We start from the raw sequence: 56,575 nt of genomic DNA, 5'->3' as shown, positions 1-56,575 counted from the left end.
GCGCCACGTGCCTCGGCCTTCTGATCGGCACAGCCGGCGCCTATGGCAAGCTCTATGGCGGGCCGGTGGTGCGCGATCTCTTGGCGGTCTACACCACCATCGTGCGCGCCGTGCCCGAACTGGTGCTGATCCTGCTGCTGTATTATGCCGGAACCGACCTGATCAACCAGGCGCTGACGGCAATGGGCTACCAGCGCGTCGACATCAGCGGCCTTGCCGCCGGCATCGCCGTGCTCGGCTTTGTCCAGGGTGCCTATTCGACCGAAGTGATACGCGGCGCGATCCTGGCCATTCCGCAAGGCCAGATCGAAGCCGCCCGCGCCTATGGCATGTCTCCCGGCCTGCTGTTGCGGCGCATCACCTTGCCGGCCATGCTGCCCTTCGCCATACCGGGCCTCGCCAATCTCTGGCTGATCGCCACCAAGGACACCGCGCTGCTGGCGGTCGTCGGATTCTATGAACTGGCGCTGGCAACGCGGCAGGCGGCGGGCGTCACCAAAGCCTATTTCACCTTCTTTTTCGCCGCCGGCGTGCTCTATCTGCTGCTGTCGCTGTTTTCCAATCTGATCATCGGCCGTATCGAGGCCTGGTCGCGGCGCGGCATGCCTTCGCTCAAGGAGGCGCGCTGATGCCTGGTGAAGCGGCCATCATCAATGTCGTTGCGCGAACGTCATTGTGGCTGCAGCCGCACCGCATCGTGCTGATCCTGATTGCACTCGGCCTGGTCCTGGGGGCCACCTTTTTCATGCGCTGGGACTGGCTGCCGCAATATTATGAAATGGGATTGCTGGGCATCTGGCGCTCGCTGTGGATCCTGGCCGTCACCTGCGTGTTGGGCTTCCTGCTCGCCGTGCCGCTGGGGCTGGCGCAGGCGACCGGCTCGTTCTGGTTCGCAGCACCCGCCAAGGTCTTCTGCACGGTAATCCGGGGCACGCCGCTGCTGATCCAGTTGTGGCTGCTCTATTACGGCCTCGGCTCGCTGTTTCCGCAATATCCGTGGATCCGCGAATCTTGGATGTGGCCGTATCTCCGGCAAGCCTGGCCCTACGGCGTGCTGGCGCTGACCCTGTCTTTCGCCGGTTATGAGGGCGAGGTGATGCGCGGCGCCTTTGCCGGCGTTCCCAAGGGCCAGCTCGAGGCCGCCCGCGCCTTCGGCATGACCCGCTGGAAGACATTTCGGCGCATCTGGCTGCCACAGGCGTTCTACCGGGCGCTGCCGACGCTGACCGGCGAAACCGTGCTGCAATTGAAGTCGACGCCGCTGGTGGCGACGATCAGCGTCATCGATATCTTCGCCGTTTCGTCCAAGGTGCGGCAGGACACCTACCTCACCTACGAGCCCCTGCTGCTGCTGGCGCTGATCTACATGACGATCACCGGTATTCTGGTCTTCGCCTTCAGCAGGATCGAGGCGCGGATCCCCAACAAGATCGGCTAGTGAGGTGCGTGGGGCGAATAGCGGGTAGAAGCGGCGCGCCGCATCCTCTATTCACTAGCCACCACTCCCTACTCGCTTAGAGGCAGCCATGATGCAACTCAGTCTCGACCAGGCAAAAGGACTTTGCCGGATGGCGGCGCTCGGCGCCGGCGCCAATGAGGAAGCGGCGCAATCGCTCACCGCCTCGATCATTGCCGCCGAGTCGGAAGGGCTTTCGACCGTCGGGTTGTCGCATTTCATCGACTATCTCGAGGCGCTTGAAGCCGGACGCATCGACGGCAATGCCGACCCGGTGATCACCCGGCCGGCGCTGGCGGTCTATCTCTCCGACGCGCGCGGCGGGCTGGCGCATACCGGCTTCGACCGCACCATCGACGACTTCGCCAAGGCGGCAAAGCTGTTCGGCGTCGCCATCTTCTCGCAGAAGAACGCCTATACATGCGGCGCGCTCGGCTACTTCACCGGAAGGCTGGCCGAACTTGGGCTGGTGTCGTTCGCCGCCACCAATGGCCCGGCCGTGCTCGCCGGCTCGGGCTCGGTCAAGCCGGTCTACTGCACCAACCCAATGTCGTTTGCAGCACCTGCCGCCGGCGGCGCGCCGCTTGTCATCGACCAGTCGTCGAGCGCCACCGCCTTCGTTAACATCCGCAAGGCGGCGGAAGACGGCAAAAAAATCCCCGAAGGCTGGGCGCTGGATGCCAGCGGCAACCCGACCACCGATCCGGCCGCCGCAATGAAAGGCGCCATGCTTGCCTTCGGCGGCCAGCGCGGCGCCAACATCGCGCTGATGGTCGAAGTGCTGGCGGCTGGCCTGTCGGGCGCCAACTGGTCGCTCGACGCGCCATGGTTCACCGGCGGACCGGACAGTCCGGGAACCGGGCTGTTCGTGCTTGCCGTCGAGCCCAAGCTGCTCGATCCCGATTTCGAGCAGCGCATGAAGGACCAACTCGATAGGCTGCGGCGGCGCTTCGGCGTGCATGTGCCCGGGCGTGCCCGGGCCGAAGCCGCCGAGAAAGCGCAGGCGCGGGGCATCACCGCGCCAAAGGCGGTGGTGCAGCGCATTTCCGAATTCGCCGCACGTTATTCTTCCTGAATAATCCGTTTATTTATCAGCTAGTTATCTGAAGACTGCCCGCCCAAGGCGAGCTGCGGTGCAATTTTTTTGCGCGCTGCTGAACCTTTCCGCGCGTCGCAGCGACCCAGCTATGTCCAGGGCAGGGCGAGCATGCCCGATCCACACCGAGGGGAACAGCAAACCGAAAGCGAAAGCCTGTTTCACGCAGGGATGTCCCTTTGCGCCTTGAAAACCCATCCCAAATCAAAAGGAAATTGCCATGACCAACACCAAGCTCACCATGCTGACCGCCGCCCTTCTTCTCGGCTCGTTCATGGGCGCGCCACACAGGCTGCCTCCTTGAAGGCCGCGCCGGTCAAGCCGTCCGCGCCCGGCGTCATCACCGCTCCGAGCGGCGCCACCGAGGATCATTACTGCGAGAACGGCCATGCAAAATTCGCCAACTGCAGCGCCGATTTCATCGCGGCCTGCAAGAAGGTTGGCGGCACCATGTCGGATGTCCAGGGCTGGGGTGGGCGTACTTGCTTCACGCCCTCCTGATACCGTCTCAGGTCAGGCCGCTCCGTCGGCCCCTGGCTTCCGCATGATGTCACCCGGAAAACCCCGCTGCGGCGGGGTTTTCTGTGTTTCGTTGTATGGCGCCAAAACATGATGATGAAAGTTAACTTTTGTTAACTTGACTTGACGGGTGCCGTCGGGCGTTTGCAAGGGATTATCACAAAAACAGGAGCTACGATGTCCGTGACCACCGACGCCTCCCGCGGCAAGCTGATCGTTCCAGTGCTTGGCCGCCTGTATTCGTCGCTGCATGACGCCGGTGAAACCGTTCTTCGCGTCGTCGCCGGTGTGTTCCTCGCCATCCATGGCTCGCAGAAGATCACCAATCCTTTCGGCGCCGCCGAAATGGTCGAGGGCCTCGGCTTCTATCCCGGCGCCTTGTGGTCGTTGCTCCTGGCCTGCACGGAATTCTTCGGCGGCATCTTCATTGCCATCGGCCTTTTGACGCGGCCGGCCGCCTTTGCTGGCCTGTTCGTGCTGCTGGTCACGGTCTGGTTCCACTGGGTCACGATGAGCCAAGGCTTTTCGGGTGCCGAGAAGTCGCTTCTGTGGGCGGCGATCCTGCTCTTCTTCGTCATTCGAGGCGGCAACCGCCACTCAGTCGACGCCGGCATCGGCAAGGCGTTCTAACAGATCGAAACAGGGGTGACGCGACCACGCGTCGCCCTTTGCCTTTGGCGCGAAACGGATTATGAAACGGCTTCAGCCAAGCTTGCGAGCGCCGGAGCCAGCCATGACCGAAATCCTGCAGACCCCAAAGCTCGTCGTCGTCTTTGGCGGCTCAGGCTTTGTCGGCCGCCATGTCGTGCGCGCGCTGGCCAAACGCGGCTATCGCATCCGGGTCGCCTGCCGGCGGCCCGATCTCGCCGGCCACCTGCAGCCGCTCGGCAATGTCGGCCAGATCCAGCCGGTGCAGGCCAATGTGCGCGTCCGCTGGTCGGTCGACCGCGCCGTTCAAGGTGCCGACCATGTCGTCAATCTGGTCGCCATCCTGCATCAGAGCGGCCGGCAGAAGTTTTCAACCGTGCATGAGTTCGGCGCCCGCGCGGTGGCCGAAGCGGCGCGCTCCGTCGGCGCCGGCCTCACCCATATTTCGGCGCTTGGTGCCGATCTAGACTCCGGATCGGACTACGCACGCACCAAGGCGCTTGGCGAAAAGGCCGTTCTGGAGACGATCAGGGACGCCGTGATCTTCCGGCCGTCGATCATTTTCGGACCCGAGGACAGTTTCTTCAACCGCTTCGCCAACATGGCCCGCTATTCGCCGGTGCTGCCGTTGATCGGCGGCGGCCAGACCAAGTTCCAGCCGGTCTATGTCGGCGACGTCGCCGAAGCGGTGGCACGTTCGGTCGACGGCAAGGTGGATGGCGGCCAGATCTACGAGCTTGGCGGCCCCAAGGTGCTGACCTTCAAGGAGTGCATGGAAGAACTGCTTGACGTGATCGAGCGCAAGCGGCTGCTGGTGCCGGTGCCGTGGTGGGTGGCGAATATGCAGGCCTCGATCCTCGGCCTCCTGCCCAATCCGCTGCTGACCAAGGACCAGGTGATGCAGCTGCGCGAGCATAACATCGTTTCGGACGCGGCGGCCAAGGCCAACCGGACACTGGCCGGGCTTGGCATCCAGCCGCAATCGATCGCCACGATCCTGCCCAGCTACCTCTGGCGTTTCCGCGCCGCCGGCCAGTTCCAGCAGCGCAAGCCCGCGGCTTAATTCGGCAGTCCTAAGGTGTGTTGAGATTCAGGTCAGGCCGAGCCGAGAACGGTGGATTCCGAGAACCGGAACGGAGCGTACTTAAAGTACGTGAGTACCGGAAGCGCAGGAAGCCGTCGCTCGTAGGCCGGCAACACCTGAATATCGGCACACCTAACGCGGCGTAACCTGCATCGGCAGACCGCCTTGCGGCTGCGTGGTCAGCTTCTGCACCGGCCAGGGTTTCGTTTCGTCCGTGGTGTCGAAGCGGAAGCGCGACAGCATGATGGCGAGCGCGATGATCGCCTCCTGCATGGCGAAGCTGGCGCCGATGCAGACGCGAGGGCCCGCACCAAACGGCAGATACTGGAAGCGATCGATCTTCTCGCGGTTTCCCGGATGGAACCGTTCGGGCATAAAAGAGTCAGGGCGGTCCCACAGTTTCCTGTGGCGATGGACGACCCATGGCATGACCAGCACCGCAGCGTATTTCGGGATGTAAAGGTCCTTCCACATTTCCGGTTCGATCGGCTCGCGGTTGATCGACGGCGCCGGCGGATAGAGCCTGAGCGCCTCGTCGAAAGCCGCACGCGTGAACGGCATGGCATCGAGCCATTTCGTCGGATCGGGCTCGCGCGCCAGCACTCGGTCGATCTCCTGCTCGACCCTGTCGCGCTCCCATGGCGATTCCGCGAGACAGTAAAGCGTCCAGCCGAGTGCACGCGCCGTGGTCTCGTGGCCGGCGCCGATGAAGGTGATGATGTTGTCCTCGACCTCGGCCCGCGTCAGCCCGTCGGGTCCCTCGGCCTTGAGCAGCAGCGTCAGGAAATCCTGCGGCACGGCCTCGGGGTCGCGCTTGAATCTCTGTTCGCGCATCTTGACCGTGTCGGTGACGATCTTGCGGAAATAGGCCATGGTCTTGCGACCACGGATGCGGGTGAGCCGTGGCAGCCAATCGGGCGCGCGCAACAGGTCGAGCGGATCGACGCGGCCCATGGTCTCGAACAGCCGGTCGATCTCATTGGCAAAACTGCCCGGCTGGCCAGCGATCTCGCCCGAGAACAGCGTCTCGGCCAGGATATCGTAAGTGAGCAGCGTCATGTCATGGGCGATGTCGGACGTGCCGCCACGCTCGTAGCGGGTGACGAACTCTTGCGTGCGCCTGAGCATCGGCTCGGCGAAGCCGAAGATATGGCGCGGCGTGAACACCGGCGCCATCGCCTTGCGCGAACGCTTCCAGACCTCGCCCTCGGCGGTCAGCAGGCCATCGCGCAGGATCGGCCGCAGGATCTTCTGGCGCACCGTCGCCATCTTGTAGTTCTTGGCGTTGTCGACCAGCACGTGGCGGATGAGGCCGGGATCGTTGGCGACGACCAGATGTCCACCAATGCCATTCACCGAAATCCAGGGCTCGTTGTAGGTATGCTCGCCCCACAGTTCGAGCGGGTTGCGGTAGACGATGCGGATCATCTCCAGCGTTGAGGGCGGCGTCGTGCGCGGCTTTGGCGCCGGGGGAACGAAGGGGGCGGGCTGGACGTCCATGGAGTGCTCCGCTGATACCTCAATGTAGTGGCTGGTAATCCAGGCGTCCATGTGACCGAAACGCAGACCGAAACCGCGGCGGCCAAGACACTAAACTCAGGCAATCTGTTCATCTGATCGTGACCGCTCCGAGGGCGACCTCGCCTTGTCCCACAGGATGCTCTGCCCTAGTGACAGTCACCAAGAGATACCGCCAATCGAAGGAGCACGCCTTGAAGCACCAGTTGAACATCATCATCGGCAGCACGCGGCCCGGCCGCGCCGGACCGGTTTTTGCCGAATGGCTGGAGGCATTCGCGCGCGAGCACGGGAAATTCGAACCGGTGCTGACCGACATCGCCTCGTTCAATCTGCCGGTTCTGGACGAGCCGCATCACCCCAGGCTTGGCAACTATCAGAACGACCACACCAAGGCCTGGTCGACGGCGATCGATGCCGCCGACGCCTTCGTCTTCGTGGCGCCCGAATACAATTATTTCGCCGCTCCGGCGATCATCAACGCGATCGACTATCTCGCGCGCGAGTGGAAATACAAACCCGCCGCCATCTTTAGCTATGGCGGCGTCTCCGGCGGCCTGCGCGCAGCGCAGGCGCTCAAGCCGTTGCTGACTTCGGTGGGCGTCATGCCTATCTCCGAAGGGGTTTCCTTGCCGCTCTATCAGAAACTGCTCGAGCACGACGGCTCGTTCCGAGCCAGCGAGCAGGTGCAGGGCGCAACCACGACCATGCTGGACGAGCTGTTGCGCTGGAGTGTAGCCCTGAAGCCGATGCGGGCGGCCTGAAGGAGCCGGTTTTCGGCCCAAGCCCGGCTTGCTCGCGCCATAAACAGGTGGAATGGTTGGCGAACGACTGAGCCGGGGGCGGTTCGACTTGCGCTTGCTGTTTGCCTTGTTGCTGATGCTTACGACCACCGCCACCGCGGTGGCGGAGCGGCGCGTGGCGCTGGTCATTGCCGACGACGACTACCGCCTGGTGCGGCCGCTCGCCAATCCGATCAATGACGGCGAGGCGATGGAAGCGTCGCTGAAGAAGCTCGGCTTCGAGGTCGTTCTCGAAACCAACCGCGATCTCCGACGGATGCGCCGCGCGCTCGACGATTTTCGCCAGGATGCGAAAGGCGCCGACGTGGCGCTGGTCTATTTCTCCGGCCATGGCGTCGAAATCTCAGGCGACGACCGGCTGCTGCCGATTGATGCCGATGCCTCTTCGCTCGATGCTCTGGAGAAAACCAGCCTGCCACTGGAGGAAGTGCGCGACGCGGTCGCCGCCACCGCCAAGGTCGGGCTGATCGTGCTCGACGCCTGCCGCAGCGATCCCTTCGCGAGAAGCAGCGGCGAAGGGCGCGGCGCGACTTCGCTGGCAAAGGATATCACTGAGAAGGTCAAGCCGGGGCTTGGCCGGATTGGCCGCGCCGAAAACATCCTGTTCGCCTTCTCGGCGGCCCCCGGCGAGACGGCTGCCGACGGAACCGGCCAGAATTCGCCGTTCACGATGGCGCTGACCAAATATCTCGGCACCGACGGTCTCGAGATCCGCTCGGTGCTGACTTTGGTGCAGCAGGAGGTCTATGACCTGTCGCGTGGAAAGCAGCTGCCCTATGTCGAGAGTGGCCTGCCGAAACTGTTCTTTGCCGCGGCGGCGAAGGAACAACTGCCGGAGCGCGAACGCCTGCTGCTCGCAATGGCCGACGTGACGCCTGAAATGCGCGGCGAAGTCGAACAGATCGCCAGCGACGCCGACATTCCGCTTGCGCCGCTCTATGGCGCGCTGATCGGTTCCGACACCGGCAATTTGTCAGCGGACAGCCTGAATACCCGGCTGCGTGAAGCGGCCGACGCCTTCGTCAAGGTGCGCAGCGAGATGAAGACGCTCGCGGCCGATGATCCGCGAGTGACGGAATTGCGTCGGCAGGCCGAAGAGCAGCTGTCGCTCGGCGCCTTCGACGCGGCCCAGGCAAAGCTGGCGGAAGCGGCTAATATCGACGGGATGTCGCGCAACGCGCTGAAGGTGAATTTCGTCGACCGCACGCTGTCGCAGGCCGCAACGGTATTCCTGTCGGCAGGCGCGGCGCGCGCCGACCTGCACTATGCGGCAGCCATCAACGGCTACGAATTCGTGCTGGCACTCTATGGCGAGGCCGGGCAGACCTCACTCAGCCTGGAACAGGCCGACCGCCAGAGCCGCACGCTGGAGGAACTCGGTACCCTCTATGCGACGGTTGGCAATGTCGAGGCGGCCGGCCGCGCTTTTTCCGCACTGTTGGCCAACCTCGAGCAGCGGTCGCTTCAGGAAACCGATCCCGGCGTCAAGCGCGATCTCGCCATCAGCCATATCAAGCTCGCCAACATAAGGATGGCGCAAGGCGACCTGCCAACCTCCCTTGAAAACTATCAGGCGGCCAGGGACATGCTGCAGGACCTGACCAAAAGCGTGCCGGACAAGAAGGACTGGCTCGGTGGTCTTGCCATGGCCAATGACAAGATCGGCAACGTGATGGCGACGCAAGGCGATGTGGGCGCCGCCGCCCAAGCCTATCAACAAAGCCTCTCGATCAAGCAGCAGTTGGCCGATGCGGAGCCGGGCCGCGCCGATCTGCTCAATGATCTGACAATCACCTATGACGAAATCGGCGACCTTGCCCATACCGCCGGTCAGCTGGACGGCGCCCAGACAGCGTTTGAAGAGAGCTTGAGAATTCGGTTGGCGCTGGCCGACGACAAGCCCGATGACGCGCGGCGCCAACGCGCTGTGTCAGTCAGCCAAACCAGGATCGGCGATCTGATGCGGCAGCGCGGCGACGCCGCCGGTGCGCTCGCGGCCTTCAAGAAGAGCCAGGTGATCGCCGAAGAACTGGTGCGCCGCGACCCCAACGCTACCGACTTGAAGCGCGACCTGTCGATTGGTTACTCCAAAATCGGCAATGCTTACAGCGACCAGAAGGATTGGCCGCTCGCGCTGGAGGCCCACCAGCAGGCGCTGGCCACGGCGCGCGACCTTGCCGCCATCGATCCCGGCAACACGGACTGGCAGCGCGACCTGTCGGTGTGTCTCGAGCGGGTCGCCGAGGTGCTTAGAGTGCAGGGCGATTCCAGCGGTGCTCTGCAAAACTATCAGGACAGTCTTGCTATAGCCGACCGGCTGGCCAAGCTGGATCCTGCCAATTTGAACTGGCAACGCGATATTTCGATCACCCTGCAGAAAATCGGATATCTGGAAACCGACCGACGTCACTTTGAGGGTTCCAAGGCGGCCTTCGAGGCCAGCCTCGCTATTGCCCAGAAATTGGCCCAGTCCGATCCGAACAATGCGATCTGGCAAATCGATCTGGCGCGCGCCTACGTCGCCTATGCCTATGTGGCGAGGGATCCGAAGGCCGCGCTGACCAAGGCGCTCAACCTGACGCTGGAGCTCGACCGGACGGGGCGGCTGGCGCCCGGAGACAAATTCATGATCAAATATTTGCGCAGCCTTCTCGCCAAATCCGACGCTCGAAAAAAATAGCCGGCTGCCGGCTCGGGATTCACCCCGGAAATGCCTGCAAACCTTGGAAAAACCGCCTTTAGCGCCTATATCTAGGCAATATCAGAGGCGCGATTCGGTGCCGATTTTTAGCACCGTGCAAGCGGCATCCAGACAACAGGTTTTCATGAGCGATCAGATCGACAACAACAACGGCGCTGAAGCCGAATACGGCGCCGATTCCATCAAGGTTTTGAAGGGGTTGGATGCTGTCCGCAAACGCCCCGGCATGTATATCGGCGACACCGACGACGGTTCCGGCCTGCATCACATGGTCTATGAGGTGGTCGACAACGCCATAGACGAGGCCCTGGCGGGTCATGCCGACCTCGTCACCGTGACGCTCAACCCCGATGGTTCGGTCACCGTGATCGACAATGGCCGCGGCATTCCGACCGATATCCACACCGGCGAAGGCATTTCCGCTGCCGAAGTGATCATGACGCAGCTGCACGCCGGCGGCAAGTTCGACCAGAATTCCTACAAAGTGTCGGGCGGCCTGCATGGCGTCGGCGTCTCGGTGGTCAACGCGCTTTCGGCATGGCTGAAATTGAAGATACGCCGCAACGGCCAGATCTTCGAGATGAGCTTCACGCACGGAAATGCGGACGCGCCGTTGAAGGCTACCGGCAGCTACGAACAGCACAAGGTTGCCGGCACCTATGAAGGGCGCAGCGGCAGCGAGATCACCTTCTTCCCGTCGGCCGAAACCTTCACTATGGTCGAATTCGACTTCGGCACGCTGGAACACCGGCTGCGCGAACTCGCCTTCCTCAATTCCGGCGTGCGCATCGTTTTGACCGATGCCCGTCATGCCGACATCGTGCGCCATGAACTGCACTATGATGGCGGGCTGGAAGAGTTCGTCAAATATCTCGACCGGGTCAAGAAACCGCTGATCGACAAGCCGATCGCCATCAAGGCCGAGCGCGACGGCATCACCGTCGAGGTGGCGATGTGGTGGAACGACAGCTACCACGAGAACGTGCTGGCCTTCACCAACAACATCCCGCAACGCGACGGCGGCACCCATCTGGCCGGTTTCCGCGGTGCGCTGACCCGTCAGATCACCGGCTATGGCGACTCCTCGGGCTTGACCAAGAAGGAAAAGGTCTCGCTGATCGGCGACGATTGCCGCGAGGGCCTGACGGCGGTGCTGTCGGTCAAGGTTCCCGACCCAAAATTCTCCTCGCAGACCAAGGACAAGCTGGTCTCGTCGGAAGTCCGTCCGGTGGTCGAAGGGCTGATCAACGAAGCGCTCGGCACCTGGCTGGAAGAACACCCGAGCGAGGGCAAGGTGGTCATCGAGAAGGTGATCCAGGCCGCGGCGGCGCGTGAAGCCGCGCGCAAGGCGCGCGACATCACCCGCAAGAGTTCGCTCGGCGTCACCTCGCTGCCCGGCAAGCTGGCCGACTGCCAGGAGCGCGACCCGGCGAAATCCGAAATCTTCATCGTCGAGGGCGATTCCGCCGGCGGCTCGGCCAAGGGCGGCCGTTCGCGCCAGAACCAGGCGATCCTGCCGCTGCGCGGCAAGATTCTCAATGTCGAGCGGGCACGCTTCGACCGCATGCTCGGCTCCGACATGATCGGCACGCTCATCACTGCGCTCGGCACGTCGATCGGCAAGGACGAGTTCAACGCCGATAAGCTGCGCTACCACAAGATCATCCTGATGACCGACGCCGACGTCGACGGCGCCCACATCCGCACCTTGCTGCTCACCTTCTTCTTCCGGCAGATGCCGGAACTGATCGAACGTGGCCATCTCTACATCGCCCAGCCGCCGCTCTACAAAGTGACGCGCGGCAAGAGCTCGCAATACATCAAGGACGAGAGCGCCTTCGAGGAATTCCTGATCGGCTCGGGGCTCGAGGAAGCATCGCTTTCGCTGGGCTCCGGCGAGGTTCGCACCGGACAGGACCTGCGCAGCGCCATCGACGATGCGCTGGCGGTACGGCAGCTGATCAACGGGCTGCACACGCGCTACAACAGAGGCGTGGTCGAACAGGCGGCGATCGCCGGCGGGCTCAACCCCGACGTCTTCACAGATCTCGGCCGCGCCGATGCCATGGCGGAGCGGATTGCAAAACGCCTCGACATCATCGCCGAGGACACCGAGCGCGGCTGGACCGGCCGCATGTCGACTTCGAACGAAGGCGTCGGCGGCTACGTGTTCGAGCGTACGGTGCGCAGTGTCAAGGAATACGCGCATCTCGACCTGGCGCTGATCAATTCAGCCGATGCCCGGCAGCTCGACCGCTACGCACCGCGCCTCAGTGAGGTCTACGGGACGCCACCGATGCTGCGCCGCAAGGATGTCGCCGAAACCATCTCGGGGCCGCTGGCGCTGCTCAACGCGGTCTTTGCGACCGGCCGCAAGGGCCTGACCATGCAGCGCTACAAGGGTCTCGGCGAGATGAACGCCGAGCAGCTCTGGGAAACCACGCTCGACCCGAATGTGCGCTCGCTGCTGCAGGTCAAGGTCAACGACGCCACCGACGCGGACAGCCTTTTCTCGCGGCTGATGGGCGACGAGGTGGAGCCGAGGCGCGAGTTCATCCAGGACAACGCCTTGTCGGTCGCCAACCTGGATATTTGATCTCCCTGGATATCTTATCTCCGGCATTGGCGCGCTGCGGCGCGCCAATTGTTCCATTCGAGCCAAACAAAATCATTTCATAACCCGCCGGAACGGAAGCACCCGAGGGACATTGTGACAGTATCGATCACAATTTCTCACAGGAGGCCTACATGGGACGCGGTATCTTGCTCTGGCTACTTGGAATCCCGATTCCAATCATCATTCTGATCATGCTTTTCGTACGGTAGGGGGAATTCATGCAGTCCACCCTATCGGCCGTCGACATTTCCGCTTCCACTGAATCCTCCACTCCCGCCGTCAGTTGGGGGCCGATCATCGCCGGTGCTTTCGCGGCTTCGACGTTGACCTTGATCCTGATGCTGCTCGGCTCAGGGCTGGGGCTGACCATGGTCTCACCCTGGTCGGGCTCAGGCACGTCGGTCACCACCGTTGCGGTGTCCACCGCGATCTGGCTGATCATCGTGCAATGGCTGTCCTCCGGTGTCGGCGGCTATCTTGCAGGGCGCCTGCGCACCAAATGGGTCGGCATCCACACCGACGAGGTCTATTTCCGTGACACCGCACACGGCTTCCTCGCCTGGGCTTTGGCCACCTTGCTCGTCGTGGGGGTGCTTGGCTCGGCCCTGTCCGCTGCAGTGGGGTCAGGCGTGCAGGCGGTCTCGACCGTCGCTTCGGGTGCCGCCATGGGCGCATCGGCGGGTGCTTCCGCCAACGGCGTTTCGACCGACAATGCAACGTCTTACCTGGTGGATTCGCTTTTCCGCCCGGCCGATGCGGGCAAGCTCACGGCGACCAATCCGGAGAGCGATGCCGCCGCGGTCGGGCAAGCCTCGCGCATCGTGGTCGCCGGCGCTGCTGCCGGCGAGATTTCGGCCGACGACAAGACCTATCTGTCGCAACTGGTTGCTGCCCGCACCGGTCTGTCCGAGGCCGACGCCAAGGCGCGTGTCGATGCTCTTGTTGCGAAGGTCGAGGACGCCAAGGTCAAGGCCAAGCAGGCGGCTGACACAGCAAGGAAGGGCAGCGCGACCTTTGCGCTGCTTGGTGCGCTGTCACTGGCCATCGGCGCCTTCATCGCGAGTGCTGCGGCCGCCCTCGGCGGCAGGCAGCGTGACGATGAGGAGGCGGTGTTCCTGACGGGCCGCTAATTCTGTAGCCGACGCAATCAATCCACTCCGGGCCAAACCCGGGGTGGATTTCTGTTTGAATTGCCATGTAGCGCGGTGGGATTTCTCTGCTTTTATCGTTTGGCAGTCGCCGGTGCTTGGCTCGGCTCCAGCTTGCGGCCAAGGTCGACAGCGTCGCGCAACACGGCAAGATGCGTGCGCGGCACGGCGCCGGCCGGCGCGGCGACCTCGACGCCGGTTGCCGCCAGCGACCAGTAGAGCGTGTGCGTGAAGATGCGGCCGAGGGAGGCGCGCAGCTCGACCTGGACGTTCTCCACGCCGGGGCCGAAATTCTCCGTCATCGGTCCGGAAATCGGGTCGCCGGTCAGCCAGCCATTGCCCCTGTCGAAGATGTTGGTCCATCGCGTTGCCGCAAACACCGCGCCATGATGCACCCCCCGTTGCGGTTTGCCTGAGGAACTGCGCCCTTGCTGATAGAGGATAGTGCCGCCGGCGGCCGTCCCTTCGGCGATTGGCGGACAGGCCGAGAACAGTCGCTCGGCGATGCCGCGCTGGAACTCGGCGAGGTCATATGTCACCAGAAACTCGCTGTGGGTCAGCGGGCTGCCGAGCGTGACGAAATCGCTGATCTTCCACGGCAGCGGATGGTCGGGGGCTTTCGTGCGCAGCTGTCGGTAGAGCTCCCACTGATCACGCCGGAAACCGGCGAGGTCGTCCAGCCTGTCCGGCCATGCGGAACCGTCGGAAGCGAGCGTCGCCTTGTCGATGGCGCGGATCGCCTTCAGTTTGGCCTTGTCGCGGATGGCCTCCAGTTTTCGGGGCCTGAAATCGGCCCACAATATCTGCAAGAGAGGCGATCATCGATCCCAGACTGTGCGAGACGAGCACGATCCGGTCGTAGGTATCGTCCATCATCAGGCGCTTCAGCAGCCTCAGGCCGCGGTCACGGATCAGCGCGCGCTTCTCGACCGTCGCCGCTTCCGCGCGCACATAGGCCGCGACATCGCCGAAGTAGGGCAGGCCAAACCGGTCGACCGACCAGATGATGAATGAGGCCAGGATGGTGACGAGCACGCCGGCGGCCCAGGACATATAGCCTTGCCAAACCGACGTCGCGAGCGCCAGCGTCGCGCACAGGACGACGATGACGGCAAACAGGGTAACGAGATAGAGCTTGCGGGCGTCGGCCGGAATGTCGGCGGGCTTGCGCCACAGCAGGTTCGTCACCCAGGCGGCAAGCCGGCTCCGTGTCGTGCCTTGCGTGATGTCGGCCCAGTAAAGCTCGTAGAAATCGGTGCGACGGCCATCGACATCGTAAGGCGTCGTGATGCGGCGAAGTTCGTACGAACTTGTCCGGCTGTCGGGTGTGATCCAACTCTGGTTGATCTTCTCGCCAGCGGGGTCGGCCGGATCGGCGACATGGGCATAAAAGGGCGCACGGGCGGGATCATGGCTCCAGACCGCCTGGACAAAGCCCCGCAGCGTATCCATGGGCCGCTGTTCGCCCACGCCATGCACGATCACCACCGCCTGGCTGAGCTTGCGCGGCGCTTTTTGGGTGGCCGGCGATGCGACGGGGTCGGGCACCAACGTCTCCGTTGACGACAATCCCGTCGACGGGACGGGCAATCGTCATGGTAGCCCCGAAACGGCCGTCAAGCCAAGAAAAAGCCCGGCGCGAGGCCGGGCGTTTCTTGGCGTGTCTCTGCGCTGATCCGCCGATCAGTGATCCATGGCCTTGACGATTTCCTCGGTCATCTTCTTGGCGTCGCCGAGCAGCATCATGGTGCCGTCCTTGTAGAACAGCGTGTTGTCGATGCCGGCATAGCCGGAGCCGAGCGAGCGCTTGACGAACAGGCAGGTGCGGGCCTTGTCGACGTCGAGGATCGGCATGCCGTAGATCGGCGACGACTTGTCGTCGCGGGCGGACGGGTTGGTGACGTCGTTGGCACCGATGACATAGGCGACATCGGCCTGCGCGAACTCCGAATTGATATCCTCGAGCTCGAACACTTCGTCGTAAGGCACGTTGGCTTCGGCGAGCAGCACGTTCATGTGGCCTGGCATGCGGCCGGCGACAGGATGAATGGCGTATTTGACGTCGACGCCATTGGCCTTGAGCTTGTCGGCCATTTCGCGCAGCGCGTGCTGTGCCTGGGCGACCGCCATGCCGTAGCCGGGCACGATGATGACCTTCTGCGCGTTCATCATCAGGTAGGCGGCATCGTCGGCCGAACCCTGCTTGACCGTGCGCTCGATGCCGTCGTCGGCCGCCGCCGCCGTCTCGCCGCCGAAGCCGCCGAGGATGACCGAGATGAAGGAGCGGTTCATGCCCTTGCACATGATGTAGGACAGGATCGCGCCGGACGAGCCGACCAGCGCGCCGGTGATGATCAGCGCCAGATTGCCGAGCGTGAACCCAAGTGCCGCCGCCGCCCAGCCGGAATAGGAGTTGAGCATCGAGACGACGACCGGCATGTCGGCGCCGCCGATCGGGATGATCAAGAGGATGCCGAGCACCAGCGAGGCGGCGACGATCAGCCAGAACACCAGCTTCGATTCCGTGCCGACCAGAAGCACGATAAGCACGATCAGCGCGATGCCGAGTGCGGCGTTGATGAAGTGACGTCCGCCGATCATGATCGGCTTGCCCGACATGCGGCCGTCGAGCTTGAGGAAGGCGATGACCGAGCCGGTGAAGGTGATGGCGCCGATGGCGACGCCAAGGCTCATCTCGATCAGGGCCTGGGCATGGATATCGCCGGCAGTGCCGATGCCGAAGCTTTCCGGCGCATAGATGGCCGCGGCGGCCACCATGACGGCGGCAAGGCCGACCAGCGAGTGGAAGGCGGCGACCAGCTGCGGCATCGAAGTCATGGCGATGCGACGCGCGGTGATGGCGCCGACACCGCCACCGATGGCGAGGCCAAGCACGATCAGGCCAAAACGGCCGGCCGACGGGGTTGCCAGCGCCAGCGTGGTGGCGATGGCGATGCCCATGCCGATCATGCCGTAGAGGTTGCCCTGGCGGCTGGTGGTCGGATGCGACAGGCCACGCAGCGCCATGATGAACAGGACGCCGGAGACAAGATAGAGGAAGGACGCGAAGTTGGCGTTCATGGCGCTCTACTTGTCCTTCTTCTTGTACATGGCCAGCATGCGCTGGGTGACGAGGAAGCCGCCGAAGATGTTGACCGAGACCAGCATCAGCGCGACGAAGCCGAAGCCGGCGGCAACGCCGGAGGCGGCGATGCCGACGGCAAGCAGGGCACCGACGACAATGACCGAAGAGATGGCGTTGGTGACGGCCATCAGCGGTGTGTGCAAAGCGGGGGTCACCGACCAGACGACGTAGTAGCCGACGAAGATCGCCAGCACGAAGATGGCGAAGCGGAAGACGAACGGATCGATGGCGCCGCCCGACATCGCATGCGCTGCATTACCCGCAGCTTCGGCGCCGCCGGGCGCGGTCGCCATGTTCTGTACCGCCAGCCGAACGGCGGCGGAGGCCTGGTCGAGCTGGTCGAGGGCTTTCTGCAGGGTCTGATCCATCACGCAATGCCTTTCGACTTCGACGAGGGCGACTTGGGTGCGGCCAGCTTCTTGGGCGCGGCCTTCTTTGCAGCAGCAGGTTTGGCCGAAGCATCGGCGACCATGGTGGTGGCCGGGATCGCGGCGGGTTCGACATGAGGCTGCTGGTCGGCCTTGGCGAAGGCCGGATGAACCACCTTGCCGCCGTCGGTCAGCATGGTTGCCTTGACCAGATCGTCATCGCGGTTGATGGCAAGGGTCTTCGTCGTCTTGTCGACCAGCGTCTCGAGGAAAGCGAACAGGTTCTTGGCGTAGAGCAGCGAGGCGGATGCGGCGACGCGGCCGGGCACATTGAGGTGGCCGACGATCTTGACGTTGTTGGCCGTGGTGACGACCTTGCCGGCTTCAGCGCCCTCGACGTTGCCGCCGCGCTCGACCGCCAGATCGACGAGCACCGAGCCGGGCTTCATCGAGGCGACCATGGCCGCCGACACCAGCTTCGGCGCCGGCCGGCCGGGAATAAGCGCCGTGGTGATGACGATGTCCTGCTTGGCGATGTGCTCGGCGGTGAGTGCTGCCTGCTTGGCCTGGTATTCCTTCGACATTTCCTTGGCGTAGCCGCCCGCCGTCTCGGCCGCCTTGAATTCGTCGTCCTCGACCGCCAGGAATTTTGCGCCGAGCGAGGCGACCTGTTCCTTGGCGGCGGGGCGAACGTCGGTGGCGGTGACGACCGCGCCGAGGCGACGCGCGGTGGCGATCGCCTGCAGGCCGGCGACGCCGACGCCCATGATGAAGACCTTCGCCGCCGGCACCGTGCCCGCCGCCGTCATCATCATCGGCAAGGCGCGATCATATTCCGAAGCGCCATCGATGACCGCCTGGTAGCCGGCGAGATTGGCCTGCGAGGACAGGACGTCCATCGATTGCGCCCGGGTGATGCGAGGCATGAACTCCATCGAAAAGGCAGTGACGCCGGCCTTGGCAAGCGCCGCGACTGCGGCATCATTGCCGTAGGGATCCATGATGGCGATGACCGCCGTACCGGACTTGTAGCCCTTCAGCTCGGCGTCCGTCGGCCGGCGGACCTTCAGCACCACATCGGCCTTGGCGACATCGCCGGCCTTGCCGATGGCGGCACCGGCCTTGGCGAATTCCTCGTCGGGGATGCGCGACCTCGTGCCGGCACCGGACTCGACGACGATATCGAAGCCAAGCCCCGCCAGCCGCTTCACTGTGTCGGGAGAAGCCGCTACGCGCGGCTCGTTGGCATCGAGTTCACGAGGGATGAAAACCGTCTGTCCCACCGCATGATCCTTTCGGCCGGAAGCTGTTTCCCGCAAGACGCCGACCGGCCTCGCGGCGGCGCCGTGGACAAGGTGTCGGAAAAATCTATCGGAGGATAAAGGCGCCGGCGGCCAGAATCAGAATGAACAGGATGGTCGCCGAAAAGAAGCCGCCCGCAAAGAAGCCGAAAGCCATCGCCAGGAGTATGGCGCCGCAAAAGAGCGATCCGTATTTGGCCAGCATGAGAAAGCCCGCATAGGTGCGGTCATGCTCGGCATAGTCCATCTTCGCGCCCAGTTCGACAGGACCGGTCGGCGTGTGATCAGCCATAGCAATACCCCTTCGAAGACATCTTTCAGGCACATAGCGAAAAGCCGGGCCGAGAGCAATGGCGCTATTGCCGCATCGCAGGCGACAACTGCCTCAAAGGAAAATTGAAGCCGGCTCCCGGAGCCCGACCACAGTCGGCGCCAGCGCCCCTGTCAGCGGCACTGAACGCGTTGTGAGAATTTCACATTTTTCGGCGACATCAGGAAAGACTATCGTCGCCGACAGCATCGGGCGAACGCTGGAACCACGATGATTGCGCCGACACGAAGATTCGACTGGAACGGCACCGGCATCGCCTGGGGCAGGGCCGGCTCCGGTCCGCCACTTGTGCTCATCCATGGCACGCCGTTCTCCTCCCATGTCTGGCACCGCGTCGCCCCGGAGCTGGCGCGCGACCATACGCTGTATTTCTATGATCTTCCCGGATATGGGCGGTCCGACAAGCGGGAAGGTCAGGATGTTTCGCTGGCCATTCAGAACAAGGCGCTGGCGGCGATGCTGGCCTTCTGGGAACTTGAGAGGCCGAAACTCATCGCCCATGATTTCGGCGGCGCCACCGCCTTGCGCGCGCATCTGTTCGACGGGTGCGACTATGAAAGGCTGCTGCTGATCGACCCGGTGGCGGTGCGGCCCTGGGGCTCGCCCTTTGTCCAGCATGTCCGACAGCATGAAGCAGCCCTCGCCGGCGTGCCGGAATACATTCAGACTGCAATCCTGAAAGCGTATGTTTCGGGCGCAGCCGCGAGGCCGCTATCGGACAGCGAACTGGAACCCTACATCGCGCCCTGGACGGGACCAGTTGGCCAACCGGCTTTCTATCGCCAGATCGCCCAGATGGATCAGCGTTTCACCGACGAGATCGAGCCGCTCTACGGCGAGTTCCGCTGTCCTGTGGCCTTGCTGTGGGGAGAAGTGGATCGCTGGATACCTCCGCAGAGCGGCCACAGACTGGCGGCCCTGCTGCCTGATTGCGCCTTGACCCTTGTTCCCGGGTCCGGCCATCTCATGCAGGAAGATGCACCCGAGGCGATTGTCGCCGCGGCGCTGCGTTTCTTCGCCGGCTGACCGACCCTTCAGCCGGCAAGATGCGGGAAAAGCCCGAGCAGACCGACCACGATCAGATAGAGCGCGACAATGTAGTTCAACAGCCGAGGCATGATGAGAATCAGCACGCCGGCGATCAGCGAGATGAGCGGCGTGAGCGCGAGCTGCGAGATGTGCATGTGGGGTTCCTTCAAAGACTTCGCGGCGATGCCCGGGCGCGGCAGCGCTCTTGACGTCATCCAGAACGCGGAAGTGGCCGGAAAGGTCCAGGCGCTTCGCGAAAATCGCGCGGCCTCAGGCGGCTTCGCGATAATATTTCGCTGTCGGCACGATGGACAAGGGCGTCAATCGGTTGATGGCCGGATTGGCAAACATCAGCCGCTGTTCCGTCGGCGTCGACCTGAAGAATGGGAACCGTTCGAGTGTCAGGCGCATATTTTCGCCGGAAGGGATTTCGAACAGTGCGATCGGAGTAAGAACGCCCGGAAACTCTTTGCCCTCGGTCCTCTGCACGGCATTGAAGTAACGGGCATAAAAATTGGAATGCTCGATCTTGACCGGCGTAAGCACCGAATCCTGGCCAAAGTAGCGCGATGCCACCATGGCAAGCCTGAGTGTCAGAAAAGGCAGCACTCCGGGCGCCGGCGCGCTGTCGGGATCGGTTGCGAACCGGGTTCCGTCGATGAAGGTCTCTCCGCGGGCAAGTCGCTCGATCAGTATTTCCGGATAGGCATCGACGGAGGGCGAATACGGGTGCTCGCTGGAAATGTAATGGAAGCGGATCGTGCTGACCAATTCGCCATAGCAATAGACACCGAACCGGTAGGAATTGGGCAGATTGTCCCAGCGATCCTCGAACATCCCGCTGTCGATCGGACCGCACATGCCTGAGCGCAGGTAGGATTTATAGCGAAGTCGGTAGATCGCCTCCAGATCCTCGCCGCCTGTAATAAGGCGATAATCGACATGCTCCAGCAGTTGCATGATCGATCGGTTCAACACCGAATCCCCGGCTGCACTGGCCCCGCCAGACGCACCCCTTACAGCTCGTGCAGCATCCATTATCTGTCCTCGAAATTCCGCCTGCGGATAGGCTATTCGAGCTGAAATGAGACACAAGCTGAAATTGCGATATTGTTGATTTACCTTCTGTTAACGTTAACGGCCCGACGTCCGTTTGAAAATGTCTACTGGTGAGTAACTCGCGTGAGGAGGAGGCCGCCAAGGGCCAACTTCGAAAACTACGATATTAACTGGCTGTCCGTTTGCCGGTGAGACGCAGGTCAGCGACGAACGGCCAGGTGGCACTCGACATCGTCTCGATACCCGACGCGCTAAGCGCGGCGCCAAAGAGGAAGCCTTGCACGAGATCCGGTTTGACCTGCAAGGCCAGGATCTTGAGCTGTTCGAAGGTCTCTACACCTTCGACGGTCACGGAAAGTCCGAGCGGCCGTGACAAATTGACAATGCCCTTGAGCAGTTCGAGCGAGCGGCTGTTCTGAGTGACGTCTATCAGGAACGAACGGTCGATCTTGATCTTGTCGAGCGGCAGCTTGTGCAGGTAGCTCAAGCTCGAATAGCCGGTGCCGAAATCGTCGAGCGCAATGCGCACGCCAAGCTGCTTCAGCTCCTCGATGTACTGGCGCGTCAGCGACTTGTCGTCGAGCAACGCCGTTTCGGTGACCTCGATCTCCAGCCGACCGGCGGCGAGGCCGGAGTTGATCAACGCGTCACGAACCTTCTGGACGACGTCGCGGCTGCGGAAATCCTTGGCGGAGAGATTGACCGAGACGCTCGTCTGGTCCGGCCATTTGGCGCATTCCGTGCAGGCCGCCTGCAGCACGAAGGTGCTGATCTCGGAAATGATGCCCATTTCCTCGGCCAGCGGAATGAAGATGCTGGGCGAGATCGGCCCGAGATCTGGATGATCCCACCGGCACAGCGCCTCGCAGCTGGCGATACGCATGGTGTTCATCGCCACGATCGGCTGATAGACCACCCGCAGGGCCTTGCTTTCCACGGCGGTGCGCAGATCCGCCTTCATCAGCTGACGGTTGCGGAAGGCGGCATCCATCGAGGCCTCGAACAGCCGCCAGCTGTTCTTGCCGAGTTCCTTGGCCTTGTAGAGCGCCAGGTCCGCCTTGACGATCATGGCGTCGACATCGGTGTCCTTGACCCGCGACAGCACCGCCCCGCCGCTGGCCTGGATGCGCAGCCCGTGACCGGCGACGTCGACCTCTCCCTGCAGGCCGGCGAAGATCTCGTCGAGCTGGCCGGTAAGATGGCTCTCGTCCTCGACGCGGTCGAAGAAGACCATGAATTCGTCACCGCCGAAACGGCTGACCGTGATGCCTTGCCCGGCAATGGCGGCAAGGCGCTCGGCGACGGCGTAGATCAACCCGTCGCCGATTGGGTGCCCAAGCGTGTCGTTGACGCTCTTGAAATCGTCGAGATCGAGCACTGCCAGCCCGCAGAGACGGTCGCCGTCGCCGGACGCCATGGCCTCGCCGACCAGTTCGTGGAAATAGGCGCGGTTGGGCAGCCCGGTGAGGTTGTCGTAGCGGGCCATGAAGCGGATCTTGTCTTCCGCCTCGACACGGGCGGTGACGTCCTCGAAGGTGATGACGCCCAGCTCCTGGCTGCCCTCGCGGGCCGAGAATTCATAGTGCTGGCCGTTCGCGAGCGAAACCAGCACCTTGCGGTCGCGGCCTTCGCGCAGGGCGCGGGTCAGCTGGGCCTCGATATAGCGGCAATCCTTCGGCGCCAGCATGCCGCCGGCGACACCGCGCATCAAAAGACCGTGGATCGACCGCCCGAGCAGCGCATCCGGCGACTTCAGCGACATCAGATGCGCGGCCTCGGCATTGGCCACAGCCACACGGCCGTTGGGGCCGAGCATGACAAGGCCGTGCGACATGGTGTTGAGCGCGCGATCGAACCTGAGCGCGAGCTTCCTTGCTTCCTTGTGGCCGATGACCGCCGAGAAAAGCACGTCGCGGACGTGATCGGCACTGTTGATGGTGACGAAAGTCAACGGGATGATCATCAACCCGAGAACGACCGAAGGGACATCCATGCGCAGCAAGAGTGCAAGTGCCGCCGGACCAATGAAGGTCACGGAAAAAATCCGCACCATGCGCGGAGATCCGTAGTTCCGGCCAACAACCGTGACCAGGGTGGCAATGGCCAGCGACGTCGCGGCCAGTTCGGCAAAGGGATCTGGATACACATAGATCGAAATGAAGCATAGCGCGCCCAACCCGAGGCCCTGCAGGCTGCCCTTGAGGATGTAGTTGCGTTCCCAGCGCCGCGCCTCGTCGACATTGGCTATGACACCGCCCGCCTTGCGGAAGGCGCGAATGCCGAAGTAACGGAAAAGGCTGATGGACAGTAGAGTAAAAGAGAAAGCCAGGAACAACGGATTGTGCGTGCGAAAGTAGATCATGAATCCGAGGATCCAGTAGCACACGCCGCCAATCACCAGCATGTGGGCGTTGTCGAACAACGACCGCACAAACTGGATATAAACATCCGGTGGGATGTTTTCGGTCTTTGTCCTGCCCATATCGTCGGCCCAACGCTAAGCCCTGTCATGCCACGTCCGCCTTAAGAAAGGCTTAGAACAGTGGTTTCGGCTCGGTTGCCGAGGGTGCGCAGATGCAGGATCGGCTGGGAAACTGGGCTTCAGGTAAACAAGGCGTATCGATCATTCGGCAGCCTGAAGTTTCGGCCGTGCCGGCGTGTTCGACAGACGTTCGAGCAGCCTTTGGCGTTCGCCGGCGGCCTTTTCGGCGCTGGCCTGGCGGACGTGGCCATAGCCGCGAATGAGAGCCGGCAGCGAGGCAAGGGCAATTGCGGCATCGACCCCGGCCGGCGCCAGCGATCCGGCGACGAGGTCCAGATCCGCCTCGTACTGCGCAAGAAGCTGCCGCTCCCTCCGCCGCTCGGCGGTGTAGCCGAACAGGTCGAAGGCGGTGCCGCGCAGGCCCTTCATCGCCGCCAGCAAGCGAAAACCCTTCATCATCCAGGGGCCGAAGCTCGATTTCCTCGGCGTGCCGTCATTGCCGCGGCGGCCCATGATCGGCGGTGCGAGATGAAATTCGAGTTTCTCGTAGCTCTGGAACTGCTTGCCCAATTCGGCGGCAAAGGAACCATCGGTGTAGAGCCGCGCCACCTCGTACTCGTCCTTGATGGCCATCAGCTTGAACAGGTTCCTGGCGGCAGCCTCCGACACCGCGGTCGAACCGGGCACGGCCTTGGCTTCGGCTGCGCGCAAGACGGCGATCCTTTCGGCATAAAGCCTGCCGTAGGCGGCATTCTGGTAGGCGGTCAGGAAAGCGACGCGGCGGGCAATGATGTCATCCAGCGTCTCGGCGATCGCGGCGGTCTGTCCGGTCTTGCCCGGCTGGGCGACGAGGCCGCGCACGAAATCCGGCTGATGGGCGGCACGGCGGCCCCAGCGGAAGGCGGCGATGTTCATCGCCACGGCTTCGCCATTGAGCTCGATCGCCTTCTCGACAGCCTCGGCCGACAGCGGCAAGCCGCCGTGCTGGAAGGCAAAGCCGAGCATGAACATGTTGGCGCCGAGCGAATTGCCGAACAGCGCGGTGGCGGTGCGTGTGGCGTCAAAGAAATGCGCCTTACCGTCGCCGGCGGCGGCGCGGATCGCCTTCTTCAGGCGCTCGATCGGCAATGAGAAATCGGCCGACCGGGCGAATTCGCCGGGCATGATCTCGGCGGTGTTGGCGAGAAAGATGGTGTGGCCCTCGCGCACCGCCGTCAGCACTTTCTTGGCGCCCGACACCACGAGATCGCAGCCAAGCACGAGATCGGCCTTGCCGGCCGACACGCGGATGGCGTGGATATCGTCAGGGGTGCGGGCGATGCGGACATGGGTGAACACCGAGCCACCCTTCTGGGCGAGGCCGGCCATGTCGATCATGCCGCAGCCCTTGTCCTCGAGATGGGCCGCCATGCCGAGCACCGCACCGACAGTGACGACGCCGGTGCCGCCGACGCCGTCGATGATCGCCGCCCAGCCCTGCTCGCCAAGCGGAAATTCGGGGGGCGTCGGCACGCCGTCGAGCGGGTCGGCCTTGCCGGCCGTACCCTCGGCCTTGCGGATCTTGGCGCCGTGCACGGTGACGAAGGACGGACAGAAGCCGTTGACGCAGGAGAAATCCTTGTTGCAGCTCGACTGGTCGATCCTGCGCTTGCGGCCGAATTCGGTCTCGACCGGCTGGATCGAGACGCAGTTCGACTGCACGCCGCAATCGCCGCAGCCTTCGCAGACCAGTTCGTTGATGAAGACCCGCTTGTCGGGATCGGGAAAGGTGCCACGCTTGCGGCGGCGGCGCTTTTCGGCCGCACAGGTCTGGTCGTAAAGCAGCACCGACACGCCTTTGACGCCGCGCAGCTCGCGCTGGACGAGATCGAGGTCGTCGCGGTGATGGATCGTGGCGCCGACCGGGAATTCGGCCTTGCCGGCATATTTGTCCGGCTCATCGGTGACGATGGCGATGCGGTCGATCCCTTCGGCGCGCACTTGCCTGGCGATCATGTCGACGGTCAGGCCGCCTTCGTGCGGCTGGCCGCCGGTCATGGCGACGGCGTCGTTGTAGAGTATCTTGTAGGTGATGTTGGCGTCGGTCGACAGTGCGAAGCGGATCGCCAAAGTGCCGGAATGGTTGTAGGTGCCGTCGCCGAGATTCTGGAAGATGTGGTCGCGCTTCGAGAACGGCGCCTGGCCGACCCATTGCGCGCCCTCGCCGCCCATGGCGGTGAAGCCGAGGGTGTTGCGGTCCATCCACAGCGCCATGAAGTGGCAACCGATGCCGGCAGCGGCGATCGAGCCGTCCGGCACCTTGGTCGAGGAATTGTGCGGGCAGCCGGAACAGAAGAACGGTGTGCGCGAGCCGATGTCGGTGGCATCCGCAAGCATCGCCTGGAACTGGCGCAGCTTTGCCACCCGCGCCGAAATCTCTTCCGACGGACCGATCGTCCGCACGATCCTCTCGCCCAGCGCGATGGCGATCTCGTTGGGGTCGAGCGCGCCCTTGGCCGGAAACAGCCAGTCGCCGCGCTCGTCCTTCTTGCCGACAATAACCGGCTGCGAGGCCGTGCCGTAAAGGCTTTCGCGCAATTGCACCTCGATCAGCGAGCGCTTCTCCTCGACGACGACGATGGTGTCGAGGCCGCGGGCGAAGTCGGCGATATGCTGCAGGTCGAGCGGCCAGGGACAGCCAACCTTGAACAGCCGCACGCCGATGCGGTTGGCGGCCGCCTCGTCGATGCCGATGTCCTCCAGCGCCTGGCGGACATCGAGATAGCTCTTGCCCAGCGTGATGATGCCGAGCTTCGGGTTGCGGCCGCCCGAATAGACGATGCGGTTCAGCCCGTTGGCATGGATAAAGGCGGAGGCAGCGGCGCGCTTGTATTCATGCAACCGCTCCTCCTGGCCGAGCATGTCGATCTCGTGGCGGATGTTGAGGCCACCGGGCGGCATGTCGAAATCGGGCATGACGATGTTCAGCCGTTCGAGCGAGGCATCGACCGAGGCCGTCGATTCGATGTTGTCCTTGACGCATTTGATCGCCGCCCAGGTGCCGGCAAAACGCGACATGGCAAAGCCGTAGAGGCCGTAATCGATGATCTCTTGGACGCCGGCCGGGTTGAGGATCGGCACCATGGTGTCGACGAACAGGAATTCGGTGGCGTGCGCGTTTGTCGATGATTCGGCCATATGGTCATCGCCCATCAGGGCGAGCACACCGCCATGTTTGGACGAGCCGGCGAGATTGGCGTGACGGAACACGTCTCCCGAACGATCCACGCCCGGCCCCTTGCCGTACCAGACCGAAAAGACGCCATCATGGGTGCCCTCGCCCAGCAGTTCCGCCTGCTGCGATCCCCAGCAAGCGGTGGCGGCAAGCTCCTCGTTGAGGCCGGGCTGGAAGACGATATCGGCTTGGCCGAGCTGCTTCTTGGCCTTCCACAACTGCATGTCGAGGCCGCCGAGCGGCGAGCCGCGATAGCCGGAAACGAATCCCGCCGTGTTCAGGCCGGCGCGGCGGTCGCGCTCGCGCTGCATCAGAAGCATGCGGATGACCGCCTGCGCACCCGACAGGAAGATGCGCTCCTTTGCGAGGTCGAACTTGTCGTCGAGCGCGACATCATGCAGCGTCATCAGGCATTTCCTCTGCGGAGGCCGCGTGGGAACAGGCAGCCAACGTTCGGAGTCGGATGACGCATCCTTTCTCCCCTTGCAAGGCAGGTCAAACAAAATCGAAGGTGCCAGGCGACGCGCAACGAACGGTCCGCGGCGATCCCGAATCGGGTGCGAAACCGATCCACGGACGCTGCCTAGCGCACTAAAATTTCTGCGCGTCAGATGCCTTTCGAGCAATCCGGCTTCGGTTCGCCCGGCAACTTGCCGTCGGGATGGCCGACGAGATCGGGATTGGCCGTGTAGAGCTGATCGATGACCAGCGGCCGGTCGGGCAGCACCGACTGGTCCTCCGTCGACATCAAGGTGGTGTCGATCTTTTGCAGGATGGCGCCATCGGCGCCCTTGATGCTGATGGCAATCGCATAGGGTTTGTTCTTGACGACGCAGGTCAAGGCCGGGCTCTCCAGGGTCACCTTGTCGAGCTTCGGCCAGACCTTCTGCTCGACCACCAAAGGCGCACCGCCGGCTGGATCCTGGAAGCTGGCGACCGCCACCTGGCCGTCTCCCATGGGTTTTAGCGGCCGCAGCGTGACGACATAGGTTGCCCTGGCGAGACGGTAGTTGAAGACGAATATCTTACCGGAAATCTCGAACAGCTTACCTTCGTCGTTGCCCGTGTCGCGGCAGGCACCGAGCGCAACGGCGGCAATCAGCGCAGCGCCTACAACGATCGAGCGGGAAAGACTTCTAAGCATCCTTGACCTCATTGGCCGCCATGCGGCGGCGACGATAGTGACGACTTGCCTTCTGACGGTTGCCGCATACCGCCATATCGCACCAAAGACGGCTGGAATTGCGGCTTCTGTCGACGAACAGCCAGGTGCAGTTGGGACAGATCCTCAGCCTTGCGACGGTGTCTTCGCGCAGCAGCGACAGGGCGGAAACCGCCAGGGCCGCCTCGAAGGCGATCGGTGTCACCGGGTCGCCGAACGGCCTTCCCGGCGCCCCGATTTCTGTCTGGCTGCCAGCCAACCCCTCGGCGCAGGCGCTCAGGAACCCGGGCAGATCGGCGGTAGCAACCGTGCCTTTCGACACCGCGCCACGAAACAGCCGGTCCGTCGCCTCGCGGATCGACAGCACGACGGGCGCGATTGCCACGGGCGACGATACGGCCAGTTGTCGGTCGCCCAGCTCGGCGGCGCGAAAGCGGCTCGCCGCATCGGCAAAGCGGGCGATCTCGCCCGGATCATCGAAGCGGTCGAACGTTTTCTCCGGATCGCCGCGCAGCACGACGGTGTTCGCCGTGTCGAGCGCAAGCAGGCCGCCGGTGAAGCGGTGCGGGGTCCAGGATACCGTCATGCCCAAAATCTAACCGATAAATCGCATTTGACAAGTTAGATTCGGCGATGCAACCTTCGCAGGGATGCGGTCCCCCGCAGCCTTTTTGAACATGTCGTCGTCACGTCAGTTGCTTCTGGACGGCATGATCCGAGGGTTTTGCATGCTCTATTTCTTCCAGCAGGTGCTGAACGGGCTGCATTCGGGAGCGCTCTACGCGCTGCTCGCCTTCGGCTACGTGCTGACCAACGGCATCCTGCATCGCACCAATCTTGCCTATGGCGCGCTGTTTGCCTTTTGCGGCCAGACGATGATCCTCACCGCGGCCTTCGGCTATCAGGTGCTGTGGCTGACGCTGCTGGCTGCGGTGACACTCGGCATCGTCGCGGCTTTCCTCTATGCCGCGCTGGTCAGCTACGTGCTGTCGCGCAGCGTCTTCGAACCGTTGGCCGACCGCTCGCCCAATGCAATCGTGGTGACGACGCTCGGCATCCTGCTTCTGTTGTCCGAGGCAAGCCGCATCGCCGCCGACACCCATGATCTGTGGCTGCCGCCGATGCTGGCGCAGCCCGTCATTTTCGCGCAGGACGCAACCTTCAAGGCAACCTTGACGCTCATCCAGCTCATCGACTGCACGGTGGTGCTGGCGGCAATCGTGCTGGCTGCGTGGGCATTTGCCCGCTCGAGCTTCGGCCGGCGCTGGCGCGCCGTCTCCGATGACCCAAAGGCGGCCGCCATGTGTGGTGTCGACGTGCGCGCGGTGTTCCGGCATGCCGTGCTGTTCGGCGGTTTCTGCGCCGCGCTGGCCGGCGTCATGGCCGGCCTCTATTACGGCAATGTGAGCTTCGGCTCCGGCCTCGTCTACGGCTTGAAGGTCCTGTTCGTGACCGCGGTCGGCGGCTATCTCTCGCCGCCGCGCGCCGCACTCGGCGCGGCCGCCTTCGGCATGGCCGAATCGCTGTGGGCCGGCTATTTCCCGGTCGAATGGCGCGACGCCTGGATGTATCTGTTCCTGGTCGCCATGCTGGTGCTGATCGGCGCCGGCCGCGACACCAGCAAAATCGCCTGAAACCATCAGACTTTGGTTGCATGACGCCGGGGCAGACCGCCAATATCCGGACCTGCCCCCGATGCGATGACGTTTGCTGCCTCCATCCTTGTTGACCGGTCCGGCCACGCGCGGCATACCGTTGGACCACGCGGCGTGACGGACCTGAGGGGGAAGCCGGCACGCCTCCGGCACAGGGAGGAATGCATGGCAGGGCTTCTCGCTCTATCCAGGACCATTGATCGCGCGAACGAATTCATCGGCAAATGGGTGTCGTGGCTGATCCTGCTGGCGATTTTGGTCAGCGCTGCCAACGCCATCATCCGCAAGATCTTCGACATATCCTCGAACGCCTGGCTCGAGCTGCAGTGGTATCTGTTCGGCGCCGCCTTCATGCTGGCCGCCGCCTATACGCTGAAGCAGAACGAACATATCCGCATCGACATCGTCTACGGCATGTTTTCACGCCGCGTGCAGCACTGGATCGACCTGCTCGGCCACATCCTCTTCCTGATGCCGTTCGTGACGCTGATGGTGATCTATTTCGTTCCCTATGTGTCGCTGTCGTTTCGCAGCGGCGAGATGTCCAACAACTCCGGCGGACTGATCATCTGGCCGGCCAAGGCCATCCTGCTGGTCGGCTTTTTCCTGCTCGCTCTGCAAGGCATCTCCGAGATCATCAAGAAGATCGCCATCATGCGCGGCGACTTGGACGACCCCAATCCATTCATATCGGCACATGAGCAGGCCGAACTCGAAGCCAAGGCGCTGGCCGACGAGGTGCGCTCATGATGGAGTTGATCGCCCAGAACATGGCGCCGATCATGTTCGCCTCGCTGATCATCTTCCTGCTGATCGGCTACCCCGTCGCGTTTTCGCTGGCCGCCAACGGCTTGATGTTCTTCTTCATCGGCGTGCTTCTCTCGCCCTATTCGGGTGGATCGATCAATCTCGCCTGGCCGCTTCTGCACGCCCTGCCGGATAATTTCTACGGCAGCCGGGTGATGTCGAACGACACGCTGCTTGCCATTCCATTCTTCACCTTCATGGGCATCGTGCTCGAGCGATCGGGCATGGCCGAAGACCTGCTCGACACGATCGGCCAGCTGTTCGGACCGATCCGCGGCGGACTTGCCTATGCGGTGATCTTTGTCGGCGCGCTGCTAGCGGCAACCACCGGTGTGGTGGCGGCATCCGTCATCGCCATGGGCCTGATCTCGCTGCCGATCATGTTGCGATACGGCTATGACCGCCGGCTGGCATCCGGTGTCATCGCGGCATCCGGCACGCTCGCCCAGATCATCCCGCCGTCGCTGGTGCTGATCGTGCTGGCCGACCAGCTCGGCCGCTCGGTCGGCGACATGTATGCGGGCGCGCTGATCCCGGGCCTGGTGCTGACCGGCCTCTACGCGCTCTACATCCTGATCATGTCGATCGTCCGGCCGGCGTCGGTGCCGGCGCTGCCGCTAGAGGCTCGCACGCTCGGCCACGGCGTTCTGTCGCTGCTGGCGGCATTGCTGGTCACGTTGGTGGTTTCCTACGCGGCGTATCGCTATCTCGCGCCGGCGCATGGCGACAATGCCGACATTCTCGGCGCCACTGCCGGCGTGCTCTTCATCTACGTCGTGGCAATTGCCGACAAGCGCCTGAACTTCAACATGATGTCCAGGCTGGCGCAGCAGGTGATCATCGTGCTGATCCCGCCACTAGCGCTGATCTTCCTGGTGCTGGGCACCATCTTCCTCGGCATCGCCACCCCGACGGAGGGCGGCGCCATGGGTTCCGTCGGCGCCTTGATCATGGCGGCGGCAAAGGGGCGGCTGTCGCTGGATGTGGTCAAGCAGGCACTGACCTCGACGACGCGGCTGTCGTCCTTCGTCCTGTTCATCCTGATCGGCGCGCGGGTGTTCTCGCTCACCTTCTACGGCGTCAACGGCCACATCTGGGTCGAGCACCTGCTGACCTCGCTGCCGGGCGGCGAAGTCGGCTTCCTGATCGGCGTCAACATGCTGGTCTTCTTCCTGGCGTTCTTCCTCGACTTCTTCGAACTCGCCTTCATCATCGTGCCGCTGCTGGCGCCGGCCGCCGACAAGCTCGGCATCGACCTGATCTGGTTCGGCGTGCTTCTGGGCGTCAACATGCAGACCAGCTTCATGCACCCGCCCTTCGGCTTCGCTCTGTTCTACCTGCGCTCGGTCGCGGCGCGCGTGCCCTATCTCGACCGCATCACCGGCAAACAGATCGCACCGGTGACCACCGGACAGATCTACTGGGGTGCGGTGCCGTTCGTCTGCATCCAGGTGATCATGATCGGGCTGACCATCGCCTTCCCGCAGATGGTGATGCATTACAAGGGCACGGTCGTCGATCCCGGCACGATCGACTACAAGGTGCCGGAAGTCCCCGGCCTGTCGCCGCTTGGCACGCCGCCGGCCGACGGCGGCACGGCGCCGGCGGCTCCTGCCGCCCCCGATCTGTCGCAACCACCGAGTTTCGGCGACACGCCGCCGGCCAAACCGGCGGCCCCGCAGCCGGACCTGTCGCAACCACCAAGCTTCAACTGAGCCCGGCATGGCCAGGAGCATGAAAGCGGTACGACTGGAAGCGGTGGGCAGCATCGCCCTGCGCGAGGTCGACAAGCCCGACATCGGGCCGGATGAGCTTCTGGTGCGCGTTGAAGCCTGCGGTGTCTGCGGCACGGACCGGCATCTGTTCCACGGCGAATTCCCGTGCACGCCGCCGGTGACGCCCGGGCATGAGTTCTCCGGCATCGTCGAGGCGATCGGAAAATCCGTCTCCGGCTTTGCCGTTGGCGACCGCGTCACCGGCGACCCCAACATCGCCTGCGGGCGTTGCGCGCACTGTCATGCCGGGCGGGTCAACCTCTGCAGCAACCTGCGCGCCATCGGCATTCATCGCGATGGCGGCTTCGCCGAATATCTTGCCTTGCCGCAGAAGCAAGCCTTCATCCTGCCTGCCGGCCTGAAGCCGACGCATGGTGCCTTCTGCGAACCGCTCGGCTGTTGCCTGCATGGCGTGGACCTGGCCGAAATCCGGCCAGGCAGCTCGGTGGCCGTGCTTGGCGGCGGCGTGATCGGCCTGCTCACCGTGCAGCTGGCGCGTCTGGCCGGGGCCACGACCATCATCTTGTCGACCAGGCAAGCCTCGCGGCGCGCGCTCGCGGAGGAGCTCGGGGCAACGGCGACGGTCGATCCGACCGCCGCCGATGTCATCAATACCGTCGCCGGGCCAACGGGCCTGGTGCCAGGCGGTGTCGATGTCGTCTTCGAATGCGCGGGCGTGCGGGAGACCGTCGAGCAGTCGATGCGGCTGGCCCGCGCCGGCGCCACGGTCGTCATCGTCGGCGTGACGCCGCAAGGCCTGAAAGCGGAATTCGAGCCCTTCGACCTGCTGTTCCGGGAATTGAAAGTGCTCGGCTCCTTCCTCAATCCCTACACGCATCGCCGCGCCGCCGAACTCATTGCATCGGGCACAATCGAGATCGACCGGCTGATCTCCAGGCAGGTAGCGCTCGAAGACGCCGCAGCGGCGATCGCCAATCCGCCGGCGCCCGGCGAGGTCAAGGTGCTGGTGGTGCCGCACCCGGGCTGAGCTGCCCGGCTGCGACTTGGCCTCGCGCGCTTGCCGGCAACCCATCGATCGGCTATTGGGTGCGCGCCGAAAAAGACATGACCGGTTCGGTAGTCCGGTCTCTTCCGTTTTTTAACGGAGGCCTGTTCGCCGCATGATTTGCGGGAGAACCCACGGCCGGCAAGCGAGGCCGAAGCCCGCGAGCCGGTTGGGTCATGTCCGGATTTCCTGATGCCACGGCCCCGCCGGTTCACGGTCTGCAGCCACGCCTGTCTGCGCTTCAACCAACGACAGGACAGAGGACCATGAAACTGAACCATGCCAATCTCATTGCCACCGAAGTCGCGGCTCTTGCCGGCTTCTTCACCAGCCATTTCGGCTTCGAGCTTGTCGCCATGCGCGGCAAGGATGCCTTCGCGGCTCTACGCGGAACGGATGGCTTCAACCTCAACCTGATGATGCCGGGCAAGGGAGAGGCAGCCAGCTATCCCGATGGTTTTCACGTCGGCTTCTTCGTCGGCAAACCGGACATTGTGCACGCAAAGCAGGCCGAGCTTGCCGATGCGGGCCTCGCGCCTGGCGAAGTCCAGGAGCTGACGCGAGGCGGCGTCAATTCGACCACCTTCTACTGCCTAGCGCCAGGCGGAATACTGATCGAGGTGAGTTCCTCGCCAGCCTGAAAAGAAAGACCCCGGGCGAACAGGCCCGGGGTCTTTCTAATGATGCAAAGAGCGGGCTACAGCTTGCCGTTGCGCTGCTGGACCATCATGAAGGTGTCGTAGTTGTATTCGGCCACCTGCGCCCACAGATAGTGCTCCTTGCGGAAGCCCTTGATCGATTCCCAGATCTTCTTGAACGGCGCGTTGGAGGCTTCCATTTCGGCATAGACCTCGTTGGCCTTCTCGAAGCAGGCGGCCATGATGTCTTGGCTGAATGGGCGCAGCTTCGCACCACCGGCCACCAGCCGCTTCACCGCTGCCGGGTTCAGATAATCGTACTTCTGCAGCATGTTGGCATCGGCAGCCTGGGCGGCGGTGCGCAGCAACGATTTGTAAGTCGGCGAAAGCTCGTCGTATTTCGCCTTGTTGAACATCAGATGGACGGTCGGACCGCCCTCCCACCAGCCGGGGTAGTAGTAGTAGGGCGCGACCTTGTAGAAGCCGAGCTTCTCGTCGTCATACGGGCCGACCCATTCGGCGGCGTCGATGGTGCCTTTTTCCAGCGCCGGATAGATGTCGCCGCCGGCGATCTGCTGCGGCACGACGCCGAGCTTCTGCACCACCTTGCCGGCAAAGCCGCCGATGCGCATCTTGAGGCCGGACAGGTCGGCGACCGTGTTGATCTCCTTGCGGAACCATCCACCCATCTGCACGCCGGTGTTGCCGCCTGGCAGGCCGAAAAGGCCCTGCGTGGCGAGAAACTCGTTGAACAGGTCGATGCCGCCGCCATGGTAGTGCCAGGCGTTCATGCCGCGCGCGTTGAGCGAAAAGGGAACCGCCGCACCGAGCGCCCATGTCGGATCCTTGCCCCAGTAATAATATGCCACCGTGTGGCAGGCCTCGACCGTGCCGGCCGTGGTGGCGTCGGCGGCCTGCAGGCCGGGCACGAGTTCGCCGGCGGCAAAGACCTGGACCTGGAAGTTGCCATCGGTGGCCTCCGACAGCATTTTGGAGAACACCTCGGCGCCGCCATAGATGGTGTCAAGCGACTTCGGGAAGGACGACGCCAGCCGCCACGTGACCTTGGGATTGGACTGGGCTATTGTCGGCGCCGCGAGCGTGGCCGCCGCCGCTGCAGCACCGACGCCGGTAACACCAGCCTTGCGAATGAATGAACGACGATCCATGAAGTTCCTCCCTTTTGGACCAGACAGACCGACGTTCGGAAAATCCTCGCTTCCGTGTCGGTTGGCGCGAAACAATACACAGGCAAGAAGTCGAGTCCAGCGTGGCGTCCCAATTTGACGGCGAAGCCCAGCCGCCCTGCAACTATAGTCTAACAGGCCGTTTCTTGGCCCATGCGGCACGTGAAACTTGTCATGGAAAAATACCGGCGGATCGCCTATTTTGGAGGCAGGATACCCTTTGCAGATGGAACACAGAGCCAAAATGCATCAGCCGCTCGTCGCCATATCGACCGACGTACGTCAGTTCGACAACTACACCTGGCATGCCGCCCCGCAGCAATATCTGGAGGCGGCGATTGCCGGTGCCGGCGTGTTCCCGGTGCTGGTGCCATCGTTTGGCGACAGGCTCGACTTCGACGAACTTCTGTCGTCGGTCGACGGGGTCATGGTCACCGGGTCGAAATCCAATGTGCACCCCTCGCTGTATGGCGGCGACGCCAGCGAAGCCAATGGCCCCTACGACCCGGCGCGCGACGCCACCACGCTGCCGCTGATTCGCAGGGCGATAGAGCGCGGCGTGCCGCTGCTCGCCATCTGCCGCGGTATCCAGGAAATGAACGTGGCACTCGGTGGCACGCTGGGCACCGAGATCCAGGAGCGTGAGGGTTCGTTCGACCACCGCGCGCCGGTGAGCGACAATCAGGACGAGCGCTTCGCCATCCACCAGACCATTTCGATCAAGCCGGGCAGCTGCCTGGCCGGCGTGTTCGGTGCCGGCGACATCAAGGTCAACTCGTTGCACCGCCAGGCGATCGACCGGCTCGGCCCGAAACTGCAGATCGAGGCGGTTGCCGGCGACGGCACGGTCGAGGCGGTTTCGGTGCGCGACTCCCGCGCCTTCGCCGTTGGCGTGCAATGGCATCCGGAATATTGGGTCAACTCGGACAGCAACTCGGTCAAGATTTTCCGTGCCTTCGGCGATGCCGTGCGGCTGCACGCCACGGCGAAAGCGGGTGCGCGCGCCGCCGCGGAATAATCAGTCCCTCAAACCACCGGTGGCCGCCAGCGACAGCAATGGCGCGGCCGGGGCATAGGATTCGTAGCCGCCACCGTCAGCAACCGCGAAGGTGACGATCGGATCGACGCCATTGGCGCTGAAGGCGACCGTGCCATCTTGTTGCTGTCGCCAGAACTTTGCCCGTTCGATGCCAGGCAGGAGCCGGCGGCAGTTCGGCCCCACCGTCAACAGTGACAGGTCATCCGAAACCGACGCACCGCGCGTGACCGCGCAGTTGCCTTGGTCGCCATTGGCCACCAGCCTGTAGCTGTTGGATGGCGCGACCGCATCGGCTGCACTTTCACCGTTGCCGGGATGAAACAGCTGGATGCCGCCAAACAGCGCCGCGGCAGCGATCACCATGGAAAGCGCTTTCATCATCTTCTTCCACGCACACGGACAAGATGAAGAATGATTTCAGATGGTTAAACGGACGTTAATAAGCGTGGCAGCCTGCCGTTCCATCCGGACGGAAAGGCACTTCACACTTTTCCTGGATTTGCCTTGGCCTTCACATTCACAGTCTCCGGCACCGGCGTCAGCGGACGACGTTCTGCGAACCAGGAGACCAGATTGTCGACGCACAGATCCGCCATGGCACGGCGTGTATGGTCCGAGGCCGAGCCGACATGCGGCAACAGCGAGGTGTTCGGCGCGTCGAGCAACGCCTTGGGCACGTTCGGTTCATCGGCGAAGACATCGAGCCCCGCGGCGGCGATGGTGCCGTTGGCAAGTGCTGCCGCAAGCGCAGCCTCGTCGACCGTGCTGCCGCGGCCGATATTGACGAAGACGCCGTTGGCGCCAAGAGCGGACAGGATTTCGGCATTGACCGCCCTCTCCGTCGAGGCGCCGCCGGGCGCCACCGAAATCAGTGTGTCGACCGCTTCGGCGAGGCCCTTCAATGTCGGGTGGTACTGGTAGCTCAAGCCTTCGACCCGGCGCCGGTTGTGGTAGGCGACCGGCAGGCCAAAAGCTTCCAGCCGCCGGGCAACCGCCTGGCCGATGCGGCCCATGCCGAAAATGCCGACCTTGCGGCCACGCAAGGTCAGCCGGCTCAGGGGATAGTTGCCCTTGCGCAGCCAGCTGCCGTCACGCAGCCAGGTCTCGGCACGCGGCAGGTCGCGGATGGTGTTGATCAGCAGCCCGATCGTGGTGTCGGCAACCTCTTCGGTCAGCACGTCGGGCGTGTTGGTGACCATGATGTTTTTGGCGGCCGCGTGGCCGACATCGACCGAATCATAGCCGACGCCGAAGGAGGCGATGAGTTCGAGATTGGGCAATGCATCCATCATCGCCGCATTGATGCCGGCGAACGAAGCGATGCCGCGCACGTTGCCGCGCATCTCGTCGGTGACCAGCGCCGGATCGGCTCGTTCGATCCTGACCCGGTTGAAGGTATTGTCGATGCGCTTGATCGCATGGTCGTTGAAGTCGCCCGGCACCAGAATGGCGACGGTCTGCAATTGTTCGGCCTTGGTCATGCACGCTCCACCGGCTTGCCGGTCGACTGGCGCACATGCAGTTCCGGCTTGATCAATTCCTGCGACGGCCGCACCGTCTGCCCGTTCAACTTGTCCAGCAGCGCACTGGCGGCGCGGCGTCCAACTTCGCGCTGGCCGTTCCAGACGGTGGTCAGCGCCGGCGTCGCAATCGCCGCCTCTTCGAGATCGTCATAGCCGGTGACCGAGATGTCGACGCCCGGCACCAGGCCGGCACGCGCAATGCCGTTCATCAGGCCGATGGCGACAAGGTCGTTCCAGCAGCAGGCGGCCGTCGGCTTGTCCTTCAGCGCCAGGAACTGCCCGGCGGCCTCGAAGCCGGCCTGCTTGGTGCGCGGGCCGGCGATGCGCCAGGACGGCCTGACTTCCAGCCCGGCCGCCTCCATGGCGTTGACATAGCCCTGGTAGCGATCGCGGCCGGTCGAGGTCTGGTCGGTGCCGCCGATCATGGCGATGCGCTTGTGGCCGAGCGAGATCAGATGGTTGGTGGCGAGCCCGGTGCCATAGGCATCGTCGCCGCGAAAGACCGGCACGTCGGCGCCCTCGACCGTGCGGGCGATCAGCACCGCTGGCAGGCCGTTCTCCTCGGCCATCAGGATGTCGGAAGCCGGCGTGCCGATGGCCGGCGACATAATGACGCCGTCGGCACCGAGCTGCAGCAGCGTATCGATGAAGGTGCGCTGCTTCTCGAGCTGGTCATAGTGGTTGGACAGGATGAAGGTCTGGCGGCTGCGGTCGAGTTCGCTTTCGATCGAGCGCAGGATCTCGGCGAAGAACGGGTTCATGATGTCGTGGACGACGACGCCGACAATGCCCGAACGCGAGGTGCGCAGGCTGGCGGCGCGTCGGTTGTAGATATAGCCAATGGCGCGGGCATGTTCCTTGATGCGGTCACGGGTGGTGCCGGCGACCAGCGGGCTGTCGCGCAGCGCCAGTGACACAGTGGCCGTGGAGACGCCGAGCGCATCCGCGATCGTCGAAAGCTTGATTTTCTGTGCCAGCGACCTGTGCTCCCCGACCGGCTTCAGTCCTTATGCACGTCGTTGTCCCGAAACCGGTTCCCACATGCATTAAACAGTTTAAAGGCGGCGTTATGCCATCGATCGGCAGTAAATCAAAGTTTTTTTGCCAACGCCTCCGCTTCGACGTCGGAGGCCGCGCGGCTCTGCAGCCGAAGCCGATGCTCGCGATGAACGATGTAGAGGCCGCTGGCGACGATGATGGCGGCGCCGACCAATGTCCAACGGTCGGGAAACTGCTTGAAGACGATCCAGCCGGAAATGATCATCCACACCATCTGCGAATAGGGATAGGGCGCCAATGCGGTGGTCGTCGCAAGCCGGTAAGCCTGGACCAGCAACCAGTGGCCGACGCCGCCGAACACGCCAAGCATGAGCAGCACGAACCAGTGCCAGCCATCATGCGGCAGGGAGAACGAAAACGGCAGCAGGGGCAAAAGCAGCACCGCCGGCGCCAGTGCCGAGAACAGGATGAGGCTTTCCGACGTCTCGCTCGTCGACATGCGGCGCGTCATGATGACGTAGAAGCAGTTCGACAGCATCGAGCCGAGCGCAAAGAGATGCCCGATGCCGAAAACGCCGACACCTGGCCGGGTGATGATGAGAACCCCGGCGAAGGCCGCCAGGATCGCCAGCCAGCGCCGCCAGCCGGCCCATTCGCCAAGCAGCGGGCCGGCAAGTGCTGTGATCACCATCGGTCCGAAGAAATAGATCGAGGTGGTTTCGGCCAGTTGCAGGGAGCGCAGCGCCAGGATGTTGAACATGGTCGAGCCGAACAGGAACAGACCGCGCAGGACATGCGCCGGCAGGTTGACCGGGCGAAACCGCACCGGTTGGCGCCAGCCGCGCAGCAACATGCCGACCAGCACGACATGCACGGCAAAGCGCACCCAGGCGACGATCAGCACGGAAACGCCGGCCAGCACGAGATATTTGCTGCTGGTGTCGAGAAAGGTGAAGAAGACGTAGGTGGAAAGCATGCAGAGGATCGCCACCGGGGGCGTTGCGCTTTCTGGATGTCTTTGGGGAGCACTCACTTGCAGGCCGGGTGGGAAGCTGGGCTGAAGCCCACCTTTGCGGGAAATGTCGCTTGCCGGCAAGCCAATTGTCGCCCGCCGCCACGCCAAAGCCGGCTGGCACAACAGGAGCCGTCGGCAGGCTTAGTCTTTTGGAGCGAAGGCGTGCGGAATTCAGGTCAGGCCGGCACCTGAACCTCGGCGCAGCCTAGGCGTGCATGCGGGCGCCCTTGGTGATCTTGTCGACCACCTTCTTCTCGGCGCGAAGCGCGATACCGACCACCCTGGCGTCTTCAGGTGCGAATTCGGCAAAGACCGCGCGGTTGGCCGCGTCGTGGCCGGTCGCGAACATCTCTTCGACATAGAGCGAGGTCGTCACGCCACGCTCCAGCGTGCGCCGGTGGATTGTGGCCAGCGTCGCCTGGTCGGCGGACAGCACGATGACCGGCTGGATTGACAGCGGATTGTAGAGATTGCCGACGCGGTCGCGGTAGGGTTCGCCGATGATGTCCGGGAACTGGGCGACGATGCCGCTGGTCAGGAAGGCGGTGACGTTGAGTTTCTGCCAGACCGGCAGATCCTGCCTGAGCACGATTGCAAATTTCGTGTCGAACATGAGACATTGACCATTCGAGCTGTGCCCCAATGCGAGGCTGAAGGAGAAGATGTCGCACGATCTAAACAGCCAGGCCTTCGAGGGTCTTGGACGTTTGTGCGTTGACGCGGCGGAGAACTGCATCATCTCCGCCTCCGACCCTGCCGGCATGGAGCGGATCGAGGCGCGGTTCCATGGTAGCGCCTTCGACCTGCATCGCCACGACACCTATGCGATCGGAGTGACGCTGCATGGCGTACAGCGGTTTCGCTACCTCGGCGCGACACGCCACAGCTTGCCTGGCCAGATCATCGTGCTGCATCCCGACGAATTGCACGACGGCGGTGCCGGCACCGAAGACGGATTGTGCTACAGGATGCTCTACCTGGAACCGGCGCTGATGCTCGACTGCCTTGGCGGCGCGTCGTTGCCGTTTGTCAGGGATGGCGTGCTGACGGATGACAGCTTCTGCACGACGCTGCTGTCGGCGCTGGGGCCGCTCGAGGAGGAACTCGATGAGCTGTTCGTTGCCGACTTCCTCGCCCAGTTGACGCAAAGCCTGACCCGGCATGCCGGCCAGCCGGCGAAGCCGATGGCCAGAACTGCATGGCGGGCGGCTACGCTGGCGCGCGACTATCTCACGGAGAATTTCGGCCGCCCGGTGCGTTCGGGCGAACTGGAAGCGATCACCGGGCTCGACCGCTATGCCCTATCACGGCATTTCCGGGCCGCGTTCTGCACCAGCCCGCATCGCTTCCTGGTGATGCGCCGGCTTCAGAGCGCGCGACGGATGATCGCCGCCGGCGAGCCCCTGGCGCAGATCGCCATCGAGGCCGGCTTCAACGACCAAAGCCATTTCATCAGGCAATTCAAGAAGGCGTTCGGCATGACGCCGGGGCGCTGGTCATCCCTGATCCAAGGCACTGCCGCGGCGGCTTGATCGTTGCACCAGGATCAAGTGATCAGTCGTCCGTCTCGGCGTCGTCGTCGATCAACACCAATTCCTCGTTCGAGAGGTTGGCCTCGATGCGGGCAAGCAGCTTGAACAGCGCCTTCTGGTCCTTCTTGTCGAGGCCCTTCAGCGCCTGCTTTTCCGTCTTCTTCACCGATTTCTCGATGGCGTGGATGATGTCGCGGCCGGTGTCGGTGAGGAAAATATGAGCCTGGCGGGCATCGGCCGACGAGGCGCGCTTTTCCAGAAAACCCTGCGCCTGCAGCCGGTTGATGGTCTTGGTGATGGTCGGTGGGCGCACACCGAGGCGTCCGGCGAGATTGCCCGGCGTCTGGCCGTCTTCACGGTCGAGCGCCAGCATGATCTGATCCTGGCCGGCATAGAAGCCGTGTGCCAGAAGCCGCGCAGCGAGCGCGGTTCTTGCCAGCCTTGCCGCCGAATGCAGCCGGCTCATTGTTGCAGTCTTGTCCGCCTTGGCCATGGTCATCCCTCTTCGGCCGTACCGGTACGGTCAGCATAGACGCAGCCGTCCGATTGGCAATCGACGATCAAAAAGATTCCGGCGCTCCAAACAGCTTTGCCGGCAAGCATTGCGGTGCCCGCCGTGGCTAATGCCAGATGTTTATTTCAGTTAGATGACAAACGACTTTTCGCGAGCGGAGTTTTCGCCGCGGACGACCTGCGTGAGGGATTGTCGGTCAACCGGACTGCACCGCGACGATCATCAGCGCTTGATAGGCATCCTCCACCTCGCGCAGTGCGGCCTGCGACAGCGGTCCGGCGTGCCTGGCGATGCCGTCGCTGGCGTTCGAGGTGTCACGCTTGCCGGGCCGATCATTGTATGGCGCGACAGCGGTGAATATCTGCTCGCTGAGACTGTCGGGGAAGAACAATTGGCCGGTCATCACCGAATTGTCGTTGGGGAAGACCTTGAAATGGATATGGGTGGTGCGGCCGTGATACCAGCCGGGATAGATGGTGGCGAAGGAAACGATGCCGCTTGCATCGGTCTTCTGCCAGCCACGCAGGAAGGTCTGGCCCGACGTGTCGACATCGCGGCCGTCACCTTGTCCCGGGTAGCCCGAATAGGCACCTCGCGCGTCGCAATGCCAGATGTCGACGCGGACGCCGGCAAGCGGGCGACAGGCCGCGTCGACGACCTGCAGCCTGACCGTGAGGGCAACGCCCTTCTTGCCTTCAGTGACATCGGCACGTTCGAGTTTCGCGTCGAAATAGAACGGCCCTTCGGTCACCTCGGGCGTGATGGCGCAGACGCCGGCGCCGGATTGGAACAGGGTCAGCCCGGCATAGGCCGAAGACTGGGCGGCGATTGCCGCGGCCGGCAGGAAGGCACCACCGCCGGCAGTCACCGCGATCAAGCCGAGCGCCTTGCGCCGGCTCAACGAGATGGAGAACGGCTTGCCGGACATATCGTGCCTCTCGAATTGGCCCCCCGTCTCGATCTAGGCTGTGACGGCGGCTTCCGCCAGTAAAATTCGGCAATGCCGGCATGCCGGTTTGGCCCATCGGTTTGCCTCGTGCAAAAGCCCGGCACACGTCCTATATGGAGCCAACAATCCCTTTTCCAGGCTTTTTCAAGGCCCAGATTTTTCGAGGCAAGTCATGAGCGACGCACAGACGCAGATCCCCGTAACCGTTCTCACCGGCTATCTCGGCGCCGGCAAGACGACGCTGCTCAACCGCATCCTGTCGGAAAACCACGGCAAGCGTTACGCCGTCATCGTCAACGAGTTCGGCGAAATCGGCATCGACAACGAACTGATCGTGGAATCCGACGAGGAGATCTACGAGATGAACAATGGCTGCGTCTGCTGCACGGTGCGCGGCGACCTGATCCGCGTCGTCGAAGGACTTATGCGCCGGCCCGGCCGTTTCGACGCTATCGTGGTCGAGACCACCGGCCTTGCCGATCCGGTGCCGGTGGCGCAGACCTTCTTCATGGACGACGACGTGCGCTCCAAGACAAGGCTCGACGCGGTGGTGGCGCTGGTCGATGCCAAGCATCTGCCGCTGCGGCTCAAGGATTCCAGGGAAGCCGAGGACCAGATCGCCTTCGCCGACGTCGTCGTGCTCAACAAGACCGACCTCGTCACCCCCGAAGAGCTCGCCAAGGTCGAAGCGACCATCCGTGCCATCAATCCGGCGGCGAAGATCCATCGCACGACACGAGCCGGCGTCGCCCTCTCGGAAGTGCTCGACCGCGGCGCCTTCGACCTTTCAAGGGCGTTGGAAAACGATCCGCATTTCCTCAAGGCGCATGACGATCACGATCACGACCATCATGACCATGACGGCCACGATCACCATGATCATGACGGGCACCACCATCACGCGCATCCTTCCGACATCCATGACGTGACGGTGCAGTCGGTGTCGCTGCGCGGCGGCGAGATGGACCCGAAAAAGTTCTTCCCGTGGATCGAGAAGATCACCCAGATGGAAGGCCCCAACATCCTGCGCCTGAAGGGCATCATCGCGCTCAAGGGTGATGACGAGCGCTACGTCATCCAGGGCGTGCACATGATCATCGAGGGTGACCACCAGCGCGCCTGGAAGGACGGCGAGAAGCATGAGAGCCGGCTGGTGTTCATCGGCCGCGAACTCGACGCCGAGCGGTTGAAGAAGAGTTTTGACGCCTGCCAGGCTGCCTGATTTCCCAATCAGTTTATGGCGCTAGCGCTGGCCTTCCTTCTCCCCTTGTGGGAGAAGGTGGCCGAGCGAAGCTCGGTCGGATGAGGGGTGTTCCAGCTCGGCAAACCGCAATCCGTCCAGCACCCCTCAACCGTCTTGGCGCTGCGCGCCAATCCACCTTCTCCCACAAGGGGAGAAGGAAGAAGGCGCACCTGACCGCAACTGCAGAGCCCTAGGCAACGGTAAGAGTCGCAAGCAGAAATCTCGAATGGAATAGTCTCCCATGCCAACCGTCGCCCCGCTTGATCTCGAAGGCCATTGCGTCGCCGCCGTCTTCCTCGGCGACGTGCCGCATTTCGCGCTGGCTGATGGTGCCGTCCATCGGCTCGACCATGGCCACAAGACAATTCAAGCCAATGACGGGCTGCTCGCCGCCTTCCACGATGCGGCCAATGACCGGCTGATCACCGGCGGCGAGGACGGCAAGATTTTTTCTGTCACCGCAGGCGGCAACGTCCAGGAACTGGCGAGCGCCGGGAAAAAATGGATCACCAGCGTCGCCGCCGGACCGCAGGGTGCCATCGCCTATGCGACGGGCAAGACCGCCTTCGTGCGCTTCGCCGACGGCAAGACCCGAGAATTTGCCCATCCGCGTTCGGTCGAGGGGCTGGCGTTCTCACCCAAGGGTATGCGCTTCGGCGTTGCCCGCTACAATGGCGCGACGCTGCATTTCCCGGCCACCGAAGGCAAGCCGGCGGAGCTCGAATGGGCCGGCGCCCATACCGCCATCACCTTCTCGCCCGATGGTGCGTTCCTTGTCACCACGATGCAGGAGAACGCCCTGCACGGCTGGAAGCTTGCCGACGGCAAGCACATGCGCATGACCGGCTATCCCGGCAAGGTCAAAAGCCTGTCATGGAGCGCAAAAGGCAAGTGGCTGGCGAGCTCCGGTGCGCCGGCGGCGATCGTCTGGCCGTTTTCGGGCAAGGACGGCCCCATGGGCAAAGCGCCGCTGGAACTCGGCACACGCGGCAACGCTATGGTGACGGCGGTCGCCTGCCACCCGAGCCAGGATGTCGTCGCCGTCGGCTATGATGACGGCATGGTGATGGCGGTGCGCTTCTCGGACGCCAAGGAAGTGCTGTTGCGGCGACCGGGCAACGGCGCCATCACCTCGATGATGTGGGACAAGGAAGAGCGCCGCGTCGCCTTCGGCAGCGCGGCCGGCGACTGCGGCGTCATCGACATCACGGCGTAAGGTGTGCTGAGATTCAGGTGAGGCCGGCCTGCAAAAGAGGGCTCTCTGCGCTTCCGGTGCTCACGGACCCGAATGTCCGCTCCGCTCCGGTTCTCGAAGCCATCATTTTCGGCTCGGCCTGACCTGAATCTCAACACACCCTGGTCTGGGATTTATTCGGCGCCGCAGGAAACCTTGCCGGTCAGATCGGCTGTCTTGCCATCGCCGTCCTTGTCGGCGGTGCTGTCATAGACGGCAAGCGTATACTGCCCGTCATAGACACCTTCATCGCTGGCCTTGGTCAGGATCGTCAGTTCGACGGAACTGAAGGTCTTGGCCACCTCGTGCTCATGATAGATGTTCAGGCGCAGCTCCTTGTCGTCGAGCCAGTACTGGGTGAGGTTGGAATCCTCGAACACGGTCTTGCGCAGTTGGTCGTCAGCGGGCCTTGCCTTGATTTCGAGGTCGCCGCGAAAGTTGAAGGTCGGGCCGCCCATGCCTCTGGTGACGCCGGCGCCGACCTCGAATGCCACCGCCGCATCGTCGACGTCGCACCAGATGCCACCGGAGGCGCAGGCCATTTTGGCCGACAAAAACAACCCCGCCGCGCAGATGATCGTCCGCATTTTTCCCCCCGCACCCCAAATTGCCCCCCTCATTGGCCCTGGTTTCGCCAGCAGCGTCAAGCGCTGCCACCAGCGGCTGAGCCAATGCAGGACGGACGCCCGGCCGATTGCGGTCGCGGACGTGGATTGGCTAAGAGGGACGATCAGAGGGGTTTTCATGCATAGCGACAGTTCAAGGACGTCCATCGGCGGCATCGATCGCGATCGTATTGCCGATCTGCGCGAGATCGAGGCGGCAGCCTTCCGCAAGGCGCGGCCGAAATCGCAAGCGAAGGTCGGCAATGGCCTGCCAGGCTTCTTCGGCGGAGTGCCGATGCACTGGATGAACGACTGGCCGACGCCGTTTCCCATCCTGGTCGAAAGCGCCAGGGGGGCCATCCTCACCGATATCGACGGTATCAGGCTCGACGATTTCTGTCTGGGCGACACCGGCTCGATGTTCGGCCATTCGCCGCCGCCGGTGGCGCGCGCGATCCGCCGCCAGGCCGGACGTGGCCTGACCTACATGCTGCCCTCCGAAGACGCACTCGCCATCGGCCCGCTGCTGCAGCAGCATTTCGGCCTGCCGTTCTGGCAGATCGCGACGACGGCGACCGACGCCAACCGCTTTGCGCTGCGGGTCGCCCGCGCCCTCACCGGGCGCGAAAAGATCCTGGTCTTCAACGGCTGCTATCACGGCTCGGTCGACGAAACGATGGTGCGGCTGGTGGATGGTGTTCCGGTCAACCGGCCGGGCCTGGCGGGCGAATTCCGCGACCTGACCCGCACGGCGAAGGTGATCGAGTTCAATGATGTTGCCGCACTGGAGGCCGCGCTTAGGGATAAGGATGTCGCCTGCGTCATCGCCGAGCCGGTGCTGACCAATTCCTGCATGGTGCTGGCCGACCCGGGCTTCCATGACGCGTTGCGTAGGTTGACGCGCGAATCCGGTACGCTGCTACTGATCGACGAGACGCATACGATCTCGACCGGCCTAGGCGGTTACACCAGGAAATACGGGCTGGACCCGGACTTCTTCGTGCTGGGCAAGCCGATCGCGGGCGGTGTGCCGGCCAGTGTTTGGGGCATGAGCGATGGTGTCGCCTCTCGCTATGCCGCCTACAATAGGGAGAAGGAGCCGGGCTATTCCGGCATGGGCACGACGCTCTCGGCCAATCCGCTGCAGTTTGCGGCGATGCGCGCCACGCTCGAAGAGGTGATGACCGAAGAGAATTATGCCCGCATGGATCACCTGGCGCGGCGGCTCGACGCCGGGCTGACCGGCGTGATCGACCGCTACCGCTTGCCCTGGCATGTTGCCCGCGTCGGCGCCCGTGTCGAGTTCATCTGCGCGCCTGGCCCGCTGCGGAATGGGGCCGAGGCCGAGATGGCGCATGCGCCGGAGCTGGAAGCGGCCATCCATATCGCGCTGGTCAATCGCGGCGTGCTCATCGCGCCCTTCCACAACATGATGCTGATCTCGCCGGCGACCTCCGGTGCCCAGGTCAACCGGCTGATCGCCGCCTTCGGCGCGGTTGCGGCAAAGCTTGCGGCGTGAGACAAGCGGCTAACAAATGGGCGCGCCAAGAAAAGCCGGACAGATCATGACCTCACCTTCGGGCTCGACGCCCACCGAGGCGCAAGCCTTCCTCGAGGCCCATCCCGAGATCGAGGCCTTCGATATCGTGCTGACGGACGCCAATGGCGTCGGCCGCGGCAAGATCGTGCGCCGGCATGAGCTGAAAAGTATCTTCCAGGGCGGCCGGCACATGCCGATCTCGATCCTCGGCCTCGATATCACCGGCGAGGATGTGCACGAAACCGGGCTGATCTGGACGACCGGTGACGGCGACCTCAGGGCCTGGCCTATCCCCGGCACGCTGGTGCCGCTCTACGGCACAAACCCGCCGCGCGGCCAGCTGCTGATGGAGATGTATCACCTCGACGGCCAGCCGATGTCGTCGGATCCTCGCCTGGCGCTGGCACGGCAAGTGGAGATCCTGGCCGCCAAGGGTCTTTATCCCGCCGGCGCCTTCGAGCTGGAATTTTTTCTCCTGGCCAACGAGCGCGATGCCGACGGCAAGGTGCAGCCGGCGCGCGCCGTGCTCGACGGCCGCATCTCGGGCAAGACGGAAGTCTATTCCGTCGATCACCTGCATGGCATGGAGCCGCTGTTCTCCGACATCTACGCGGCTGCCAAGGCACAAGGCATTCCGGCCGAGACGGTGATTTCCGAATATGCCCCTGGCCAATACGAATTGACGCTGAACTACCGCAAGGACGTGATGCGGGCGGCCGACGACCTGGTCATGCTGAAGCGGCTGGTGCGGGCACAGGCGCGGCGACACGGCGTCACCGCTTGTTTCATGGCCAAGCCGATCGAGAAATATGCCGGCTCGGGCATGCATTTCCATGTCTCGCTGCAGGACAGAGCGGGCCGAAACGTCTTTGCCGAAGCCGGTGGCGAGAGCTGGTCGCTGCCACTGCTGCAGGGGCTCGGCGGCCTGATCCAGACGATGGCCGAATCGATGCTGGTGTTTGCGCCGCACGCCAATTCCTGGCGGCGCTTCGTCTCGCAATCCTATGCGCCGGTGGCGCCGACCTGGGGCGTCAACAACCGCTCGGTGGCGCTGCGCGTGCCGGCCGGCGACGCAAAGAACCGGCGCATCGAGCACCGGCCGTCGGGCGTCGACGCCAATCCCTATCTGATCGCCGCGACCGTGCTCGCCGCCATCATCAAAGGCCTCGACGAAGGTCTCGATCCCGGCCCTGAGACCACCGGCAACGGCTATGAGGCAGCGATAACGCGCACAACGATGCCGGTCGACTGGCGTGCCGCGATCGAGGCCGCGCGAGCATCCAGCTTCCTGAAAGGCGCGCTCGGCGAAGACCTGCACCGCACCTTCGTGGCGATCAAGCAATCCGAGTACCTGCGCGTGGCACGCACGGTGAGCGAACTGGATTATCATCTCTACCTGCACGAGGTGTGAGCCAAATTGCCGACAGGTTCAGCGGACCAGGATCGCCCTGAGATCGTTGACATTCGTGCCGGTCGGGCCGGGCACGAAAAGATCGGCGACGGCATTGAAGGCCGTCCAGGCATTGTTGCCCGCAAGCATCGTCTTGGCGTCGACGCCCGCCGCCCTCATGCGCGAAACCGTCGAACCATCGGCGAAGGCGCCGGCATTGTCTTCCGAACCGTCGATGCCGTCGGTGTCGGCGGCCAGCGCATGGATGCCTTCGACGCCGTTGATGCCGATGGCGAAGGCGAGCAGGAATTCCGAGTTGCGGCCGCCCTTGCCCCTTATGCCATCAATGGGGGCGCGGAGCGTCACCGTGGTTTCGCCGCCGGACAGGATCAGCACCGGCCTAGGGAATGGCCGGTTGCGCGTTGCCACTTCGCGCGCAATGGCCGCATGGACGCCGCCGACCTCACGCGCCTCGCCCTCGATGGCATCGGAAAGGATGACGGCTTCGACGCCTTGCCGTTTCGCTTCAGCCGCGGCTGCTTCGAGCGAGACCCCGGCCGAGGCGATCAGATGTACCTCGTTGCGTGAAAAGCGCGGATCATCGGGGTTTGGTGCATCGGCGGCAGGCGTGTTGATATGCGCCATCACCGCTGCCGGCAGTTTCATCCCATGGGCTGCGATCGACGCCAGCGCGTCTTGACGGCTGCCAGTATCCGGGACGGTCGGACCGGAGGCGACCAAGGCAGGATTGTCGCCGGGAATGTCGGAAACGACCAGGGACACCACCATGGCCGGCCAGGCGGCGGCAGCCAGCCGGCCGCCCTTGATGGTGGAAAGATGTTTACGGATGGTGTTCATCGCCGCGATCGGCGCACCGGACGCGAGCAGCGCCTCATTGACGGCAATCTCGTCGGCCAGCGTCAGGCTGCCGGCAGGCGATGGCAAGAGCGCCGAACCACCGCCGGAAATCAGCGCCACGACCAGATCGTCCTCTGTCAGTCCCTGGACCTTGGCGAGCAGGCGTTGCGAGGCTTCAAGGCCTGCGGCGTCCGGCACCGGATGCGCCGCCTCGATGATCTCGATGCGCTCGCATGTCGCGGCATAACCGTAGCGGGTGACGACCAGCCCCTCGATCGGCCCGTCCCAGACCTTCTCGAAGGCCGCCGCCATTTGCGCCGAGCCTTTTCCGGCGCCAATGACGATGGTGCGGCCCTTGGGCTTTGCCGGTAAATGATCCCGGATGGTTCGCTCCGGATCGGCTGCAGCGACGGCGGCGTCGAAGATGGAGGTCAGGAAGGTCTTCGGATCGTTCATTTTTCTTCCGGCGGCAGCGCGAGTTCGCGCCCATTGATGCCCAAATGGTTGCACAGCGCCTCGACCACGACACCATGATCCTGGCGTTCCGGCAGGCCGGAGACGGCGATCACGCCAATGACGCCGGCGCCCTTGACCGCGACCGGGAAACCCCCGCCGGCCAGCACATAATCAGCAATATCCAGCGCTTCGCCGATCTTGAAGGTGCGATCGGGGCGCTGCTGTTCCAGCACCATGCGGTAGGTGCTTTTCAAGAATCGCTTGACGACATTGATCTTGCGCCGCGCCCAGTCGGGATTGGAGGCGTTCGAACCGGGCATCGCGGCATAGAACAGCGGCCGGTCGAAAGTCCTGATGTCGACGATAACAGGCAGGTTCTCGGCCAAGGCTCGATCACGGATGGCCGAGCCGATCTTGAAGGCCACGGCCTCATCGAAGGCGGGAAAGACAAGAACGTCTTCTTGTCTCTTGATCAGAGCGATGTCTTCGGCAACGGCCATGTCGTTCCCCTGTCAACTTCGCCGCACGCTTTGACCGATGGCTGCCGCCGGGTCAAGCAAGGAAACACATCGGAGCGTGCCTAAATCGCCATGTCGGATTTGGCAGCCCGCCCGGCGACATAGACCTCGCGCACGGTGCGATCGTCGCCCAGCGTCTGCAAGAGAAACAATTCCTGCGCCAGCGTCTCGACCGTTTCCATCCTGAGCCGCATCGCCGGTGTAGCCCTGGCATCGAGCACGACGATGTCGGCGTCGCTGCCTTCATCGAGCGTGCCGATCTTTTCCGCCACCGACAGCGCCTCAGCATTGCCGCGCGTCATCTGCCAGAAGGACTGGAAGGGATTGAGCTTCTCGCCGTTCAGCGCGATAACCTTGTAGCCTTCGTCCATGGTGCGCAGCATGGAATAGTTGGTGCCGCCGCCGACATCGGTGGCGGCGGCTATCCGGACCGGCTTGTCGCGGCGGCGAAAACGCTGATAGTCGAACAGGCCGGAGCCGAGGAACAGGTTCGAGGTCGGGCAGAACACCGCTACCGAGCCGCTGTCCGACAGCGCATCCGCCTCACGGTCCGACAGATGGATGCAATGACCGAACAGGCTCTTTTTCCCCAGCAGCCCGTAATGCTCGTAGACGTCGGTGTAGTCGCGTGACCACGGATAGAGTTCCTGGGTGAAGGCGATTTCGGCGTGGTTTTCCGACAGATGCGTCTGCATGTGCAGGTCGGGGTACTCCCGGCACAGCGCGCCGGCCATCTCCATCTGGTCCGGTGACGAGGTGATGGCAAAGCGCGGTGTGATCGCATAGTGCTGGCGGCCCTTGCCGTGCCATTGCGCGATCAGGGCCTTGCTGTCGTCGTAGCCGGATTGCGGCGTGTCGAGGACGCCGTCGGGCGCATTGCGGTCCATCATCACCTTGCCAGCGATGTTGAGCATGTTGCGGTCATGCGATTCGGCAAAGAAGGCCTCGGCGGATGCCTTGTGCACCGAGCAGTAGGCGGCCACCGTCGTGGTGCCGTGGCGCACCATCTCGTCGAGGAACAGCCGCGCGATGCGGCGGCCATGCTGCGCATTGGCGAATTTCGTCTCTTCCGGGAAGGTATAGGTGTTCAACCAGTCGAGCAGTTCGGCGCCATAGGAGGCGATGATCTGCATCTGCGGGAAATGCACATGCGCGTCGATGAAACCCGGCAGCAGCAGATGCGGCCGATGGTCGATTTTTTTCGCTGCTTCTCCTGCCTGTTTCTCGACGTCTGCATAGGCACCGGCGGCGACGATCCGGCCGTCGCGGATCAGCAGGCCGCCGTCCTCCTCGTAGCGCCAGGCGGAATGGTCATCGATGGTTTGCGGCCAGCGCACGAAGGACAGCGTGCGGCCGCGCAGAAGTGTCGAGGTCATGCTATTTCCCTGCGCCTTCGAACCAGGCCACCAGCAGCGCTCGTTCCTTGTCGGTGATCTGCGAGACGTTGGCCGGCGGCATGGCGTGGCTGCGGCCGGCCTGCAGATAGATCTCGCGGGCATGGTTGGCGATGTCGGCGTCGGTGTCGAGCATCACCCCCTTTGGCGCGTGGTAGACGCCCTCATAGACCGGCTCCGCCGCGTGGCACATCGAGCAGCGGCCGAGCACCGTATCGCGCACGGCCGGGAAATGCGCCGAGGCGACATAGACCTGCGCCGCCGCCGATTCTTTCGGTTCGCCGGTCAGCACCTTCGGCGCGGTCGACAGCCAGATGATGATGATGAACAGCACAACGGCTCCCAGCCAGGTCCAGGTCGGGTTGCCCTTGCGTGCATGGACGCTGTTGAAATAGTGCCGGATCAGCACGCCGATGATGAACGCCAGCGAGGCGATGACCCAGTTGAACTGCGTGCCGAACGCCAACGGATAGTGGTTCGACAGCATCAGGAACAGCACGGGCAGCGTCAGGTAGTTGTTGTGCAGCGAGCGCTGCTTGGCGATCTTGCCGTATTTCGGATCGGGTTTGCGGCCGGCGATAAGGTCGGCAACGACGATCTTTTGGTTGGGGATGATGACCATAAAGACATTGGCCGACATGATCGTCGCGGTGATGGCGCCAAGATGCAGGAAGGCGGCGCGGCCGGTGAACAGATGGGTGAGCCCCCAGGCGATGAACACCAGCACGCAGTAGAGCACCAGCATCAGGCCGGTGTCGCTCTTTCCCAGCGGCGAACGGCACAGCAGATCATAGACCACCCAGCCCACGCCAATCGTCGCCAGCGACAGCAAGATGCTGACAGGCACCGACATTGGCAGCACGTTGGGATCGATCAGGAACAGATCGGCTCCGGCATAATAGACAACGCACAGCATGGCGAAGCCGGACAGCCAGGTGGCGTAGGATTCCCATTTGAACCAGGTCAGGTGCTCGGGCATCTCGGCCGGCGCCACCAGATATTTCTGGATGTGGTAGAAACCGCCGCCATGCACCTGCCATTCCTCGCCAAAGGCGCCGACCGGCATGCCCGGGCGCTGACGCAGGCCGAGATCGAGCGCGACGAAGTAGAAAGACGAGCCGATCCAGGCGATGCCGGTGATGACATGCAGCCAGCGCACGGCGAAGCTTAGCCAGTCCCAGAAAATCGCGAAATCCATCATTGAAGTCGTCCCTGCCGATGACGCGACTTTACGGTGTCGCGCGCAAACGGAAAGAGGCGAGGTGCGCGATGACTTTCAAAAAAAAATGGAAAATACTAGGTTGTTGAACGCAGCCGCATGAGAGCCACGAAACCGCATGGCCTATCTCGACAACATCGCCGTCTTCGTTCGCGTCGTCGAACTCGGCAACCTGTCGGCGGCAGGCCGCGACATGCGCATTTCGCCGGCGGTCGCATCCAACCGCATCAAGGAACTGGAGAAGCACCTTGGCGTGCGACTGTTCAACCGCACCACACGGCAATTGATGCCGACCGAGCATGGCACGGTTTTCTATTCGGGCGCCAAGCAGGTGCTGGAGGCGATCACCGAAGCGGAAGCCGCGGTCTCGGCGCTGTCCGGCCAGCCGCGCGGCACCATCCGCGTCACGGCACCGCTCGGCCTCGGCCGCCGGCTGGTGGCCTCCGGCATCCCCGATTTCCATGACAAGTACCCCGACATCGAAGTGCGGCTGAGGCTCTCGGACCACAATGTCGATATCATGAAGGAAGGCATCGACGTCGCCTTCCGGCTCGGCATCATCGAAGATTCCAGCCTCAGGATGCGCGGCATCATGGAATGCGAACGGGTGCTGGTGGCAGCGCCGAAATATCTGGAGGCGCGCGGCGAACCCATCGAGCCACAGGAACTGATCGGCAAGAAGCACGACTGCTTGATGCTGCGCTATTCCGGCGCGCGCGAATATGTGTGGACGTTGCAGACCCCTGCCGGCCCGCAGAAATTCGAGGTGCACGGGCCTTATGACACCGACGATGGCGACGTGCTGACCGGCTGGGCGCTGTCCGGGCGCGGTATCATCAACAAGCCGCGCTTCGAGGTCGAGCCGTTCATCCGCGACCAACGGCTGAAGGTGATCCTGAGCAGCACGCCGCCGACGCCGGTACAGTTCGCCGCCGTCTATCCGCACAAAAAGCTGCAGGACCCCAAGGTGCGGCTGCTGCTCGACTTTATGGCCGAGCGCTGCCAGCGGCTGATCAAGGATCTTCTTGCTGGTAAATGAAGGCTGGCTGGCGAGTAAGAGCTGGCCGGCAAGTGATCGGCCGTTGGACCAGCGCGAGCGGTTGCCATCTCTGGACGTGACGAACATAGTTCCGATGGTATTTCGCCTTGCAGGGACCATCGATGGACAACGGCGCCACAATGCATCTTGCCGTTTCGCCACTTCCGGGAATCGCCGAGCCATCGCCAGCAGCAGAGCCGGACTTCAGCCTTCTGGCGCGGTTTGTGCAAAGGGCCGAGGCGGCCGGTGTGGACTTGGTGATTTTCGCCGATTCCGCGCCGGCTTCCGGCAGCGATGTCGCGACGATGCCCTTCGAAGCGACGACCTTGGTGGCCGCGCTGGCGACGGTAACGAGCAGGATAGGGCTGGTCGCGGCGGCCTCGACTGTTGCCCACCAGCCCTACAATCTGGCGCGCCGTTTTGCGTCGCTCGACATCATCAGCCATGGCCGCGCCGGCTGGAACGCGACCATGGCGCAGGCGCCGCGCGAGGCGGCCAATTTCAGCCGGCCGGAGGGGTTTTCCGGCGACGATTTTCGCCGCCGCAGCGAGGAATATGTCGGCATCGTTCAGGGCTTGTGGCAAGGCTGGGACAAGGACGCGCTCAAGTTCGACAAAATCGGCGGCCGCTTCCACGATCCCGAAAAGATGCACCTGCTCGACCACAAGGGCGAATTCTTTTCGGTGCGCGGGCCGCTGAACGTCGCGCGCTCGCCACAGGACAGGCCGGTATTGGTGCTGTCCGGCCTGTCGGCATCAGACATGGACATTGCCGCACGCACCGCAGATGTCGTCCTGCTGGACGACGAACCGATCGAGAGCGCGAAAACACGCCATGACGATCTGAAGCTCCGCGTTGCTGCCTGCGGGCGCGACCCTGATGCCGTGAAGGTGCTGATGAATGTCTCGCCGGTCATTGATGACAGGCCGGCCGTCACCGCCGACAGGCTCGAAGACCTGTTCCGGTCGAAAAGCTGCGACGGGTTCAACATGCAGATGCCGACGAAGCTTTCGGCACTCGACAGTTTTGTCGATCTGGTTTTGCCGGCGCTGCGGCGGCGCGGCCTGTTTCGAGAAAGCTATCGCGGGACAAATTTGCGCTCGCATCTCGGACTTGCCGGCGGAGGTGACCTATGACTGCCGCTTCCCGCCAGATGAAACTTGGCGCCTTCCTGTGGGCGACAGGCCATCACATCGCCGCCTGGCGCCATCCCAAGGCACATGTGACTGCCGGCATCGACATTGACCATTACATCCAGCTGGCGCGCACCGCGGAGGCCGCGAAGTTCGACATGGTCTTCTGCGAGGATGCCGCCGGCCTGCGCGAAGCCAATGTCGCCATCTCCAGCCAGACCTCGCGCTCGATCGGCTTCGAGCCGATCAGCCTGCTGTCGGCGCTGGCCGTCCAGACCAGCCGTATCGGCCTCGTCTCCACCGCGTCGACGAGCTACAACGAGCCCTACGGGCTGGCACGGACCTTTCTGTCGCTCGACCATTTGAGCGGCGGGCGGGGCGGCTGGAACCTGGTCACCTCGGCCAGTCCCATCGAGGCCGCCAATTTCGGCTCGACGGGCTTGCGGCCGCATGCCGATCGCTACCAGCGGGCGCGTGAGTTTGCCGAGGTGGTCACCGGACTTTGGCGCGGCAAGCCCGGCGGCGCTTCCGGTTCCGGTCATGATAGCCAGAGCTTTTCGGTTCGGGATCCGCTCGACTTGCCGCGTTCGCCGCAGGGCGCACCGGTGCTGGTTCAGGCCGGCGCCTCGGACGTCGGCCGCGACCTTGCAGCCCGCACCGCCGATGTGGTGTTCACCGCGGCACAGACTTTCGAAGAAGCGAAGGCCTTCTATGACGATCTCAAGGGGCGCCTGGCGGCCTATGGGCGCGAGCCCGACGACATCAAGATCATGCCCGGCGTCGCGCCCGTGGTGGCTGAAACCACGACGCAGGCCCAGGAAAAATACGAGGAATTGCAGGAGCTGATCCCCGACGATGTCGGCGTTGCGCTGCTGTCCAGTTACCTCAGCATCGCCGATCTGTGGCGCTATCCGATCGATGGGCCACTGCCCGAGCTACCGCCCAGCGAAGGCATGCAGAGCCGGCAAGCACTGGTCATCGAGCAGTCACGTCGGGACAACCTCTCCATCCGCCAGTTGGCACGGCATTTCGCCGGTGCGCGTGGCCATTGGCGCATCGTCGGAACGGCGGCCCAGGTCGCCGACGAGCTGCAGGCGCGGTTCGAAGGCGGTGCGGCCGACGGCTTCAACGTCATGCCCTCCTATTTCCCCGGCGAACTCGATGCCTTTGCCACGCTGGTCGTGCCGGAACTGCAGAGGCGTGGGCTTTTCCGCAAGGATTATGAAGGCCGCACACTGCGCGACCATCTGGGCTTGAAACGGCCTATGTAGCTGCGACGTGAGCTTAGCCGGCTATGGCCTTGTCATACTGGACCTGACGACCGGCGTTTGACGCTGCGGTGTGAATGACCAGCGCCGTCATGATTTCGGCAGCCGCGAGTGCGGCGATGACGGGCGGGCGCTTGTCCTTGACGGCATCGCCGCCGATCGGCGAGATGAGGCGGGCAAATTCCGATTCGCTGCCATCCGCCGATTTCAGGAACCAGTTCTTGAACGTCGCTTTCTTGGTCTTCGAGCCGATCATGCCGACATAGGCGGTATCGTCGCGCTTCAGCGCTTCGGCGACGATCAGGAAATCAAGCGCGTGGTCGTGCGTTAGGATGGCGAAAGCGGTGCCGGCCGGAGC

52 protein-coding genes (2 of these 52 cut by a window edge) are annotated in these 56,575 nt (G+C 63.5%); 25 read left to right on the top strand and 27 right to left on the bottom strand.

The features are described from left to right. The 6 genes from HNQ71_RS14530 to HNQ71_RS14505 all read left to right on the top strand — a co-directional run. Positions 1-629 carry the 3' portion of an ABC transporter permease gene (locus HNQ71_RS14530; RefSeq protein WP_343068172.1) on the top strand. Its footprint begins 85 nt before the window's first position, so 629 of the gene's 714 nt are visible here — the last part of the coding sequence; the start codon falls outside the window, past its left edge; it ends in the stop codon at positions 627-629. After that, on the top strand, positions 629-1,438 hold the full coding sequence (locus HNQ71_RS14525; RefSeq protein ID WP_184873205.1) for an ABC transporter permease: 810 nt from the start codon (positions 629-631) through the stop codon (positions 1,436-1,438). Before HNQ71_RS14530 ends, HNQ71_RS14525 begins: the two co-directional genes overlap by 1 nt. A gap of 91 nt (positions 1,439-1,529) precedes the next feature. Then, on the top strand, positions 1,530-2,531 hold the full coding sequence (locus HNQ71_RS14520) for an Ldh family oxidoreductase (RefSeq protein WP_184873356.1): 1,002 nt from the start codon (positions 1,530-1,532) through the stop codon (positions 2,529-2,531). Positions 2,532-2,852: 321 nt separating this feature from the next. After that, complete coding sequence (locus tag HNQ71_RS14515) at positions 2,853-3,053, top strand: hypothetical protein (protein WP_246461515.1); 201 nt, start codon at positions 2,853-2,855, stop codon at positions 3,051-3,053. Positions 3,054-3,248: 195 nt separating this feature from the next. After that, a complete protein-coding gene (locus HNQ71_RS14510; protein WP_184873204.1) occupies positions 3,249-3,701 on the top strand; it encodes a DoxX family protein in 453 nt (150 codons plus the stop codon). 103 nt (positions 3,702-3,804) lie between these two features. Then, positions 3,805-4,782: a complex I NDUFA9 subunit family protein gene (locus tag HNQ71_RS14505; protein WP_184873203.1), complete on the top strand. Its 978-nt coding sequence runs from the start codon at positions 3,805-3,807 to the stop codon at positions 4,780-4,782. Positions 4,783-4,935: 153 nt separating this feature from the next. Here the strand turns inward: HNQ71_RS14505 and HNQ71_RS14500 are convergent, their stop codons facing one another. Then, on the bottom strand, positions 4,936-6,303 hold the full coding sequence (locus tag HNQ71_RS14500; RefSeq protein WP_184873202.1) for a cytochrome P450: 1,368 nt from the start codon (positions 6,301-6,303) through the stop codon (positions 4,936-4,938). 212 nt (positions 6,304-6,515) lie between these two features. Between HNQ71_RS14500 and HNQ71_RS14495 the strand changes: the two genes are divergently transcribed. The 4 genes from HNQ71_RS14495 (at position 6,516) to HNQ71_RS14480 (ending at position 13,572) form a co-directional block, all read left to right on the top strand. Further along, a complete protein-coding gene (locus HNQ71_RS14495) occupies positions 6,516-7,085 on the top strand; it encodes an NADPH-dependent FMN reductase (RefSeq protein ID WP_184873201.1) in 570 nt (189 codons plus the stop codon). A gap of 88 nt (positions 7,086-7,173) precedes the next feature. Next, positions 7,174-9,804, top strand: coding sequence for a caspase family protein (locus HNQ71_RS14490; protein WP_246461513.1), 2,631 nt, complete (start codon positions 7,174-7,176; stop codon positions 9,802-9,804). 145 nt (positions 9,805-9,949) lie between these two features. After that, a complete protein-coding gene (gene gyrB / locus HNQ71_RS14485) occupies positions 9,950-12,421 on the top strand; it encodes a DNA topoisomerase (ATP-hydrolyzing) subunit B (RefSeq protein ID WP_184873199.1) in 2,472 nt (823 codons plus the stop codon). Positions 12,422-12,660: 239 nt separating this feature from the next. Next, positions 12,661-13,572 carry a hypothetical protein gene (locus HNQ71_RS14480; protein ID WP_184873198.1) on the top strand — a complete coding sequence of 304 codons (912 nt, stop codon included), beginning with the start codon at positions 12,661-12,663 and terminating at the stop codon, positions 13,570-13,572. A 92-nt stretch (positions 13,573-13,664) separates the two neighbouring features. On the opposite strand, the gene HNQ71_RS34855 is transcribed toward HNQ71_RS14480, so the two are convergent. From HNQ71_RS34855 to HNQ71_RS14455, 6 genes are all read right to left on the bottom strand, one after another. Beyond that, positions 13,665-14,129, bottom strand: coding sequence for a hypothetical protein (locus tag HNQ71_RS34855; protein ID WP_246461511.1), 465 nt, complete (start codon positions 14,127-14,129; stop codon positions 13,665-13,667). A 112-nt stretch (positions 14,130-14,241) separates the two neighbouring features. Next, positions 14,242-15,138, bottom strand: a complete 897-nt coding sequence (locus tag HNQ71_RS34850) for a hypothetical protein (protein ID WP_246461509.1) — start codon at positions 15,136-15,138, stop codon at positions 14,242-14,244. Positions 15,139-15,273: 135 nt separating this feature from the next. Beyond that, entirely contained in the window at positions 15,274-16,671 is a 1,398-nt protein-coding gene (locus HNQ71_RS14470; protein WP_184873197.1) for an NAD(P)(+) transhydrogenase (Re/Si-specific) subunit beta, read from the bottom strand. A 6-nt stretch (positions 16,672-16,677) separates the two neighbouring features. Then, positions 16,678-17,103, bottom strand: coding sequence for a proton-translocating transhydrogenase family protein (locus HNQ71_RS14465; protein ID WP_210333878.1), 426 nt, complete (start codon positions 17,101-17,103; stop codon positions 16,678-16,680). After that, a complete protein-coding gene (locus tag HNQ71_RS14460; RefSeq protein ID WP_184873195.1) occupies positions 17,103-18,386 on the bottom strand; it encodes a Re/Si-specific NAD(P)(+) transhydrogenase subunit alpha in 1,284 nt (427 codons plus the stop codon). Before HNQ71_RS14460 ends, HNQ71_RS14465 begins: the two co-directional genes overlap by 1 nt. Before the next feature lie 85 nt (positions 18,387-18,471). Beyond that, positions 18,472-18,696, bottom strand: coding sequence for an aa3-type cytochrome c oxidase subunit IV (locus HNQ71_RS14455; RefSeq protein ID WP_095082965.1), 225 nt, complete (start codon positions 18,694-18,696; stop codon positions 18,472-18,474). A 249-nt stretch (positions 18,697-18,945) separates the two neighbouring features. Between HNQ71_RS14455 and HNQ71_RS14450 the strand changes: the two genes are divergently transcribed. Next, the gene (locus tag HNQ71_RS14450; RefSeq protein WP_184873194.1) at positions 18,946-19,761 is read left to right on the top strand and encodes an alpha/beta fold hydrolase; all 816 of its coding nucleotides are present in this window, start codon (positions 18,946-18,948) and stop codon (positions 19,759-19,761) included. 8 nt (positions 19,762-19,769) lie between these two features. Here the strand turns inward: HNQ71_RS14450 and HNQ71_RS14445 are convergent, their stop codons facing one another. The 6 genes from HNQ71_RS14445 to HNQ71_RS14420 form a co-directional block, all read right to left on the bottom strand. Then, positions 19,770-19,919 carry a DUF3096 domain-containing protein gene (locus HNQ71_RS14445; RefSeq protein ID WP_019862764.1) on the bottom strand — a complete coding sequence of 50 codons (150 nt, stop codon included), beginning with the start codon at positions 19,917-19,919 and terminating at the stop codon, positions 19,770-19,772. A gap of 115 nt (positions 19,920-20,034) precedes the next feature. Then, the gene (locus tag HNQ71_RS14440; RefSeq protein ID WP_343068171.1) at positions 20,035-20,742 is read right to left on the bottom strand and encodes an N-acyl amino acid synthase FeeM domain-containing protein; all 708 of its coding nucleotides are present in this window, start codon (positions 20,740-20,742) and stop codon (positions 20,035-20,037) included. A gap of 247 nt (positions 20,743-20,989) precedes the next feature. After that, positions 20,990-23,305 carry a putative bifunctional diguanylate cyclase/phosphodiesterase gene (locus tag HNQ71_RS14435; protein ID WP_184873192.1) on the bottom strand — a complete coding sequence of 772 codons (2,316 nt, stop codon included), beginning with the start codon at positions 23,303-23,305 and terminating at the stop codon, positions 20,990-20,992. A 141-nt stretch (positions 23,306-23,446) separates the two neighbouring features. After that, the gene (locus HNQ71_RS14430) at positions 23,447-26,926 is read right to left on the bottom strand and encodes an indolepyruvate ferredoxin oxidoreductase family protein (RefSeq protein ID WP_184873191.1); all 3,480 of its coding nucleotides are present in this window, start codon (positions 26,924-26,926) and stop codon (positions 23,447-23,449) included. A gap of 200 nt (positions 26,927-27,126) precedes the next feature. Next, positions 27,127-27,663 (bottom strand): hypothetical protein, encoded by a 537-nt coding sequence (locus HNQ71_RS14425; protein WP_184873190.1) that lies wholly within the window; start codon positions 27,661-27,663, stop codon positions 27,127-27,129. Continuing rightward, complete coding sequence (locus HNQ71_RS14420) at positions 27,656-28,267, bottom strand: CGNR zinc finger domain-containing protein (protein WP_184873189.1); 612 nt, start codon at positions 28,265-28,267, stop codon at positions 27,656-27,658. Before HNQ71_RS14420 ends, HNQ71_RS14425 begins: the two co-directional genes overlap by 8 nt. Positions 28,268-28,409: 142 nt before the next feature. On the opposite strand from HNQ71_RS14420, the gene HNQ71_RS14415 reads away from it, so the two are divergent. The 5 genes from HNQ71_RS14415 (at position 28,410) to HNQ71_RS14395 (ending at position 33,565) form a co-directional block, all read left to right on the top strand. Continuing rightward, positions 28,410-29,315 (top strand): branched-chain amino acid ABC transporter permease, encoded by a 906-nt coding sequence (locus HNQ71_RS14415; protein WP_184873188.1) that lies wholly within the window; start codon positions 28,410-28,412, stop codon positions 29,313-29,315. A 186-nt stretch (positions 29,316-29,501) separates the two neighbouring features. Continuing rightward, positions 29,502-30,086 carry a TRAP transporter small permease subunit gene (locus tag HNQ71_RS14410; RefSeq protein ID WP_184873187.1) on the top strand — a complete coding sequence of 195 codons (585 nt, stop codon included), beginning with the start codon at positions 29,502-29,504 and terminating at the stop codon, positions 30,084-30,086. Next, positions 30,083-31,858, top strand: coding sequence for a TRAP transporter large permease (locus tag HNQ71_RS14405; protein WP_184873186.1), 1,776 nt, complete (start codon positions 30,083-30,085; stop codon positions 31,856-31,858). Before HNQ71_RS14410 ends, HNQ71_RS14405 begins: the two co-directional genes overlap by 4 nt. Before the next feature lie 19 nt (positions 31,859-31,877). Beyond that, the gene (locus tag HNQ71_RS14400) at positions 31,878-32,906 is read left to right on the top strand and encodes a zinc-dependent alcohol dehydrogenase family protein (RefSeq protein ID WP_184873185.1); all 1,029 of its coding nucleotides are present in this window, start codon (positions 31,878-31,880) and stop codon (positions 32,904-32,906) included. Between the two features lie 284 nt (positions 32,907-33,190). Further along, on the top strand, positions 33,191-33,565 hold the full coding sequence (locus HNQ71_RS14395; RefSeq protein WP_184873184.1) for a VOC family protein: 375 nt from the start codon (positions 33,191-33,193) through the stop codon (positions 33,563-33,565). Between the two features lie 56 nt (positions 33,566-33,621). Here HNQ71_RS14395 and HNQ71_RS14390 read toward each other — a convergent pair whose 3' ends face one another. Next, positions 33,622-34,731, bottom strand: coding sequence for a TRAP transporter substrate-binding protein (locus tag HNQ71_RS14390; protein WP_184873183.1), 1,110 nt, complete (start codon positions 34,729-34,731; stop codon positions 33,622-33,624). Positions 34,732-34,993: 262 nt separating this feature from the next. Between HNQ71_RS14390 and HNQ71_RS14385 the strand changes: the two genes are divergently transcribed. Next, positions 34,994-35,767: a gamma-glutamyl-gamma-aminobutyrate hydrolase family protein gene (locus tag HNQ71_RS14385; RefSeq protein WP_184873182.1), complete on the top strand. Its 774-nt coding sequence runs from the start codon at positions 34,994-34,996 to the stop codon at positions 35,765-35,767. Here HNQ71_RS14385 and HNQ71_RS14380 read toward each other — a convergent pair whose 3' ends face one another. The 5 genes from HNQ71_RS14380 to HNQ71_RS14360 all read right to left on the bottom strand — a co-directional run bounded on the left by HNQ71_RS14380 (position 35,768) and on the right by HNQ71_RS14360 (position 39,938). After that, positions 35,768-36,166, bottom strand: a complete 399-nt coding sequence (locus HNQ71_RS14380) for a hypothetical protein (protein WP_184873181.1) — start codon at positions 36,164-36,166, stop codon at positions 35,768-35,770. A gap of 104 nt (positions 36,167-36,270) precedes the next feature. After that, positions 36,271-37,269, bottom strand: coding sequence for a 2-hydroxyacid dehydrogenase (locus tag HNQ71_RS14375; protein WP_184873180.1), 999 nt, complete (start codon positions 37,267-37,269; stop codon positions 36,271-36,273). Then, positions 37,266-38,288, bottom strand: coding sequence for a LacI family DNA-binding transcriptional regulator (locus HNQ71_RS14370; protein ID WP_184873355.1), 1,023 nt, complete (start codon positions 38,286-38,288; stop codon positions 37,266-37,268). Before HNQ71_RS14370 ends, HNQ71_RS14375 begins: the two co-directional genes overlap by 4 nt. Positions 38,289-38,401: 113 nt before the next feature. Further along, positions 38,402-39,286, bottom strand: coding sequence for a DMT family transporter (locus HNQ71_RS14365; protein ID WP_184873179.1), 885 nt, complete (start codon positions 39,284-39,286; stop codon positions 38,402-38,404). Between the two features lie 244 nt (positions 39,287-39,530). Then, a complete protein-coding gene (locus tag HNQ71_RS14360) occupies positions 39,531-39,938 on the bottom strand; it encodes a DUF2000 family protein (protein ID WP_184873178.1) in 408 nt (135 codons plus the stop codon). A 49-nt stretch (positions 39,939-39,987) separates the two neighbouring features. Here HNQ71_RS14360 and HNQ71_RS14355 point away from each other — a divergent pair, with 49 nt between their 5' ends. Further along, complete coding sequence (locus HNQ71_RS14355) at positions 39,988-40,857, top strand: AraC family transcriptional regulator (RefSeq protein WP_184873177.1); 870 nt, start codon at positions 39,988-39,990, stop codon at positions 40,855-40,857. 22 nt (positions 40,858-40,879) lie between these two features. Here the strand turns inward: HNQ71_RS14355 and HNQ71_RS14350 are convergent, their stop codons facing one another. Together HNQ71_RS14350 and HNQ71_RS14345 are read right to left on the bottom strand one after the other, a co-directional pair. Then, on the bottom strand, positions 40,880-41,350 hold the full coding sequence (locus HNQ71_RS14350; RefSeq protein ID WP_095084311.1) for a MarR family winged helix-turn-helix transcriptional regulator: 471 nt from the start codon (positions 41,348-41,350) through the stop codon (positions 40,880-40,882). Between the two features lie 217 nt (positions 41,351-41,567). Next, the gene (locus HNQ71_RS14345) at positions 41,568-42,299 is read right to left on the bottom strand and encodes an intradiol ring-cleavage dioxygenase (RefSeq protein WP_184873176.1); all 732 of its coding nucleotides are present in this window, start codon (positions 42,297-42,299) and stop codon (positions 41,568-41,570) included. Positions 42,300-42,492: 193 nt separating this feature from the next. Between HNQ71_RS14345 and HNQ71_RS14340 the strand changes: the two genes are divergently transcribed. Together HNQ71_RS14340 and HNQ71_RS14335 are read left to right on the top strand one after the other, a co-directional pair. Continuing rightward, the gene (locus HNQ71_RS14340) at positions 42,493-43,542 is read left to right on the top strand and encodes a CobW family GTP-binding protein (protein WP_184873175.1); all 1,050 of its coding nucleotides are present in this window, start codon (positions 42,493-42,495) and stop codon (positions 43,540-43,542) included. A 262-nt stretch (positions 43,543-43,804) separates the two neighbouring features. Then, positions 43,805-44,779 carry a WD40 repeat domain-containing protein gene (locus HNQ71_RS14335; RefSeq protein WP_184873174.1) on the top strand — a complete coding sequence of 325 codons (975 nt, stop codon included), beginning with the start codon at positions 43,805-43,807 and terminating at the stop codon, positions 44,777-44,779. 152 nt (positions 44,780-44,931) lie between these two features. On the opposite strand, the gene HNQ71_RS14330 is transcribed toward HNQ71_RS14335, so the two are convergent. Continuing rightward, the gene (locus tag HNQ71_RS14330; protein ID WP_184873173.1) at positions 44,932-45,384 is read right to left on the bottom strand and encodes a hypothetical protein; all 453 of its coding nucleotides are present in this window, start codon (positions 45,382-45,384) and stop codon (positions 44,932-44,934) included. A gap of 157 nt (positions 45,385-45,541) precedes the next feature. Here HNQ71_RS14330 and HNQ71_RS14325 point away from each other — a divergent pair, with 157 nt between their 5' ends. Further along, positions 45,542-46,921: an aspartate aminotransferase family protein gene (locus HNQ71_RS14325; RefSeq protein ID WP_184873172.1), complete on the top strand. Its 1,380-nt coding sequence runs from the start codon at positions 45,542-45,544 to the stop codon at positions 46,919-46,921. A 46-nt stretch (positions 46,922-46,967) separates the two neighbouring features. Further along, the gene (locus HNQ71_RS14320) at positions 46,968-48,353 is read left to right on the top strand and encodes a glutamine synthetase family protein (RefSeq protein ID WP_184873171.1); all 1,386 of its coding nucleotides are present in this window, start codon (positions 46,968-46,970) and stop codon (positions 48,351-48,353) included. 18 nt (positions 48,354-48,371) lie between these two features. On the opposite strand, the gene HNQ71_RS14315 is transcribed toward HNQ71_RS14320, so the two are convergent. From HNQ71_RS14315 to HNQ71_RS14300, 4 genes are all read right to left on the bottom strand, one after another. Next, on the bottom strand, positions 48,372-49,646 hold the full coding sequence (locus HNQ71_RS14315; protein WP_184873170.1) for a glycerate kinase type-2 family protein: 1,275 nt from the start codon (positions 49,644-49,646) through the stop codon (positions 48,372-48,374). Then, positions 49,643-50,146: a heme-degrading domain-containing protein gene (locus HNQ71_RS14310; protein WP_184873169.1), complete on the bottom strand. Its 504-nt coding sequence runs from the start codon at positions 50,144-50,146 to the stop codon at positions 49,643-49,645. The genes HNQ71_RS14315 and HNQ71_RS14310 overlap by 4 nt, the downstream gene beginning before the upstream one ends. An 80-nt stretch (positions 50,147-50,226) precedes the next feature. Continuing rightward, complete coding sequence (gene guaD / locus HNQ71_RS14305; RefSeq protein ID WP_184873168.1) at positions 50,227-51,540, bottom strand: guanine deaminase; 1,314 nt, start codon at positions 51,538-51,540, stop codon at positions 50,227-50,229. Position 51,541: 1 nt separating this feature from the next. After that, positions 51,542-52,759 carry a urate hydroxylase PuuD gene (locus HNQ71_RS14300; RefSeq protein WP_184873167.1) on the bottom strand — a complete coding sequence of 406 codons (1,218 nt, stop codon included), beginning with the start codon at positions 52,757-52,759 and terminating at the stop codon, positions 51,542-51,544. A 136-nt stretch (positions 52,760-52,895) separates the two neighbouring features. On the opposite strand from HNQ71_RS14300, the gene HNQ71_RS14295 reads away from it, so the two are divergent. From HNQ71_RS14295 to HNQ71_RS14285, 3 genes are all read left to right on the top strand, one after another. Beyond that, positions 52,896-53,816: a LysR family transcriptional regulator gene (locus tag HNQ71_RS14295; protein ID WP_184873166.1), complete on the top strand. Its 921-nt coding sequence runs from the start codon at positions 52,896-52,898 to the stop codon at positions 53,814-53,816. A 122-nt stretch (positions 53,817-53,938) separates the two neighbouring features. Then, positions 53,939-54,952 carry an LLM class flavin-dependent oxidoreductase gene (locus HNQ71_RS14290; protein ID WP_425492203.1) on the top strand — a complete coding sequence of 338 codons (1,014 nt, stop codon included), beginning with the start codon at positions 53,939-53,941 and terminating at the stop codon, positions 54,950-54,952. Beyond that, the gene (locus HNQ71_RS14285) at positions 54,949-56,220 is read left to right on the top strand and encodes an LLM class flavin-dependent oxidoreductase (RefSeq protein WP_184873165.1); all 1,272 of its coding nucleotides are present in this window, start codon (positions 54,949-54,951) and stop codon (positions 56,218-56,220) included. The genes HNQ71_RS14290 and HNQ71_RS14285 overlap by 4 nt, the downstream gene beginning before the upstream one ends. Before the next feature lie 13 nt (positions 56,221-56,233). Here the strand turns inward: HNQ71_RS14285 and xdhC are convergent, their stop codons facing one another. Continuing rightward, positions 56,234-56,575 carry the 3' portion of a xanthine dehydrogenase accessory protein XdhC gene (xdhC, locus tag HNQ71_RS14280; protein ID WP_184873164.1) on the bottom strand. Its footprint extends 549 nt past the window's final position, so 342 of the gene's 891 nt are visible here — the last part of the coding sequence; the start codon falls outside the window, past its right edge; the stop codon is at positions 56,234-56,236.

The organism is Mesorhizobium sangaii (assembly GCF_014207355.1).
Lineage (GTDB): Bacteria > Pseudomonadota > Alphaproteobacteria > Rhizobiales > Rhizobiaceae > Mesorhizobium > Mesorhizobium sangaii.
This window is presented reverse-complemented; position numbering and strand designations above follow the sequence as displayed.

What these genes read in the sequence shown, in the direction of transcription:
- HNQ71_RS14340 (WP_184873175.1), top strand. Translation starts at nt 42,493, where the DNA reads ATGAGCGACGCACAGACGCAGATCCCCGTAACCGTTCTCACCGGCTAT.
- HNQ71_RS14395 (WP_184873184.1), top strand. Translation starts at nt 33,191, where the DNA reads ATGAAACTGAACCATGCCAATCTCATTGCCACCGAAGTCGCGGCTCTT.
- HNQ71_RS14335 (WP_184873174.1), top strand. Translation starts at nt 43,805, where the DNA reads ATGCCAACCGTCGCCCCGCTTGATCTCGAAGGCCATTGCGTCGCCGCC.
- HNQ71_RS14435 (WP_184873192.1), bottom strand. Translation starts at nt 23,305, where the DNA reads ATGGGCAGGACAAAGACCGAAAACATCCCACCGGATGTTTATATCCAG.
- HNQ71_RS14365 (WP_184873179.1), bottom strand. Translation starts at nt 39,286, where the DNA reads ATGCTTTCCACCTACGTCTTCTTCACCTTTCTCGACACCAGCAGCAAA.
- HNQ71_RS14520 (WP_184873356.1), top strand. Translation starts at nt 1,530, where the DNA reads ATGCAACTCAGTCTCGACCAGGCAAAAGGACTTTGCCGGATGGCGGCG.
- HNQ71_RS14430 (WP_184873191.1), bottom strand. Translation starts at nt 26,926, where the DNA reads ATGACGCTGCATGATGTCGCGCTCGACGACAAGTTCGACCTCGCAAAG.
- HNQ71_RS14290 (WP_425492203.1), top strand. Translation starts at nt 53,939, where the DNA reads ATGGACAACGGCGCCACAATGCATCTTGCCGTTTCGCCACTTCCGGGA.
- HNQ71_RS14320 (WP_184873171.1), top strand. Translation starts at nt 46,968, where the DNA reads ATGACCTCACCTTCGGGCTCGACGCCCACCGAGGCGCAAGCCTTCCTC.
- gyrB (WP_184873199.1), top strand. Translation starts at nt 9,950, where the DNA reads ATGAGCGATCAGATCGACAACAACAACGGCGCTGAAGCCGAATACGGC.
- HNQ71_RS14450 (WP_184873194.1), top strand. Translation starts at nt 18,946, where the DNA reads ATGATTGCGCCGACACGAAGATTCGACTGGAACGGCACCGGCATCGCC.
- HNQ71_RS14300 (WP_184873167.1), bottom strand. Translation starts at nt 52,759, where the DNA reads ATGATGGATTTCGCGATTTTCTGGGACTGGCTAAGCTTCGCCGTGCGC.
- HNQ71_RS14355 (WP_184873177.1), top strand. Translation starts at nt 39,988, where the DNA reads ATGTCGCACGATCTAAACAGCCAGGCCTTCGAGGGTCTTGGACGTTTG.
- HNQ71_RS14315 (WP_184873170.1), bottom strand. Translation starts at nt 49,646, where the DNA reads ATGAACGATCCGAAGACCTTCCTGACCTCCATCTTCGACGCCGCCGTC.
- HNQ71_RS14505 (WP_184873203.1), top strand. Translation starts at nt 3,805, where the DNA reads ATGACCGAAATCCTGCAGACCCCAAAGCTCGTCGTCGTCTTTGGCGGC.
- HNQ71_RS14510 (WP_184873204.1), top strand. Translation starts at nt 3,249, where the DNA reads ATGTCCGTGACCACCGACGCCTCCCGCGGCAAGCTGATCGTTCCAGTG.
- HNQ71_RS14350 (WP_095084311.1), bottom strand. Translation starts at nt 41,350, where the DNA reads ATGGCCAAGGCGGACAAGACTGCAACAATGAGCCGGCTGCATTCGGCG.
- HNQ71_RS14380 (WP_184873181.1), bottom strand. Translation starts at nt 36,166, where the DNA reads ATGAAAGCGCTTTCCATGGTGATCGCTGCCGCGGCGCTGTTTGGCGGC.
- HNQ71_RS14470 (WP_184873197.1), bottom strand. Translation starts at nt 16,671, where the DNA reads ATGAACGCCAACTTCGCGTCCTTCCTCTATCTTGTCTCCGGCGTCCTG.
- HNQ71_RS14420 (WP_184873189.1), bottom strand. Translation starts at nt 28,267, where the DNA reads ATGACGGTATCCTGGACCCCGCACCGCTTCACCGGCGGCCTGCTTGCG.
- HNQ71_RS14345 (WP_184873176.1), bottom strand. Translation starts at nt 42,299, where the DNA reads ATGTCCGGCAAGCCGTTCTCCATCTCGTTGAGCCGGCGCAAGGCGCTC.
- HNQ71_RS14500 (WP_184873202.1), bottom strand. Translation starts at nt 6,303, where the DNA reads ATGGACGTCCAGCCCGCCCCCTTCGTTCCCCCGGCGCCAAAGCCGCGC.
- HNQ71_RS14480 (WP_184873198.1), top strand. Translation starts at nt 12,661, where the DNA reads ATGCAGTCCACCCTATCGGCCGTCGACATTTCCGCTTCCACTGAATCC.
- HNQ71_RS14330 (WP_184873173.1), bottom strand. Translation starts at nt 45,384, where the DNA reads ATGCGGACGATCATCTGCGCGGCGGGGTTGTTTTTGTCGGCCAAAATG.
- HNQ71_RS14415 (WP_184873188.1), top strand. Translation starts at nt 28,410, where the DNA reads ATGCTCTATTTCTTCCAGCAGGTGCTGAACGGGCTGCATTCGGGAGCG.
- HNQ71_RS14310 (WP_184873169.1), bottom strand. Translation starts at nt 50,146, where the DNA reads ATGGCCGTTGCCGAAGACATCGCTCTGATCAAGAGACAAGAAGACGTT.
- guaD (WP_184873168.1), bottom strand. Translation starts at nt 51,540, where the DNA reads ATGACCTCGACACTTCTGCGCGGCCGCACGCTGTCCTTCGTGCGCTGG.
- HNQ71_RS14360 (WP_184873178.1), bottom strand. Translation starts at nt 39,938, where the DNA reads ATGTTCGACACGAAATTTGCAATCGTGCTCAGGCAGGATCTGCCGGTC.
- HNQ71_RS14465 (WP_210333878.1), bottom strand. Translation starts at nt 17,103, where the DNA reads ATGGATCAGACCCTGCAGAAAGCCCTCGACCAGCTCGACCAGGCCTCC.
- HNQ71_RS14455 (WP_095082965.1), bottom strand. Translation starts at nt 18,696, where the DNA reads ATGGCTGATCACACGCCGACCGGTCCTGTCGAACTGGGCGCGAAGATG.
- HNQ71_RS14285 (WP_184873165.1), top strand. Translation starts at nt 54,949, where the DNA reads ATGACTGCCGCTTCCCGCCAGATGAAACTTGGCGCCTTCCTGTGGGCG.
- HNQ71_RS14525 (WP_184873205.1), top strand. Translation starts at nt 629, where the DNA reads ATGCCTGGTGAAGCGGCCATCATCAATGTCGTTGCGCGAACGTCATTG.
- HNQ71_RS14385 (WP_184873182.1), top strand. Translation starts at nt 34,994, where the DNA reads ATGCATCAGCCGCTCGTCGCCATATCGACCGACGTACGTCAGTTCGAC.
- HNQ71_RS14425 (WP_184873190.1), bottom strand. Translation starts at nt 27,663, where the DNA reads ATGCTTAGAAGTCTTTCCCGCTCGATCGTTGTAGGCGCTGCGCTGATT.
- HNQ71_RS14445 (WP_019862764.1), bottom strand. Translation starts at nt 19,919, where the DNA reads ATGCACATCTCGCAGCTCGCGCTCACGCCGCTCATCTCGCTGATCGCC.
- HNQ71_RS14405 (WP_184873186.1), top strand. Translation starts at nt 30,083, where the DNA reads ATGATGGAGTTGATCGCCCAGAACATGGCGCCGATCATGTTCGCCTCG.
- HNQ71_RS14295 (WP_184873166.1), top strand. Translation starts at nt 52,896, where the DNA reads ATGGCCTATCTCGACAACATCGCCGTCTTCGTTCGCGTCGTCGAACTC.
- HNQ71_RS14325 (WP_184873172.1), top strand. Translation starts at nt 45,542, where the DNA reads ATGCATAGCGACAGTTCAAGGACGTCCATCGGCGGCATCGATCGCGAT.
- HNQ71_RS14375 (WP_184873180.1), bottom strand. Translation starts at nt 37,269, where the DNA reads ATGACCAAGGCCGAACAATTGCAGACCGTCGCCATTCTGGTGCCGGGC.
- HNQ71_RS14410 (WP_184873187.1), top strand. Translation starts at nt 29,502, where the DNA reads ATGGCAGGGCTTCTCGCTCTATCCAGGACCATTGATCGCGCGAACGAA.
- HNQ71_RS14390 (WP_184873183.1), bottom strand. Translation starts at nt 34,731, where the DNA reads ATGGATCGTCGTTCATTCATTCGCAAGGCTGGTGTTACCGGCGTCGGT.
- HNQ71_RS14400 (WP_184873185.1), top strand. Translation starts at nt 31,878, where the DNA reads ATGAAAGCGGTACGACTGGAAGCGGTGGGCAGCATCGCCCTGCGCGAG.